This is a genomic window from Rhizobium sp. NZLR1b (assembly GCF_019685155.1).
Taxonomy (GTDB): Bacteria; Pseudomonadota; Alphaproteobacteria; order Rhizobiales; family Rhizobiaceae; genus Rhizobium.
Genome location: NZ_JABDWC010000022.1, coordinates 56,083 through 111,215, shown reverse-complemented (window position 1 = coordinate 111,215; position 55,133 = coordinate 56,083). Strand labels below are relative to the sequence as shown.

The window sequence follows — 55,133 nt, the reverse complement described above, 5'->3', positions numbered from 1 at the left end:
TGAGCGATACCGGGCGCTGGCCCGGCTTGCGGCGTTTTATGGCAGGCCCAGAGCGCGATAGCCGTAGATCCAGTCGAGATCCGCCGCCAGGCTTTGCGGCGGCTTGAGGCCGAGCACGAGATCGCGGCCGATCCGGATCGGCCCTTTCGCATGATAGGCAAACCGGTTGAAGGCGCCGCGCTGGCGAAGCTTGGCAATGCGTGGCGCTCGATGTCTTTCGAAGAGCAATAGGGCCTCCGCCACCGGACGGTTGGAAAGAAATGCGGCAAGTTCGTAGGCGTCTTCGATCGCCATGGCCGCTCCCTGTGCGGCAAACGGCATCATCGCATGCGCGGCGTCGCCGATCAGCACAGTCTTGCGGCCATCCTGCCACGCACCAGCGCTGGTCTCGAACAGCGGCCAGAAGGTCAGCGTCCGGTGTTGTTCGAGCAGCGAGACGATCGCGGCGTTCCAGCCGGAAAAGCGGCTCCTGAGCTGGGCACGCTGCTCGGCCGTCGGTTCGCTTTGCCAGGCCTGCGGTGCGCTATTGCCGGCGGTGATCGCCACCATGTTGAAGCTGCCGGTCTCCCTTAAGGGGTAACAGACGAGATGCGCCGAACCGCCGAGAAACGCCGAAACGCTTGTCCGGTCGAGGAAACCGGGCGCCGCATCCTCGGCAATGGTAAAGCGGTAGGCGATATTGCCGGAAAAGTGCGGTGAGGGGCTGCCCTGAACGGATTGCCGGAGCTTCGACCAGACGCCGTCGGCGCCGATGACGACATCGGCGTCGCGCTCGAAAGGCGGCAGCGTCGCGTCCATCCGGACGCCGAGGTGAAGCCGGCAGAGCGGATCGGCCTCGACCGCAGCGAGAAGCGCTTTCTGCAATGTGCTGCGATGCAGGACACCATAGGGAGCGCCCCAGCGTTGCCGCACGAATTTGCCTGCTGGCACAGCTGCGAGCTGGCGCAGCGAACTGCCGGATATTAGCCGGATTGCCTCAGGCTCGAGCCAGGCCTTTGACAGCCCTTCAAGGATACCGAGTTCGGCAAGGATGCGGGAGGCGTTCGGCGAAACCTGCAATCCGGCGCCGATGTCGGCAAGTTCGCCTGCCTGCTCGAAGATGTCAGAGCTGATGCCCCGGCGCGAAAGCGAAAGCGCAGCGGTCAGCCCTGATATCCCGGCGCCGATGATGGCAGCATGTTCGACCGGCATTATCCGTCCGATCCGTCCGGCGGTTAGGCCGCCTTCACGTGGAAAACGCAGCCGGCCGGATTGGTCTGGCTGGACTTGAGCGCGGAATTGAAGCGATAGAGAGTCGAGCAGTAGGAACAGACCTTCTCGTTATCGTCACCCATGTCGATGAAGATATGCGGATGGTCGAACGGGGCCGAAGCGCCGGTGCACATGAATTCCTTGACGCCGACTTCGATAACCCGGTGACCGCCGTCGTTCTGGAAGTGGGGAATGTTGTGACCGGCCATATCGCTCTCCGAATGCTTTGAAATGTGCGCGGACCTTATAAGCCTTCGCCGCAAATGTGTAGAGCCAAAGCGCCGCGCCAGGCACAGTTTTTGGCCACAGTTTTTGGCTTCACGATGAAAGATCGCTCGACTATGGTCGCGCCAAAAAGGAAGACCTGATGAACCTGAATACGCCTGTATTTTCAAGCTTCACCCATGACGGATTGCAGCTCGCCTTCTTTGATGAGGGCGATCCGGCCGGCGAGCCTGTTCTGTTGATCCACGGTTTTGCTTCGACGGCAAACGTCAACTGGGTGCATCCGGGCTGGCTGAAGACGCTTGGCGATGCCGGCTATCGGGTGATCGCCATCGACAATCGCGGCCACGGCGCAAGCGACAAACCGCACGATTCCGAAGCCTATCGCCCCTGGGTGATGGCCGGCGATGCGATCGCGCTGCTGGACCATCTCGGCATTCCGCAAGCCAATGTCATGGGCTATTCGATGGGCGCGCGCATTTCCGTCTTTGCCGCCCTTGCCAATCCGCATCGCGTCCGTTCACTGGTGCTCGGCGGCCTCGGCATCGGCATGACCGACGGCGTCGGCGACTGGGACCCCATCGCCGACGCGCTGCTGGCTCCCTCGCTGGAAGACGTGACGCATGACCGCGGCCGCATGTTCCGCGCCTTCGCCGACCAGACGAAAAGTGACCGCGTCGCTCTCGCCGACTGCATCCGCGGTTCGCGCGATCTCGTTGCCCGCTCGGATATGGCCGGGCTCGACGTGCCGACGCTGATCGGCGTCGGCACCAGGGATGATATCGCCGGCTCGCCGCAGGAATTGGCGGCGCTGATGCCGAATGCCGAAGCGCTCGATATTCCGGGCCGCGATCATATGCTCGCCGTCGGCGACAGGGTTTTCAAGCAGGCGGTGTTGGCCTTCTACGCGAGGGTTGCCAGAGGGTGATATTGCCGGTGACATCGGCGCTGACATCATCGTGATGCCGAAAAACCATGCTAAAAAACCATGGCGACGGCACCCATTTATGTTATTGGCGTTTTCCCCTATATATTGGCATTCCGAAAACGGCATTCCGGCTGGCAACGAGGAGAGCGGCGATGGTCGCAAAGACTGACATTCGAGCTTTTGAGACAGGCCAACCGTTGAAGGTGATGGACCCCATCTGGGATAACCTGCGCGAGGAAGCCCGGCTCGCCGCCGAACGAGACCCGGTTCTTGCCGCCTTCCTCTACGCGACGGTGATCAACCATCGTTCGCTCGAGGAATGCGCCATCCATCGCATCTGCGAACGTCTCGATCATCCCGACATACAGGCGACCCTGCTTCGCCAGACCTTCGAGGAAATGCTCCTCGACTGGCCGGAGTGGAGCACCATTCTGCGTGTCGATATCCAGGCCATCTACGACCGCGATCCCGCGTGCCTCCGCTTCATGGAAGCAGTGCTCTATTTCAAGGGCTTCCATGCGCTGCAGACACACCGTCTCGCGCATTGGCTGCTGAACCGCGGCCGTCGTGATTTCGCGCTCTATCTGCAGAGCCGCTCCTCCAGCGTCTTCCAGACCGACATCAATCCGGCCGCTCGTATCGGCAAGGGCATTTTCCTCGATCACGCCACCGGCCTCGTCGTCGGCGAGACGGCGGTTATCGGCGACAACGTCTCGATCTTGCATGGCGTCACGCTCGGCGGCACCGGCAAAGAGGGCGCCGACCGCCATCCGAAGATCGGCAGCGGCGTCATGATCGGTGCTGGCGCAAAGATCCTCGGCAATATCGAGATCGGCTTCTGCTCACGCGTTGCCGCCGGCTCCGTCGTATTGAAGGCAGTTCCGCCCAAAAAGACAGTCGCCGGCGTGCCGGCCAAGGTCGTCGGCGAAGCCGGTTGTTCCGAGCCGTCGCGCAACATGGACCAGGTGATAGGCGCCGATATCTGAGCGGCCGCCGGAGAAAAGGATCGGGTAAAATCGGCGGAAACCGTGCGGGGACAGAAATTGCCATGTGGCAACCTTGCCTTTACACCGCTGCTTTTCCTGTGCAAGAAGCGGCCAATCAAAACCGTTTACGGAGATGACAGAGTGAAGCCTGAAGAAATCAAGAAGCTCGACGCCTATTTCAAACGCACGCTCAACCCGCAGGTCGCCGTCAAGGCGCGTCCGCGCAAGGATGATTCTGCGGAGGTCTATCTCGGCGAAGAATTTCTAGGCCTCGTCTATATCGATGACGAGGACGGCGATCGCTCCTACAACTTTTCGATGGCGATCCTCGACGTCGATCTCTGATCGTGTTCGAATGCGTTCAAAGGACCGAACGGCGCGATCCGTTCGGTCCTTTTTGTTTTTTGGCTGCCGAGCCAAAATTAATTTTAAAGCTTCCGGTTGCAGTGATCTGATATATATTAGCAAAATCAGTTAAAGACGTACGTGCCCCGGCGCGCATCCTTTGTTTTATTATTGCCACACAACTCATGGGAGTGCTGCAGCGCACAAGACTACTTGACTATTTGTGCGTTGCAGCTACCCTGCCGCCATCCCACAGCCTAATGGAGGACGGTCATGTTCAACTTTGACGATGCAAACAGGAAGAGCAAGGAAGCCGTCGATACGGCGCTGAAAACCTATTCCGACACCACCAGGGGCTTCCAGGCGATTGCCGCCGAGGCCACGGACTATTCGAAGAAATCCTTTCAGGACGCGGTGACGCATTTCGAAACCCTGGCTGGCGTCAAGAGCTTCGAAGCCGCTTTCGAACTGCAGAGCAACTACGTCAAGGCATATTTCGAAGGCTTCGTCTCCGAGACAACGAAGCTCAGCGAGATGTATGCCGATCTGGCCAAATCCGCTTACAAGCCCTATGAAGCGCCTGTAGCCGCTGCCGTCGCCAAGACCACCAAGCCGGCGCCGATTTCGACGCCTGCTGCCGCCTGAACTGATTCTGCAGGCGCAACCTGCGCTACATATTGAAAAATGAGGACCGGCTACGCATCTGTAGCCGGTCTTTTTGTTTCCACTTTCGCCGCAACGCCTCCATGGGATCGGCCGGGGACTTTTTTGGTCTTTCCCGTGCATGCCGGCCATTTCTTGATTGCAGTGACTGACAGGGGGCTTAAAATCGGCCTATTATGAACTAAGTTAGTGTTTCAGATATTCGGCGGGAAAAGCACCCTCCCATGCTCCGCCGGATTGCTTGAGGCCGGATTGCTTGAGGAATGAATGACAATGATCGCAAAGCCGATCCGGATGCAGAATGACGGCGAAAGGAACGGGGAGAACGGAAATCGAACCTCGGTCATCACACGCACCAAGCCGAAGACCAAGAAGCCCAATCTCTACCGCGTGCTGCTTTTGAATGATGACTACACTCCCATGGAATTCGTCATCCACATTCTGGAGCGTTTTTTTCAAAAGGATCGTGAAAGTGCCACCCGCATTATGCTCCATGTCCACAACCACGGCGTCGGCGAATGCGGAATATTCACATACGAGGTAGCGGAAACGAAGGTCAGCCAGGTGATGGACTTCGCCCGGCAGCACCAGCATCCGCTGCAATGCGTCATGGAAAAGAAGTGAGGATCTGAACGTGCCAACATTTTCGCCTAGCTTAGAGAAGGCGCTCCATCAGGCACTGACCTTTGCCAATGAGCGGCACCACGAATATGCGACGCTTGAGCATCTGCTGCTCGCCCTGATCGACGATGCCGATGCGGCCGCGGTCATGGGAGCCTGCAATGTCGATCTCGACGCGCTGCGCAAAACGCTCGTCGAATATGTCGATAATGAACTTTCCAATCTGATCACCGGTTATGACGAGGATTCGAAGCCGACCTCCGGCTTCCAGCGTGTCATCCAGCGTGCCGTCATCCACGTGCAATCGTCCGGCCGCGAAGAAGTGACCGGCGCCAATGTGCTCGTTGCGATCTTCGCCGAGCGCGAAAGCCATGCCGCCTATTTCCTGCAGGAGCAGGAGATGACCCGCTACGATGCCGTCAACTATATCTCGCACGGTATCGGAAAGCGCCCGGGTGCTTCGGACGCTCGCCCCCCGCGCGGCGCCGAGGACGAAGCCGAAAGCAGCAAGCCGACGGCCCGCGGCGGCGAGGAAGAGGGCGGCCCCAAGAAGCAGCAGGATGCGCTCAAGGCCTATTGCGTCAATCTCAACGAGAAAGCCAAGGGCGGCAAGATCGACCCGCTGATCGGCCGTCACGCCGAGGTGAGCCGCACCATCCAGATCCTGTGCCGCCGTTCGAAGAATAATCCGCTCTACGTCGGTGATCCCGGCGTCGGCAAGACGGCGATCGCCGAAGGGCTTGCCAAGCGCATCGTCGAAGGCAAGGTTCCGGAAGCGCTGGCCGACGCGACGATTTTCTCGCTCGACATGGGCACGCTGCTCGCCGGCACGCGCTACCGCGGCGATTTCGAGGAGCGCCTGAAGCAGGTCGTCAAGGAACTGGAAGAATATCCGGGTGCCGTGCTCTTCATCGATGAGATTCACACGGTGATCGGCGCCGGCGCCACCTCGGGGGGCGCGATGGATGCATCGAACCTTCTGAAGCCGGCTCTGTCGTCGGGCGCGATCCGTTGCATCGGCTCGACCACCTACAAGGAATATCGCCAGTTCTTCGAGAAGGACCGGGCGCTGGTTCGCAGATTCCAGAAAATCGACGTCAGCGAGCCGTCGATCGAAGATGCGATCGAGATCATGAAGGGCCTCAAGCCCTATTTCGAAGAGTATCACCACCTGCGCTATTCGAACGATGCCATCAAGTCGGCCGTCGAACTTTCGGCCCGCTATATCTCCGACCGCAAGTTGCCGGATAAGGCAATCGACGTCATCGACGAAACCGGTGCGGCCCAGATGCTGCTGCCGCCGTCAAAGCGCCGCAAGCTGATCACCGAAAAGGAGATCGAGGCGACGGTCGCCACGATGGCGCGCATTCCGCCGAAGACCGTCTCCAAAGACGACGAAGCGGTGCTCGCCAATCTCGAGAAGGAACTGCGTTCGGTCGTCTATGGTCAGGATATCGCGATCGAAGCCCTTTCGACCTCGATCAAGCTCGCCCGTGCCGGCCTGCGTGAGCCGAACAAGCCGATAGGTGCTTATGTCTTCTCCGGTCCGACCGGCGTCGGCAAGACCGAGGTGGCAAAGCAGCTGGCATCGTCGCTCGGTGTCGAGCTTCTGCGCTTCGACATGTCGGAATATATGGAGCGGCACACGGTGTCGCGTCTGCTCGGAGCGCCTCCCGGCTATGTCGGCTTCGACCAGGGCGGCCTTCTGACCGACGGCGTCGACCAGCACCCGCATTGTGTGGTGTTGCTCGACGAAATCGAGAAGGCGCATCCCGACATCTACAATATCCTGCTGCAGGTCATGGACCACGGCACGCTGACCGACCATAACGGCAAGAAGATCGACTTCCGTAACGTCATCCTGATCATGACGACGAATGCGGGCGCCTCGGAAATGGCCAAGGCGGCGATCGGATTTGGCTCGTCCAAGCGCACCGGCGAGGACGAGGAGGCGCTGACCCGCCTGTTCACGCCGGAGTTCCGCAACCGTCTCGACGCGATCATTCCTTTCGCGGCGCTGCCGACGGCTGTGATCCACAAGGTCGTACAGAAGTTCATCATGCAGCTGGAGGCCCAGCTTTCCGAAAGGAACGTCACCTTCGACCTGCATGAGGATGCGATCGCCTGGCTTTCGGAAAAGGGTTACGACGAGAAGATGGGCGCCCGCCCGCTTGCCCGCGTCATCCAGGACACCATCAAGAAGCCGCTGGCCAACGAGATCCTCTTCGGCAAGCTGAAGAAGGGTGGCGTCGTCAACGTCACCGTCGGCCCGAAGGAAGACGGCAAGCCGGGCATCGTGCTGGAAGCCATACCGGAGACGGCGCCGATCAAGCCGAAGCCGGAGGCTGAAGTCACCCATCCCGAAGCCGACGACCACGGTGATGGCGAACTGAAGACGAAGGCCGCCCCCAAGACCCGCGCCAAGGCGGTCCCACAGGCCGAGCCTGAGGTCCGCGATGCGCCCAAGAAGGGCAGCGCGGTTCCGAAGGTTCCACGCAAGAAGTGAGCTTTCGTCATTGAATTGGAAAAGGCCGCGTCATCCGCGGCCTTTTTCGGTTTATGCTCTTTCCTCTGCCTCGCGTCGGCAAGGGTCGATGTCAGGCCAGTGCCGCCCTGATCTTTTCGGCATTGGCGGCAAGCACGGCGCCATCCTCCATCTTACCGGAATGCGGCTTGAGTGCTGCGCCCTCGTGGCGCGGGATGATGTGGAAATGCAGATGAAACACCGTTTGCCCGGCCGCCGGTTCATTGAACTGGGCGATGAACACGCCGTCGGCGTCGAAGACCTCCTTGACCGCTTTGGCGATCTTCTGAACGACGGTAATCGCATGGGAGAGGGTGGCTGGATCGGCATCGAGAATATTGCGCGACGCTGCCTTCGGCACGACGAGCACATGGCCCGGCGCCTGCGGCATCACATCCATAAAAGCGACCGTATGCTGGTCCTCATAGATACGGTGCGAGGGGATTTCGCCGCGCAGGATCTTGGCGAAGATATTTTTGTCGTCATAGACGCTGGTCATTGCGAAATCTCCTCATGTCCTCAAGCTTTTTGTTTTGCATGTCGTTATCCCGTAACCGCTGCACACTTCCGGGCGACATGCCGTGATCGGGTAACGCGGCCGGCGAGGCAGCGTCAATCCTCCTGCTGCCGCTCGCCCTTGCGGAATGGGCTGTGCTCACTCAGCAGCTCGCTCATCTGTTCGACATCGGCGCGCTCGCGGGCGAGATAGTCGCCGATCGCCCGGCGAAGCCCGGCATGAGCGACATAATGAGCGGAATGTGTCGTCACCGGCAGGTAACCGCGGGCGAGCTTGTGTTCGCCCTGGGCTCCGGCTTCGACCCGTTTCAGCCCTTTCGAAAGCGCGAAGTCGATCGCCTGATGATAGCAGACTTCGAAATGCAGGAAGGGATGCTCCTCGATGCAGCCCCAGTGACGGCCATAGAGCGTATCGCCGCCGATGAAGTTGATCGCGCCGGCGATATAGCGCCCGTTGCGTTTGGCCATGACCAGCAGGATGTCGTCGGCCATGCGCTCGCCGATCAGCGAATAGAATTTGCGGGTGAGGTAGGGCCGGCCCCATTTGCGGCCACCGGTATCCATATAGAATTTGAAGAACTGGTCCCAGATGCGTTCCGTCAGATCGCGGCCGGTCAGCCAGTCGATGCTGATGCCGTTTTCGAGGGCGGCGCGGCGCTCCTTGCGCAACGCCTTGCGTTTGCGCGAAGCCAGCGTTTCGAGAAACTCCTCGTGATTGGCGTAGCCCTCATTGATGAAATGGAACTGCTGGTCGGTGCGGTGCAGATAGCCGTCCATCTCGAAGACGCCGATCTCCTCATCCGGCACGAAGGTGATATGGGCCGAGGAGACGCCGAGCCGGCGCACGACCTCCTTCAGGCTTTCGGCGATCGCGCTCTGGACAGGCAGTCGCTGCAGTCCCTCGGCGACAAGCAGACGCGGGCCTGTCGCAGGGGTGAACGGAATGGAGCACTGAAGTTTGGGATAATACCGTCCGCCGGCCCGCTCGAAGGCATCGGCCCAGCCATGATCGAAGACATATTCCCCCTGGCTGTGGTTCTTCAGGTAGCCGGGCAGGGCGCCGATCAGTTCGCCGCCATCAGTCTCGAGCAGCAGGTGATGACCGAGCCAACCGGTCTCGGCGCTGGCCGAACCGGACTCTTCCAGTGAGGACAAAAAGGCGTGGGAGACGAAGGGGTTATAGGCAAGCGTCGGGCAAGTCTTCGACGCCCCGGAAAGCCTGGACCAGCTTTCCGGGGAAATCGCGGTGAAGGAGCGTTCTACGCGAATGGATAGTTCATCGGTCATGGGGCAGATACGAAGCCTGTGGGAAAATAGTCTCGGCTCTGTCTCAATCTGCGCATGATCGTGGCCAAAAAGCGAGCGTCAAACTGCCACACGCGGGTCGAAGCCTTCGAAGGTCATCTGATCAGCGTTTGCGAATGTACGCCGGCGCGCCTCTTCGTCACGCACCGTCCAGGTGATGACAGGCATACCCTTTTCGCGTTCACCGGTGATGAACGCATTCGGCAGATCGTCATAATAGTAGGAGATGAAATCGAGACCGATCTCCATCGCCTTCGCATGCGCCTCGAATTCCTCCGGCGTGTTGCCATTGGCCGTCAGCCCAAGCGGGTAGGCTGCGTCAAGCGTCTTCAGATCGCGCAGCAGCCAGTGGTCGAAGCTCATCAGCGCCACCTTGCCTTCATAGTCCTGAAGCACTTCGAGGACGGCTTCGGCGAAACCCTCATCGTCCGCCTCGCGGCCCTTGAGCTCCAGCACTAGCGGCACTTTGCTTTGGACGAGATCGAGGAGCTGGCGCAGCGTCGGCACCTTGTCGGCCGTGCCGCCGACGGCGATCAGCCCAAGTTCCCGGGAGGTGCGCTCGCGGATGTCGCCGGTGAGATTGCAGAGCCGCTGCAGGTCCTCGTCGTGAAAGACGACCGGCACGCCGTCGGAGGCGTAATGCAGGTCGCATTCGATCGCAAAGCCCGCTTCGACGGCGCGCGAGAAGGCCGAAAGCGTATTTTCCCAAACGAGTTTGTTGAGATCGTGATAGCCGCGATGAGCGACCGGCAGGTCCCTGATCCAGGCAGCATTGGTCATTCTGCGATTTCCATGATAGCATCAATCTCGACAGCAGCATTGAGCGGCAGGGCGGCCATGCCGACGGCGGCACGCGCATGTTTGCCGGCCTCGCCGAGCACGCCGGCAATCAGGTTAGAAGCACCGTTGATGACGAGATGCTGCTCGACGAAATCGGGCGCCGAAGCGACGAAGCCGTTCAGCTTGATGACCCGCAGGATACGGCCGAGATCACCGCCAAGTGCCGCCTTCGCCTGCGCAAGGATGTTGATGGCGCAGAGTTCGGCGCCGCGCTGCCCCGCGGCAACGTCAACGGTCTTGCCGAGATGGCCCGAAACGGCGATCTTGCCGCCTTCGAGAGGCAGCTGACCGGAGATGTAGAGAAGATTGCCGCTGATGACATAGGGAACGTAATTTGCAGCAGGTGCTGCGGCTTCGGGCAGGGTTATCCCCATCTCAGTCAGGCGCTTTGCAATTTCATCGGACATTTTCGACTCCGCTTTTGTTGTCAATTCTTCAAAAATTATGCATCAAGACTAGAATCTTTAATATGACAGGTTCGAGCCTCGATTTGGCCGAAAGCGTTCTTATAACATCGCGACCGAGTCCAACAGGAGTTAATGAATGTTCCGATCGAGTCTTGTCGCTCTGCTTCTCGCCAGTGTTTCCGCCAATGCATGGGCGGCTGCGCCCGCGGTAAGCGCTGCGATCGCGACCGGCCTCGTCGCACATCGCGCCGTCTACGATCTGGAATTGAAGGACGCCTCGGACCGCTCCGGCATCGCCGGCATGTACGGTCGCATGGTTTATGAGTTCGACGGCAGCTATTGCCAGGGCTTCACCACCAATTTCCGCTTCGTAACGCAGATCGACACCGGCGACAGCGTCCGCGTCAGCGACCAGCAGACCAAGACCTTTGAAAACCTCAAGGACGGCCAGTTTACCTTCGACACCAAATCCTTCACCGACGAACAGCTCGACAAGGAGGTCAACGGTGCGGCTCAGGATCAGCCGGATGGCGTCAAGGTCGATCTCAAGCAGCCGTCGAGCCGCGAGCTCCAGCTTGCTGAAAGCCGCTTTCCCACCGAACATATGCTCGACGTGATCCAGAACGCCAAGGACGGCAAGCGCTTCTTCGAGGCCCGCGTTTTCGACGGCTCGGATGACGGCGACAAGTCGCTGGTGACGACGACGATCGTCGGCAAGCAGGAGACCCCTGTTGCCGAGGAGGCCGACGCCGGCAATGCCGGCGCCTTCTCCAAGACCGCCTTCTGGCCGGTGACGATTGCCTATTTCAACGAGAATGCGAAATCCGATGCTTTGCCGGTCTACCGCATGTCCTTCAAGCTCTATGAGAACGGTATCACCCGCGACCTCACGATGGATTACGGCGATTTCGTCCTGACCGGCAAGCTCGCCAAGCTGGAGCTGCTCGACCGCAAGGCCGAGGCGTGCAAGTAAGCGTGCAGGTTTTTCGACTGTCATAAAACTGTATCATAAAGTTCATTATGGTGCGGCGACCAGCGATGATTGAGTCGCCATCTGTCGTCCTGCTCTTCCGGTCGGTGCGATCCTAGCGGCCAATTCCTCGTGATGAGGCCTGTTCATTGCGAAAATGGGCCTCCAGACGATTACCTGCCGCAAGCCTGGAAAGCCCGACCGATGGCCGATACCGATCTAGCGACTGTTCACAACGCCGCCCTGCCGGTTGCCGCCGCCGATCCGGCGGAAATTGCCCGCATTTCCGACAGCATCAATATGACCGATCGCGCCGGCATCTCCGTCTATGGCGACCGCGCCCAGCAGACGGTCAGCGATTATGCCGACCGAATCCTGCGCGAGGTCCGCAACAAGGATCTCGGTGAGATCGGTCGCCTGCTAAGTGACATCATCCTCAAGTCCAAGGGCCTCGACCCGGCATCGTTGAAGGATAAGGGGTTCCTCAGCCGCATATTCCTCTCCGCACAGGCCCGGCTCGAACGGTTCAAGGCGGAATTCGAGGACGTGGCCGGTCAGATCGACCGGATCGGCCTCGAACTCGACCGTCACAAGGATACGCTGCGGCGCGACATCGCGCTGCTCGACGACCTGCATGAAGAAACCAGGCAGTCGATCATGCGGCTCGAGGCCTATGTCCAGGCTGGCAAAGCTTTTGCAGAGCGCTTTCGCAGCGTCGAGCTGCTGAGGCTGAAGGCTGAAGCCGAGGCGGCCGCGACTGGCCCCGGCGGTGGCATGCTGGAAGCGCAGACCTATCAGGACAGCTTGCAGGCGCTCGACCGGCTGGAGAAGCGGGTTTTCTACCTCCAGCAGGCGCGTCAGCTCGGCATTCAGCAACTGCCGCAGATCCGCATCGTCCAGGCGGGCGACGAGACGCTGATCGAGAACCTGCAGGCGACCTCGGCGCTGACGGTGCCGGCCTGGAAACAGAAGATGGTGATCCTGCTCGGGCTGACGCGGCAGAAATCGGCGCTTGAGCTGCAGAAGGCGGTGACCGACGCCACCAACGACATGATCCGCCAGGCCTCCGAGATGATGAAGGACCAGGCGATCGCCATAGAGCAGCAATCGCAACGCGGTATCGTCGATATCGATACGCTCGCCAAGGCGAACAGGGATTTGATCGACACGATATCGGGCGTGCTGCAGGTTCAGGAGGAGGGGCGCCGGAAACGGGCGCAGGCCGAGCAGCAGATGGAGCAGATGACGATCGAACTCAAGACGGCGATGACCAAGGCGTGATCGACAGGACGACGATGCGAGCACTGCTTTCAGGCCTGGCGCTTCTTGCCGCTCTGACTCTTGCCGGCTGCAATCCCTTCGCTCAGGGACCGAATTTCTCGATCGTCTCGGGATCGGAGAATACCGTTCTGCAGCCGATCGTCGAGGAATTCTGCAAGCAGAAGAATGCGACCTGCACCTTCAAATATGAAGGCACGCTCGATATCGGCCTGGCGCTGCAGAGCGACCAGGGCGTCGAGCAGGATGCGGTGTGGCCGGCCTCCAGTGTCTGGGTCGACATGTTCGACACCAGGCGCCGCGTCAAGAGCCTCACCTCGATCGTCCAGACGCCGGTGGTATTGGGCGTGCGCAGGTCGAAGGCCGAGCAGCTCGGCTGGATCGGCAGGGATGTGTTCATGAAGGACATTCTCGCCGCCGTCGAAAACGGATCGCTGAAATTCCTGATGACATCGGCGACGCAATCCAACTCCGGCGCCAGCGCCTATCTTGCCATGCTGTCGAGCGCACTCGGCAACAAGCCGGTGATCGAACCCGGCGATCTCGACGACAGAGCAGTCCAGGAGAGCGTCCGCTCGCTGCTTTCAGGTGTCGTGCGCTCGTCCGGCTCGTCCGGCTGGCTTGCCGATCTCTACGTCGCATCCGCCGGCAAGGGCACGGTCTACGACGCTATGTGGAACTACGAAGCGGTGCTGAAGGAAACCAACGACAAGCTTGCCGCCTTGTCGCAGGAACCGCTTTACGCGATCTATCCGGCCGACGGCGTTGCCATGGCGGATTCGCCGATCGGTTTCGTCGATCATGGCCGCGGGCCGGAAGTCCAGACCTTCTTCAACGATCTGCTCGCCTATCTCGGCTCTGCTCCCGTACAGCAGCGCATCGCCGATACTGGCCGGCGCATTCCGCTGACCGGCGTTGCCGCAAAGCCGGAACCAGGCTGGAATTTCGATCCGACCCGGCTGGTGACCGCGATCCGCATGCCGGAGCCTGGTGTCATCCGCCAGGCGCTCACCCTTTATCAGGCAGCACTGCGCAAGCCGTCCCTGACCGCGCTCTGCCTCGATTTTTCCGGCTCGATGCAGGGCGACGGCGAGGACCAGTTGCAGAAGGCGATGCGTTTCCTGCTGACGCCCGACGAAGCGAGCAAGGTGCTGGTGCAATGGTCGCCCGCCGACCAGATCATCGTCATTCCCTTCGACGGCAGCGTGCGCAACACCTTCATGGCAAGCGGAAACCCGCTGGAGCAGCAAGGGCTGCTGAACGAGATTTCCCGGCAGAAGGCGGATGGCGGCACGAACATGTATGCCTGCGCCGAACGGGCCCTGCAGCAGATCGCCAGAACCGACAAGCTCTCGACGTATCTGCCGGCGATCGTCATCATGACCGACGGCAGGTCCGACGATCAAAGCCGGGCCTTCATGAGCGAATGGATCGCGATGGAGCCGCACGTGCCGATCTTCGGCATCACCTTCGGCGACGCCGATAAAACCCAGCTCGACAGCCTTGCCAGGCAGACGTCGGCGCGCGTGTTCGACGGTGGTTCGGACCTCGCCACCGCCTTCCGCACCGCACGCGGCTATAATTAGGACCGGCATGCGCAACTGGCTCGGCAATGATGGCAACTGGATCGTGGCGGGATTGGCGGCGGCAATCACCGTGCCACTGCTCAGTTTCATCGCCGGCATGCCATTCTGGATCGCCGCCATCATCGCCCTTCTGCTGTTTGCCGGCCTCGTCATTCTTCTGGCGCCGCGCCGGCTGTTCGAAGGCCTCGATATCAAGAGCATCGGCAGCGGCCGCGTCGCCTTTGCCCGCGACCTGCTGGAGGCCGCGATTCCCTTTGCCCAGAGGCTGGAGACCGCCGCCGACGCGATAGGCGATCGAAAGACGGCAACCGCCGTCCGGCATCTTGCCGAAATCGCCGCCGATGTCTTTCGCAAGGTCGAGGCCAAGCCCGAAAGCGCCAATGCCGTGCGGCGATTCCTCTCCTATTATCTGCCGCGCGCTGCCGAGGTGGCGGAAGGTTCTGCAGTCATCGAGGCTAAACGTGTTCCCGACCCCAAGCAGCTGGAGGAGGTCCGTGCCGTGTTGGTCAAGCTCGAAGAGGCCTTCGTCCATTATGCCGACAGCCTGATCGATGAGGCGCTGCATACACTCGACACCGATCTGCGCCTCATTCAGGCTTCGCTCAAAGAGGATATCGGACGCTGATGGCTCTTTCTCGCCGCGCTTTTGGAGTGGGATTGCTCGGAGCCGGCATCGTCGGCACCGGCGGTTATTTCGCCGTCAAGGACCGGCCCGAACTGCAGGGCCTGCTCGGCACCCGCACGACGCTGTTCGGCTTCGTCGGCGGCGAGAAGGAGGCATTCCTCTCCGACCCCGACGTCATCAGGGCGCTCGGCGGATACGGCTTGACGGTGGACAGCCGCGTCGCCGGCTCGGTCGAGATGGTTCGTGAACAGGCGTTGCTGTCGCAGCATCCGCAATTCCTCTGGCCGTCCTCTTCGATCATGGTCGATATCGCCAGGCAGAACGGCATCGGTATCCGCAACGACCGCGTTGTGCTGAACACACCGATCGTCGTCTATTCCTGGCAGCCCGTGGTCGATGGGTTGATCAAAGCGGGATTGGTCACGGTGACGAACGAAGGCCATCATCAGCTCGATCTCAAGGCGCTGCTCGACGCAATCCTCGCCGGCGTCGACTGGTCGAAACTCGGCGTCAATTCTCTTTACGGCCGCGCCCGCATCGTCTCGACCGATCCCAACCGCTCCAATTCCGGCTTCATGTTCGCAGGCCTCGTGCTCAGCCTTTTCAGCGGCAATGTCGCGACATCTGGCGATCTTGCCGCTTTCGGCGGCAAGGTGCAGGCGATCTTCCGCAACATGGGCTTCAAGTCACCGTCGTCAGGCAAACTTTTCGATCAGTATCTCGCAGGCGGCCTCGGCGGCGAGCCGATGATCGTCGGTTATGAGAACCAGCTGGTAGAATGGATTCTTGCCGATCCCGCGCGCTGGGAGCGCATCAAGGCAAGCGCGGGCGCAAAGCCGGTGGTGCTCTATCCGCGTCCGACCGTCTATTCGGCGCATCCGCTGATTGTCGTCGATGAGAACGCCAACCGGCTGATCGAAGCGCTGGTGAGCCCGAAGCTGCAGGAACTTGCCTGGACGGGACACGGCTTCCGCGGCCCCCTTGGGACCGCCACCGGTAACGCCGACAGCGCAATCGGCAGCCTGCTGCCGGCCGAGGTCGATGCCATCCTGCCGATGCCCGACGCCGGCGTCATGCTGTCGTTACTGCCGACGCTGGCAAGCTGACCGGCGGCTTTCGCAGGAGCAGAGGTTCCGGGACCCGGCGCATAAACCGGGATTTTTCGGCGTAAGCCTTGCTTTTGCGACAAATCGAATGTATGGGCACCGCATTCCACACGTAAGGCATGGGATTGTCCGGGAGAAATCCGGATCGTTCCGCCCGGTGGCATCTTCGAAGAGGATGCTGTTCGCCTTGCGGAGGTTCAACCGGAAAAGGATAACAAAGGCATGGCATTGCCCGATTTCTCTATGCGCCAGCTTCTCGAAGCAGGCGTCCACTTCGGCCACCAGACGCACCGCTGGAACCCGAAGATGAAGCCGTATATCTTCGGCGATCGTAATAACATCCACATCATTGACCTGGCTCAGACCGTTCCGATGCTGTCGCGCGCCCTGCAGGTCGTCAGCGACACCGTTGCCCGCGGCGGCCGCGTTCTCTTCGTCGGCACCAAGCGCCAGGCGTCTGAGATCATCGCCGACAGCGCCAAGCGTTCGGCCCAGTACTACGTCAACTCGCGTTGGCTCGGCGGCATGATGACGAACTGGAAGACGATCTCCAATTCGATTCAGCGCCTGCGCAAGCTCGATGAGATCCTGAACGGCGAAGCCCAGGGCTTCACCAAGAAGGAACGTCTGAACCTTGAGCGCGAGCGTGAAAAGCTCGACAAGGCTCTCGGCGGCATCCGCGATATGGGCGGCACGCCCGATCTGATGTTCATCATCGACACCAACAAGGAAAAGATCGCGATCGACGAAGCCAAGCGCCTCGGCATCCCGGTCGTTGCCATCATCGATTCGAACTGCGACCCGGACCTGATCGACTATCCGATTCCGGGTAACGACGACGCATCGCGCGCTATCGCTCTCTATTGCGAGCTGATCTCCCGCGCTGCCATCGACGGCATTGCCCGTCAGCAGGGCTCTTCCGGCCGTGATCTCGGCGCGTCCTCAGAAGTTCCGGTCGAGCCGGCTCTCGAGGAAGCAGCCGAAGGCTGATGAAAGCGGGCGGATCGGAAGGTCCGCCAAAGCTTGCATGACTGGAAAGGCCGCTCGCGACTCATTGAAGTTCGGCGGCCTTGCCTGTTTCAGGACGAGGGCATCAGGCTCTTTGCCAGATAAGTTTCGGTATGACGCGTCTTCATCACGCTGTCATACATACAGGTACATTTCGTGCCTCAATCCGGTGCCGCGCCGTGCTTTGCGGCCCACCGTATGAACCGACAAGAGGAAGCTAATGAGCGAGATTACGGCTGCAATGGTGAAGGAACTGCGCGAAAAGACCGGCGCAGGCATGATGGACTGCAAGAAGGCCCTTGCTGAGACCGGCGGCGACATGGAAGCGGCGATCGACTGGCTGCGCGCCAAGGGCATCGCCAAGGCTGACAAAAAGTCGGGCCGCACTGCCGCTGAGGGCCTCATCGCCGTTTCCAGCCAGGGCACCAAGGCAGTCGTCGTCGAAGTCAACTCCGAAACCGACTTCGTCGCCCGTAACGATGCCTTCCAGGATCTCGTCCGCGGCATTGCCAAGGTCGCCGTCTCCACCGACGGCACCGTCGACGCCGTTGCGGCTGCGACCTACCCGGCATCCGGCAAGTCCGTTTCGGACACTATCAAGGATGCGATCGCAACGATCGGCGAGAACATGAACCTGCGCCGCTCCGTCGCGCTCTCCGTCGAGGACGGCGTCGTCGCCACCTATATCCACAATGCTGTTTCCGACGGCCTCGGCAAGCTCGGCGTTCTCGTTGCCCTGAAGTCGACCGGCGACAAGGAGGCTCTGAACGCAATCGGCCGTCAGGTCGCCATGCACATTGCCGCGACTGCGCCGCTGGCGATCCGCCCTGAGGAAGTCGATGCCGCCGTCGCCGAGCGCGAGCGCAACGTCTTCATCGAGCAGTCGCGCGCTTCCGGCAAGCCTGACAACATCATCGAGAAGATGGTCGACGGCCGCATGCGCAAGTTCTTCGAGGAAGTCGCCCTTCTCTCGCAGGCTTTCGTCATCAATCCCGATCTCACGGTCGCAGCCGCCGTCAAGGAAGCCGAAAAAGCCGTCGGCGCGCCGATCGAAGTCGCCGGCATGGCCCGCCTTCTGCTCGGCGAAGGCGTGGAGAAGGAAGAGACCGATTTCGCAGCCGAAGTCGCGGCTGCCGTCAAGGGTTGATCTTCCAGCCATAATTGGGAAAACACCAGGGCATCGCGTGACAACGCGGTGCCCTTCGTGTATCGGGCATTCACGGCAATTTACGAGGAGCCAAGATGTCTATAGAGCCTGTCTATAAACGCGTTCTACTCAAGGCTTCCGGCGAAGCGCTCATGGGTAGCCAGGGCTTCGGGATCGATGTTGCGGTGGCAGACCGCGTTGCATCCGACATCGCCGAGGCAAGGCATATGGGCGTGGAAGTCGGCGTCGTCGTCGGTGGCGGCAATATCTTCCGCGGTGTCGCGGTAGCGTCCAAGGGCGGCGACCGGGTCACCGGCGACCACATGGGGATGCTCGGCACCATCATCAACGCGCTGGCGCTGGCGACCTCGCTGCGCAAGCTGAACATCGATACGGTGGTGCTCTCGGCCATCTCCATGCCCGAGATCTGTGAGAGCTTTTCGCAGCGCGCAACCCTTTATCATCTGTCGATGGGACGCGTGGTGATCTTTGCCGGCGGCACCGGAAACCCCTTCTTCACCACCGATTCGGCCGCAGCACTTCGGGCTGCTGAAATGGGCGCGGAAGCGATCTTCAAGGGCACGCAGGTGGATGGGATCTACACCGCCGACCCGAAGAAATATCCCGATGCGACTCGCCTCGACCGCCTGACGCACCAGGAAGTGCTGGACAGGGGGCTTGCGGTGATGGACGTTGCCGCGGTCGCGCTCGCCAGGGAGAATTCCATTCCGATCATCGTCTTCTCGATCCATGAGAAAGGCGGTTTTGCTGAAATCTTGACGGGGGGTGGCCTCAAGACCATCGTCTCCGACAACTGATAAATAGCTGCGCCGCTTGATCAGGCGCAGCCCCTCGCTGGAATATGGTGATTTAGGCCCGGTTGGTCTGAAATCTGAATCACATTGCGGCAAGCGAATCTGAAAGATAGCGACGCGCTTTATACGGGAGCATCGACATGAGTGAAGGTATCGACATCAAGGAACTGAAGCGCCGCATGGACGGCGCGGTTTCGGCATTCAAGAGCGATATCGCATCGCTGCGCACCGGCCGTGCTTCGGCCAACATCCTCGATCCGGTGACGATCGAGGCCTATGGTTCGCGTATGCCGCTGAACCAGGTCGCCAACATCACTGTGCCCGAGTCGCGCATGCTGTCGGTTTCCGTCTGGGACAAGTCGATGGTCAGCGCCGTCGAGCGCGGCATCCGCGAATCCAATCTCGGCCTCAACCCGATCGTCGACGGCCAGAGCCTGCGTATTCCGTTGCCTGAGCTGAACGAGGAGCGCCGCAAGTCGCTCGTCAAGGTGGCTCACGACTATGCCGAAAAGAGCAAGGTCGCGATTCGACATGTTCGCCGCGATGGCATGGACGGCCTTAAGAAGGCCGAAAAGGATAGCGTAATCGGCCAGGACGAGGGCAGGGCGCAGTCGGAACGTGTACAGAAGATGACGGACGAGACGATTTCCGAAATCGACCGCTTGCTTGGCGAGAAGGAAAAGGAAATCATGCAGGTCTAGTGGATCTGTGCCTTTGCCTGGAAAGACCGGACGGGAAATGTCGGAATCTGTATTTGTGACTGTGCCAGAGCATGTTGCCATCATCATGGACGGCAATGGACGTTGGGCCAAGCAGCGCGGCCTGCCGCGGACAATGGGCCACCGCAAGGGCGTCGAGGCGGTGCGCGAGACAGTACGCGCCGCCGGCGCGGCCGGCATAAAATATCTGACCCTCTTTGCCTTCTCCTCGGAGAACTGGCGCCGGCCGGAGGCCGAAGTCTCCGATCTGCTCGGTCTGTTGAAGGCCTTCATCCGGCGCGACCTCGCCGAACTCCATCGCCAGAACGTCCGCATCAAGGTGATCGGCGACCGCCACAGCCTGCGTAGCGACATTCTCGGCCTGCTGCTGGAGGCGGAGGAAACCACTAAGGACAATACGGCGCTGACACTGGTCATTGCCTTCAATTACGGTTCGCGCGACGAGATCTCCCGGGCTGTGGTGAGCCTGGCGAGGGATGTCGAGGCCGGCCGCCTGAGGGCGCAGGATATCACCCCCGCGCTGATCAACGCCCGTCTCGATACGGCGGGCATCCCCGATCCGGATCTCATCATCCGCACCAGCGGCGAGGAGCGGCTTTCCAACTTCCTGCTTTGGCAGGCCGCCTACTCAGAATTCATCTTCGTTCCGGAATACTGGCCGGATTTCAGCCCTGAGATCTTCCGCTCGGCGCTCGAGAAGTTCGCCTCTCGCGACCGGCGCTTCGGCGGTCTGTCGTCGCAGGCAGCCGCGGTTGGCACCTGATGCAGCAGGAATTGAAGCTCCGCATCGTTTCAGGACTGATTCTTGCGGCCATCGTTCTTGCAGCCACCTGGTATGGCGGGTTTGCCTTCCGCATTTTGGCGGCGGTGATCGGCCTACTGATCTATTATGAATGGTCGACAATCACCGGCATAGCGCGTGATTGGGTCGCCAATACAGTCGGCTGGATCGGCCAGGCGGCGATCGCCTTCCTCGTGCTTATCGGCAATTTCGAATTCGCCGCCGGCATGCTGGCCGGCGTCACTGCTGTCGGCATAGCGCTGATCATCCTGCATGGCACCAGCCGCTGGCTGCCGGTAGGCCTGTTTTATGCCGGTGCCACCGGCCTGGCGCTCGCTGCGATCAGAAGCGACGACCGGCCTGGCTTTTACGCGATGCTCTTCGTCTTTGCCGTCGTCTGGGCAACCGACATCCTTGCTTATTTCGTCGGCAGGGCGCTTGGCGGACCGAAGCTTGCCCCTTCGATCTCGCCGGGAAAAACATGGTCGGGCGCAATCGGCGGCGCCGTTTCGGCGGTCGCAGCCGGTGTGGTTCTCGTCCATTTTCTTCTTCCGGGCGCTGAAACCATCGCCGCGGTCGCAGCACTCGTTCTTTCGGTTTGCAGCCAGTCGGGAGATCTGTTCGAATCTTTCATCAAGCGAAAATTCGGCGTCAAGGATTCAAGCCGTCTCATTCCGGGTCATGGCGGCGTCATGGATCGGGTAGACGGACTGATTTTTGCCTGTTTTTCGGCGTTCTTGCTTGCTGGATTATTTTCCCTGATAAAGGGGACTGCGATGACGTCGCTCGGCGCGGCATTGTTCGGCCTTTGATAACGCCGCAGCCTGACGGAAGGAACTGATAGAAGTGATGGCCGATATATACGCATTCCTAATGGGGAATATCGTCACCTTCATCCTCGTGCTTTCGTTGCTTGTCTTCGTGCACGAGATGGGCCATTACCTCGTCGGGCGCTGGAGCGGTATCCGCATCCTTGCCTTCTCAGTCGGTTTCGGTCCGGAAATATTCGGCTTCACCGACCGTCATGGAACGCGCTGGAAGATCTCGGTGATCCCGCTTGGCGGTTACGTCCGTTTTTTCGGCGACGAGGACGCCTCGAGCAAGCCCGACACCGACAAGATCGCCGCCATGTCCGAGGAGGATAGGGCGCGCTCCTTTGCCGGAGCAAAGTTGTGGAAACGTGCAGCGACGGTTGCCGCCGGCCCGATCGCCAATTTCTTGCTGGCGATCGCCATCTTCACCGTTCTTTTCTCGGTCTACGGCCGCTCGGTCGCCGATCCCGTCGTTGCCGAGGTCAAACCGGATGGCGTGGCGGCTGCCGCCGGCATCCTTCCCGGCGATCTCTTGGTCGCCATCGACGGCGGCAAGGTCGAGACTTTCGACGACGTGCGCCGCTATGTCGCTATCCGCCCGAGCCAGACGATCGTCGTCACCATCGAGCGCGGCGGTCAGAAGCTCGACTTGCCGATGGTGCCGCAACGCGTCGACACGACCGACCAGTTCGGCAACAAGATCGAGCTCGGCCAGATCGGCATCGTCACCAACAAGGAGGTCGGCAATTTCCGCCTGCAGACCTATACGCCGCTCCAGGCGCTGCGTGAGAGTGTGATCGAGACCCGGGACATCGTCACCGGCACCTTCAAATATATCGGCAATATTTTTCGCGGAACGATGCGGGCCGATCAACTGGGCGGGCCGATCCGTGTGGCGCAAGCTTCGGGCCAGATGGCAAAGCTTGGTATAGGGGCAGTGTTGCAGCTCGCCGCCATGCTTTCGGTTTCGATAGGATTGCTTAACCTGATGCCGGTTCCGGTACTTGATGGCGGCCACCTGATGTTCTATGCGGTGGAAGCGGTGAGAGGAAAACCGCTGGGCGCCAAGGCTCAGGAAATCGCATTTCGCATTGGCTTGGCGATGATATTAACATTGATGGTTTTCACGACCTGGAACGACATTGGCCTGAGCTAAGGGTAAACGCGCAAGGCAGAGGAATTACTATTTATTTACGATGTTTCAAGGCTGTAGTGGCGAATGGGTCACGCTTCGAAATGAAGTAAACAGAAATTAACGACCTCCCTTGCTTGTATGTCAAAAGCGGGTAAAACGACACACGTGACCGGAATCGGGTTCTCTCGAGGCCGGGGACGAGGGAAAAAAAGGTAATAGGTGAAATGAAGGCTGGTTCAAAGTTTTTGAACGCAGTATCGGCGGTTGCGCTGTCTGCTAGTGTTGTTGCTTCGGGCGCAGGTGCTTTGACGTTCGTTTCTGCTACGGCCGCTGAGGCCGCGGTCATCCAGCGCATCGATGTGCGCGGCGCAAGCCGCGTTGGCGCGGAAGCCGTCCGGTCGAACCTCACCATCGCTCCCGGAAAGAGTTTTTCGAACACCGATATCGATGAATCGGTCAAGCAGCTCTACGGGACGGGCTACTTCTCCGACGTCAAGATTTCGGTCTCCGGAAGCACGCTGGTCGTCAACGTCCAGGAGGCCCAGCTCGTCAATCAGGTCGTCTTCAACGGCAATCGCAAGATCAAAGACGACAAGCTCGCCACCATTGTCCAGACCCATGCCGCCGGCCCCTACAGCGACACCCAGATCCAGTCCGACATCCAGTCGATCAAGGATGCCTACGCCGCCACCGGCCGCAGCGAGGTCGAGGTGACCACGCAGGTGGTGCCGCTCGGCGAAGGCCGCGTCAACCTTGCCTTCGTCATCAACGAGGGCGACCGCACCAAGATCGATTCGATCAACTTCGTCGGTAACAATGCCTACAGCGCCGGCCGTCTGGCTGCCGTCATTGCTACCAAGCGTTCGAACTTCCTGTCGTTCCTGACCCGCAAGGATGTCTATAACGAAGATAAGCTTCATGCCGACGAGGAAGCGCTGCGCCAGTTCTATTACAATCGCGGCTACGCCGACATGCGCATCGTCTCTTCCGATGCGACCTTTGACGACGCGACCAACAAATACACGCTCACCTTCAATATCGAGGAAGGCCAGCGTTACGACTTCGGACCGGTGACCGTCCAGTCGACCGTCGAAGGCGTCGGTTCCGAGCAATTGCAGCCGCTCGTGCGCACCCACGAAGGTCAAGTCTACAACGCCAAGGAAGTGCAGAAGTCGATCGAAGCGATCTCCGATCAGGTCGCGTCTGCCGGTTATCCCTTTGCGCGCGTCACGCCACGCGGCAACCGCGACCTCAACAACAACACGATCGGTGTCGAATATCTGGTCGACCAGGGCGAGCGCGCCTATGTCGAGCGCATCGAGATCCGTGGCAACAGCCGCACGCGCGATTACGTGATCCGCCGCGAATTCGACATGAGCGAAGGCGACGCCTTCAACCAGCAGATGATCACCAAGGCCAAGCGCCGCCTCGAAGCGCTTGGTTACTTCTCCTCCGTCAATATCTCCACCCAGCCGGGCAGCTCGCCGGATCGCGTTGTGGTGGTCGTCGACGTGCAGGATCAGTCCACCGGTTCCTTTGGTGTCGGCGCGGGTTATGCCGCAGGCGGCGATGGTCTGCTGCTGGAAGCATCCATCGAGGAAAAGAACTTCCTTGGCCGCGGTCAGTACATCCGCATCTCGGCCGGCGGCGGTCAGGAAGGGTCGCGCGCCTACGGCCTTAGCTTCACCGAACCCTATTTCCTCGGTTATCGTCTGGCGGCCGGTTTCGACGTCAACCACAGCGAAACGTCGAGCAACGACAACTACGACTACCAGGAAACCAGCGTCGTCCTGCGCGTCACCGCGCCGATCACCGAGGACCTGGCGACGACGTTCCGCTATAATTACAAGCAGATGAAGTATGACGCGAATAACAACGATCTTGCCGACCTGTCCGCTCCGTATCAGCATCTCGTTGAGGACAGCCCGTGGACACGTTCTTCCGTCTCCCAGACGCTGACCTACAACACGCTTGACGATACGGTCCTGCCACGCGAAGGCATCTATGCGACGGCGACGCAGGAACTTGCCGGCCTCGGCGGCGACTCGCAATTCTACAAGATCTACGGCAAGGCCCGTTATTACCGTCTGCTCGCTGACGATGCCGATATCATCGGCTCGGTTTCTGCTTCGGCGGGTTATGTCGTCGGCTTCGGGGAGCACCTGAACGTCTTCGATCAGTTCACCCTGACCAACGGCGATATTCGTGGCTTTGAAAACAAGGGTATCGGCCCGCGCGTTTCCGGCACCAACGACGATCCGCTGGGCGGTACGACTTATTTCACGGCATCGGCCGAAGCGACCTTCCCGATGCCGGGCTTCCCGCGTGACTTCAACCTGCGCGGCGCGGTTTTTGCCGACGCCGGTACGTTGTTCGGCAACGACGTTGACCTGAGGGGCGACGGCATCGACGGCGAAGACGCCTCTCTGCGCGCTTCCGTCGGTGTCGGTGTGGTCTGGCAGTCTCCCTTCGGTTCATTGCGCCTGGATTACGCGATCCCGGTTCTCAAGGAAGACTTCGACAAAACGCAGAACTTCAAGTTTGGCATCAACAACCAATTCTGATATCGGCAGTCCGGAACTGTAAGACTCAATTCCGTTCTGGAGCATTGCCGATGGAGCAAAACGTTTTTTTTCTGCCCCATGAAGGTCTGAAGCTCGCTGAGCTGGCAGAGTTTCTTGGGGCGGAACTTGCCAATTCCGACCACGCCGATGTTATTGTCAGGTCCGTTGCCCCGATCCACAGGGCGCGGGCGGGTGATGTCTGTTATATCCTGTCGCGCCGCAACCGCGACGAACTGGCGACATGCGAAGCCTCGGCGGTGATCTGCGACAAGGCGCTCGTCGATCTCGTACCTCCGCATATCCCGGTTATCTTGTCGTCCAATCCGCATGCCGCCTTCGCGATGGCGGGCGGCCTGTTTTATCCCGCTGCGTTGCGTCCGGTGGTCTTTTCCTCAGTTGAAAGCGAGATCGCGCCAAGCGCGGTGATCGGCCCGAGTGCCAAGCTTGAAAAGGGCGTGATCGTCGAGCCGATGGCCGTCATCGGTGCGCATGCCGAGATCGGCGAGGGGACGCGTATCGGCGCACACAGTATCATTGGTCCGAATGTCAAAATCGGCCGCGATTGTTCGATTGCGGCCGGCGCGAGCGTGCTCTGCGCATTGGTCGGCAATGGCGTCATCATCCATAACGGCGCCCGCATCGGCCAGGATGGTTTCGGTTACGCCCCTGGACCGCGCGGCATGATCAAGATCGTCCAGATCGGCCGAGTGATCATCCAGGACAATGTCGAGATCGGCGCCAACACCACGATCGACCGCGGCGCCATGGACGATACGGTCATCGGTGAAGGCACCAAGATCGACAACCAGGTGCAGATCGGCCACAACGTTCAAATCGGTCGCCACTGCGCCATCGTCGCGCAGGTCGGCATCGCCGGCAGCGCGAAGATCGGCAACGGCGTTCAGATCGGCGGCCAGGTCGGCATCAAGGGGCATGTCACGATCGGTGACGGCGTGCAGATCGCTGCCAAAAGCGGTATCATGACCGACCTTGCCGCCGGCGGGCAATATGGCGGTATACCGGCTCGTCCGCTAAAAGACTATCTGAGAGAGGCCGCACAACAAGTGTCGAAGTCCAAGTTGCGCGGCCGGAACCCTGGAGGCAAGGAAAATGACTGAAGAAGCCACGACAACGCTTTCTTCGGCGGACATCATCGAGATTATGAAGCTGCTGCCGCATCGTTACCCCTTCCTCATGGTCGACAAGATCATCGAGATCGACGGCGACAACAGCGCGATCGGCATCAAGAATGTCACGGTGAACGAACCGCATTTCACCGGCCATTTTCCGGAGGCTCCGATCATGCCGGGCGTTCTCCTGATCGAGGGCATGGCGCAGACTGCGGGCGCGATCTGTGCAAAGAAGGAAGGCCAGCCGGGTAACCTCGTCTACTTCATGACCATCGAGAATGCGCGCTTTCGCAAGCCTGTCGTTCCCGGCGATCGCGTCGAATTCCATGTCAGGAAGCACAAGCAACGCGGCAATATCTGGAAATTCCATTGCGACGCCAAGGTTGACGGCGCGCTTGTCGCCGAAGCCGATATCGGCGCGATGATCGTTCGTAAGGAACAGGCATGAGCACTATCGCCGAAAGCGCCCATATTCATCCGATGGCTGTCGTCGAAGACGGGGCTGTTATCGGTGAGGGCGTCAAGATCGGTCCGTTCTGCCATGTTGGGCCGCACGTCGTCCTGCATGAAAATGTCGAGCTCTTGTCGCATGCGGTCGTCACCGGCCGCACCGTGATCGGCAACGGCACGCGCATCTTTCCTATGGCCGTCATCGGCGGCGATCCGCAGAGCGTGCATCACGGCGGCGAGGAGACGACGCTTTCGGTCGGCGTCAACTGCACGATCCGCGAAGGCGTGACGATGAACACCGGCACGGCCGATTTTGGCGGCGAGACGATCGTCGGCGATAACAACCTCTTCCTTGCTAATTCCCATGTCGCGCATGACTGCAGGGTCGGCAATCACGTGATCATGTCGAACAATGTCATGCTCGCCGGCCATGTCGTCATCGAGGATCGCGTCATCCTGGGTGGGGGCTCGGCCGTTCACCAGTTCACGCGCGTCGGCCGCCACGCCTTCGTCGGCGGGCTTTCGGCGGTGAGCTACGACGTCATTCCCTACGGCATGCTGAACGGTAATCCCGGGCTGCTGAGCGGCCTCAATGTCGTCGGCATGACGCGCGCCGGCGTCGACCGTGCCGTCATCCACAGGGTGCGTCGCGCTTATAAGTCGATCTTCGAAGGAACGGGTTCGGTCCGCGAAAACGCCGCCGCCATTCGCGACGATTATGCCGATTGCGAGCAGGCGGTCCACATCCTCGATTTCATCGCCGCCGACAGTGACCGCGCTCTCTCCTCGCCGACCCGGGGGCAGAAGGGCTAGTCCGTGGCTTTATCAGGCGAAACCGCTGCGGGCCGGCTGGCGATCATCGCCGGCGGCGGTCTTCTGCCTTCCTATGTCGCCGCAGCTGCGCGTGCGGCAGGTGAAAATCCCGTCATCGTTGCGCTAAAAGACGAAAGCGACCGGCGCTGGGAAGGTTATGACCATGCCGTTATCGGCATCGGCGATTTCAAAGCTCTTGATGGCTTGCTCAACCGTTATGGCGTCGGCCGGGTCGTGATGTCGGGCAGCGTCGCCCGCCGGCCGGAATGGCGCGAGGTGCGCCCGACGCTGCGCATCCTGATGAAAGTGCCAGCCGCCATCCGGACCCTGCTGTCCGGCGGCGACGACACGGTTCTGCAGATGGTCATCCGGCTGATTGAAGGAAACGGCCGCCGCGTCGTCGGCGCCCATGAAATTGCCCCCGACCTCCTTGCCTCTGTCGGCCCGCTTGGTGCCGTCGTGCCCGGCGAGCAAGACAGGCGCGATATCAGCCGCGCAGCCGAAGCCGCAGACATGCTCGGCCGGCTCGATGTCGGGCAGGGCGCCATCAGCATCGGCGGGCGTGTCGTTGCGCTGGAAGGTCTAGAGGGCACCGATGAGATGCTGGACCGTGTCGCAAGTCTCAGAGCCGCCGGGCGGATTTCGCCGCGGCGGCGCGGCGCGCTCGTCAAGCTCTGCAAGCCACAGCAGGATATCCGCGCCGACCTGCCGGCGATCGGCGTTTCCACTGTGCTGAACGCGGCGAAAGCCGGTCTTGCCGGAATCGCGGTGGAGGCCGGCCGCTCGCTGGTGCTCGACCGTGCCGCCGTCATCAAGGCTGCCGATGAGGCCGGACTCTTTGTCTGCGGCATCGATCGTGGGCTGCCGGCATGGGGGCTCGAATGAACGGGGCGCCGCTGAAGATCGCCGTCATTGCCGGTGAGGTCTCGGGTGATCTGCTCGGTGCTGATCTCATCGCTGCCCTGAAGCGGATTCATGCCGGCCCGGTGGAGCTTGTCGGCGTCGGCGGCGAGGGGTTGCAGGCCGAGGGCCTGAGATCCCTGTTCGATTTCTCCGAGCTGTCGATCATGGGCATCACCCAGGTGCTGAGCCGGCTGCCAAAGCTCTATACCCTGATCCGCCAGACGACCGCCGCCATCATCGCTGCAAAGCCTGACATTCTCCTCATTATCGACAGCCCGGATTTCACCCATCGCGTCGCCAAGCGGGTCCGCACCGCGCTGCCGGACCTGCCTGTCGTCAATTATGTCTGTCCGAGCGTCTGGGCCTGGAAGGAATATCGCGCCACGCGCATGCTTGCCTATGTCGATCATGTGCTCGCCGTCCTGCCCTTCGAGCCGGCAACGATGCAGCGCCTCAACGGCCCGGCAACCACCTATGTCGGTCATCGCCTGACCGCCGACCCTGCGCTGTTGGAAACCCGGCGCCTGCGCGCCGGCAGGCAGCCCGGCAACGGCCCGATCCTTCTTCTGCCCGGCTCACGCTCCTCCGAAATTCAGAAGCTCCTGCCGCATTTCGAAGTCGCCGCAAGCGAACTTGCCGCCCGCAATGGGCCGATGCGCTTTATTCTGCCGACGGTGACGCACAGGCAAGCGCTGGTTCGCCAATTGACGGCAGCATGGGAAGTAAAGCCGGAGATCGTGGTCGGCGCGGAAGCAAAATGGCAGGCCTTCGCTGAAGCCGATGCAGCCATGGCGGCATCCGGAACTGTCATTCTTGAACTGGCGCTTGCCGATGTTCCCGTCGTCTCCGCCTACAAGGTCGACTGGATCATGCGTCTGCTGACATCGGGCATCAAGACCTGGACAGGCGCGCTGCCAAACCTGATTGCCGATTACGCGGTCGTGCCGGAATACCTGAACGATATCGTTCGCGGCGCAAGTTTCGCACGCTGGATAGAAAGACTGTCAGCCGATACCTACCAGCTCAAGGCGATGAAGGAAGGTTATGATCTTATCTGGCAGCGCATGCAGACCGAAAAACCGCCCGGCGAACATGCCGCCGAAATCCTTCTCGACGTGCTGAAAATGAAAAAACCCGGTCGCTTCTGAAGTGACCGGGTTTTTCGTTGGTTGGGGAAGCGATCAGCGCTTCGAAACCGGAATGTAGTCACGCTTCGGTTCGCCGACATAGAGCTGGCGCGGACGGCCGATGCGCTGCTCCGGATCCTCGATCATCTCGTTCCACTGCGCGATCCAGCCGACGGTGCGGGCAAGCGCGAAGAGCACGGTGAACATCGTCGTGGGGAAGCCCAGCGCCTTCAGCGTGATGCCGGAATAGAAGTCGATGTTCGGATAGAGCTTCTTTTCGATGAAATATTCGTCGGTGAGCGCGATGCGCTCAAGCTCCATCGCCACTTCGAGCAACGGATCGTCCTTGATGCCGAGTTCGCCGAGCACCTCATGCGTCGTCTTCTGCATGATCTTGGCGCGCGGATCATAGTTCTTGTAGACGCGGTGACCGAAGCCCATCAGGCGGAACGGATCGTTCTTGTCCTTGGCGCGGGCGATATATTCCGGAATGTGGTCGACTGAGCCGATCTCATGCAGCATGTTGAGCGCTGCTTCGTTGGCGCCGCCATGCGCAGGCCCCCACAGGCAGGCGATGCCGGCTGCGATGCAGGCGAACGGATTGGCGCCCGACGAACCGGCGAGACGCACGGTCGAAGTCGAGGCGTTCTGCTCGTGATCGGCATGCAGGATGAAGATCCGATCCATGGCGCGGGCAAGCACCGGATTGACCACATATTCTTCGCAAGGCACGGCAAAACACATGCGCAGGAAGTTCGAGGCGTAGTCGAGATCGTTCTTCGGATAAACGAAGGGCTGGCCGATATGGTATTTGTAAGCCATGGCCGCAAGCGTCGGCATCTTGGCGATCATGCGCAGGCTGGCGACCATGCGCTGGTGCGGATCGGTGATGTCGGTTGAGTCATGATAGAAAGCCGACAGTGCGCCGACGCAGCCGCACATGACGGCCATCGGATGGGCGTCGCGGCGGAAGCCGGTGAAGAACCGGCTCATCTGCTCGTGCACCATGGTGTGGTGCGTGACGCGATAATCGAAATCTTTCTTCTGTACGGTGGTCGGCAGTTCGCCGTAGAGAAGCAGATAGCAGACCTCGAGGAAGTCGCCATGCTCGGCCAGTTGCTCGATCGGATAGCCGCGATGCAGCAGCACACCTTCGTCGCCGTCGATGTAGGTGATTTTCGATTCACAGGATGCGGTCGAGGTGAAACCCGGATCGTACGTGAAGGAAGCCGTGTTCTTGTAAAGGGCACCGATATCGATGACGCTCGGGCCGATCGTGCCGCTTTTGACGGCTAGGTCGACAGATTTGTCACCGATTTTTATTGTAGCGCTTTGATCCGTCATGCTGATCCTCCGAAATGGCGGTGGCGCCATAAAAGCGCCATAGGGGTTAAGCGTCCTTACCGATAGCTATATGATCGTGAAGCTAATGCCAAGTTACCGTGCCGGCATTTTGTGCATTGCGGTATCACCTTTTAGGCACTGCAGCGATGAGCCCCGTGCATATCGGAAGCCGATGATTCGCTTAGTCTTTTGGCGCTGGCGATTTTCCCTCATATTTCAATCGATTATCCTTGCCGGATTTGATTAGAGAATGCATTCTGGCCGTCTTCGCGGGTGACCTTGGGCGGCACATGCAGGAAGTGACGACAGTCGAATTGCGGCCGGAAGCAGGCGCCGGCTCAGCCGGTCCCTCCGGTTTTTCGCCGCCTATCGTGGTGATACGGCCGACCAGGACGCAGTCGACGACATCTTTGCGCCACCGGCTGCTCGCCGCAGCCCGGCAATCGATTGGCGCCGGCATGCGCATGCTGGGCGAGGAGGCGGATCATGGCCGCTTGCTGCTTTTTTCGCCGGTGTTTCTCGGCGCCGGGGCGGCCTTCTGGTTTGTTGCGGCATCCGAATTTCCGCTTGTTGCATCGCTGCTCTCTCTGTTGGTGCTGACGATCGCGGTTCTCATCGTCGGCCGCAGCCGGGCGGCATTGCGGGCGACGCTGCTGGCGCCTGCACTCGTGGCCGGCGGCATGCTCTGCGCACAATTCGAGAGCTGGCGGGCTTCGACGGTGATCCTCGATTCCTCGGTGACGACGACAGTGACCGGCCGAGTTGAGCGGCGAGAAGGCGACGGCCGTGGGCGCTGGCGCTACATTCTTGCCGTCACCGGCACGGAGGCGCCGGAGTTGAAGCGGCCGCCGGGACGCATAACCGCGATCGTCCGCGGCGCCGACATGCCTTTCGACATCGGCGACCTCATCACCGGCAGGGCACGACTGACGCCGCCGGCAGGCCCCGCACTTCCCGAGCTCAACGACTTCTCCTTCGGTGCCTATTTCGATGGCATCGGCGCCAACGGCTTCTTCTACGGTGCGCCAGAGAAGGATCTGGAGGCGGGTCCGCAGGCTGCCAGATCGACATCGGCAGCTCTGCTGGAATGGCTTTACCACCTGCGCAGTAGCATTGGCGACCGCATACGATCGATCCTGCCCGGCGACACCGGCGCTTTTGCCGCTGCTTTGGTGACCGACGAGCGACGCGCCATCTCGAATGCGACGACGGAGGCGCTGCGCCAGTCCGGCCTTGCTCATATTGTCGCGATCTCCGGCCTCAACATGGCGCTGTCGGCCGGCATCTTCTTCGTCGGCTTCCGGATGCTGCTCAGCCTTTTTCCGGGCGTCGCTCAGGCCTATCCGACAAAGAAGATCGCCGCCGCCGGCGCGCTCAGCGCCGTCACCGCCTACTACCTGATTTCCGGCTTCGGGGTCTCGGCCGAACGTGCCTTCATCATGATGGCGATCATGCTGGTCGCCGTCTTCTTCGACCGGCCGTCGATCAGCCTGCGCAATGTCGTTCTCTCGGCGCTCGTCATCATCGCCATTTCGCCGTCCGAAGTCTTGGGCCCGAGCTTCCAGATGTCCTTTGCCGCGACATTGGCACTCGTATCGGGTTATCAACTGTGGAAGGACCGGCGCGTCCGCGAAAACGCCTTGCTGAAACTGCCGGTCTTCCGACCGGTCGTTGCCGTCGCCGGCTTCTTCGGCGGCGTCTTCCTGACCTCGCTGATCGGCGGTTTTTCCACGGCGCTGTTTTCGATCGAACATTTTCATCGCCTGACCGCTTACGGGCTGCCGGCAAATCTCGCGACGATGCCGATCATCTCCTTCATCGTCATGCCGGCCGGGCTGCTGGCGATGTTGCTCATGCCGTTCGGTCTGGACGTTCCGCTCTGGAAGGTGGTCGGCCTCGGCCTCGACCTGGTGATTGCGGTCGCCAAAACGGTGTCCGGTTGGGGCGGTGATATCGGCATCGGCCGCTTGCCGGCTTGGTATTTCGCTGTCGCCGTGGCCGGCTTTCTGCTGCTGACGCTGCTGCGCACCCGGCTGCGCCATATCGGCACATCGATTATCGCCGTCTCTACGCTCGGCGTGCTGCTTCTGCCGCTTCCCCGGGCGCCGGATCTGGTGATTTCGGAGGATGGCAGTCTCGTCGCAGTGGTCGCGGCTGCGGCAATCGCTTCCAACCGCGAAAACCCGCCGGATTTCATCTTCGATCAGTGGCAGAGAGCACTTGTCCTGCCGACGCATTTCCCGCCGAAAATGCTGGATGGTCCCGCTGTCCCGCCGGAGGGAGACGACCGCCGCGTCAGGCTTTCCCGCGATCAGCAGAATGAAGCGAGGGCGGCGATGCGGGCGGCTGTCGCCGGTGGTGAAGCAAACCGCTTTTCCTGCGTCAAAAAGGCCTGGTGCACATCAAGGCTCGGCAATGGTCATGTGGTTGCCGTCATCGACAACGCTGCCTATCTCGGTCCGGCTTGCGACGCGGCGGATATCGTCGTGACGTCGGTCCGCCTGCGGTTCAACAGCTGCCGATCAGGAGCGACGCTCTTTACCGGTGAGACGCTGCGCAGGACTGGCTCCGTCGAGCTGCGCTTCGCCGATGCCGGCCTGGAGGTCGTGACCGCATTCGAAACCCTGTCGCGCCCATGGAAGCGCCATCGCGCCTATGACTGGCGCAGCAACAGTTTTGCCGAATCCGGCCTCTCCAATGTCAGTGATAGCGGCGAATGAGGCCGACGAGCTTGCCCTGCACCTTGACGCGGTCCGGCCCGAAAATCCGGGTCTCATAAGCCGGATTGGCAGCCTCCAGCGCGATCGAGGCGCCCTTGCGGCGGAAACGTTTGAGCGTCGCTTCTTCGTCATCGACCAGGGCAACGACAATGTCGCCGGGACTTGCGGTGCTGCCGTTGCGGATGATTACCGTGTCGCCGTCGAAGATGCCGGCGTCGATCATCGAATCGCCCTTGACCTCCAGCGCATAATGTTCGCCGGAGCCGAGCATGTCTGCGGGAACGACGATGTCGTGGGTGTTATTCTGGATCGCCGAGATCGGAACGCCGGCAGCGATCCGGCCCATGACCGGCACGGAGACGGAGTTGCCGTTATCGGCGACCGGTTTTGCAGGAGCGGGGGCGGCGACCGGCTGCGGCTTGCCGAGGCTGCCCTCGATGACGCTTGGCGAAAAGCCGCGCCGGGGCTGGATGCTCGGGCTGTAGGCCTCCGGAAGCTTGATGACCTCGAGCGCCCGGGCGCGGTTCGGTAGGCGGCGAATGAAGCCACGCTCTTCAAGCGCTGTGATCAAACGATGAATGCCGGATTTCGAGGCCAGATCCAGGGCATCCTTCATTTCGTCGAAAGAGGGCGGAATGCCGGATTCCTTCATGCGCTCATGAATGAAAAGCAGGAGCTCCTGTTGTTTGCGCGTGAGCATCGACGTGTGACCCCTTGATTGAAACAAATCCAGAACAGAACACTATATGTTCCATATGTGTTCCGCAAGTAGCTAAATTTCCGTAAAACTTGCCGCCAACTCGTTGAGTTTTTTATTTTCATTCGCCGGATTGGCGCACATGTCTTGCATTGAAGGTGGCGCTGTCGCACCCTCTTGGCGTTTCAGGGAGGGATATCATGAACGAGCACTCGGCCAAACCGCACCCGCTGGATCATGTCGTGCTGCCCGTTGTCAATATCGACCTGGCGCGCGAAAGGCTCGGCAAGCTTGGCTTCACCGTTGCCGCCGATGCCCGCCATCCCTTCGGAACGGAGAATGCCTGCGTCTTCTTTGCCGACAAGACCTATCTGGAGCCGCTCGGTATCGCCAGCCGCGAGGAGAGCGAGGCATCGGCGCGGCAAGGCAATGTCTTCACCGCCCGCAATCGGGCCTTCCGCTTCCGCTGTGGCGAGGAGGGGCTTTCGGCGGTGGCGTTCGGCACCGAGGATGCCGGCCGCGCTCATCGGAGCTTCGTCGGCAGCGGATCGAGCGCCGGCGACATGCTGCAGTTCAGCCGGCCGATGAAAATGCCGGACGGTTCCGAGACCATGGCCGGCTTCAAGCTGGCCTTTGCCGCTGAGTTGCGCGCGCCGGATTTCTTCCTCTTCTGTGTTGAGCGCATCAATCCTCTGCCGGCCGATCGCGGTGCGCTAGAGACGCATGCCAATGGCGTCACCGGCATTGCCGAGATCGCGCTTTGCGCGCCGGACCCCTCTGCATTCGCCGCCTTCGTCAGCCTTGCAACGGCGCAATCGGCCGTCGAGAAAACCGGTTTCGGCGTTAATATCGCGGCGCCGAATGCGAAAATCAGCCTGATGACGCCGGAAGGGCTGGAGGCCTATTTCGAGATCGCCGTCGCATCCGCCGACCGCGGCCTGCGCGGCCGGGCTATCCTCTTTGCCGTCACCGATCTTGCCGTGACAGAAGCGCATTTGGCTGCTAACGGAGTGACCTACACGCGCAAGAACAATCGCATTCTGGTGAAGCCCGCGCCCGGGCAGGGCACGCTCTTCGCCTTCGAGGAAACACGATGAGCACTGATACGAATTCCGAAGTCAGGATCGGCGAGGGCGCAGGCCAGGTCACATTTTCCAATACCGGCCGCCTGTCGCTGATTGCCGGCCCTTGCCAGATGGAGAGCCGCGACCACGCCTTCATGGTTGCCGGCACACTGAAGGAGCTTTGCGCCAAACTCGGCATCGGTCTCGTCTACAAGAGCTCCTTCGATAAGGCAAACCGCACCTCGCTCTCTGCCGAACGCGGCATCGGGCTTGAAAAGGGCATGCAGATCTTCGCCGACCTGAAGAAGGAGTTCGGTTTTCCCGTCCTGACCGACGTCCACACCGCCGAGCAATGCGCCGCGGTGGCAAAAGTGGTCGATGTCCTGCAGATCCCGGCTTTCCTCTGCCGCCAGACCGACCTTCTGATCGCCGCCGCCGAGACCGGCCGCGCCGTCAATGTCAAGAAGGGCCAGTTCCTCGCTCCCTGGGATATGAAAAACGTCCTGAAGAAGCTCAATGCCAGCGGCAATCCGAACGTGCTGCTGTGCGAACGCGGCGCCTCCTTCGGTTATAACACTTTGGTCTCCGACATGCGCTCGCTGCCGATCATGGCGTCGATGGGCGCGCCGGTTGTTTTCGATGCAACGCATTCCGTGGCGCAGCCGGGCGGGCAGGGCGATTCCTCCGGTGGTCAGCGGGAATTTGTGGAAACGCTGGCGCGCGCAGCGGTGGCGACCGGTATCGCCGGCGTGTTCGTCGAAACCCATCAGGACCCCGACAACGCACCGTCCGACGGCCCGAACATGGTCTATCTCAAAGACATGCCGCGGCTTTTGGAAAAGCTGCTCGCCTTCGATGCTGTCGCCAAGGGCTGACAGTCAAAAGCCTGACATGTTCGTGCTATAGCGACGTTCAGACATGCAGGTCGAGGGTGTCGCAATGCGCCATTGTAATTTGCACGCCTTCGATTATGACAGGCTTCGAACGATTGATCACCCACCGAGCAGGAAGAACCCATGACTGCAATCACCGATATCATCGCCCGCGAGATTCTCGATAGCCGTGGCAACCCCACCGTCGAAGTTGATGTCTATCTCGAAGACGGCAGCATGGGCCGCGCGGCCGTTCCCTCGGGCGCTTCGACCGGCGCGCATGAGGCGGTCGAGCTGCGCGACGGCGGCAAGCGCTACCTCGGCAAGGGTGTGCAAAAGGCGGTCGATGCCGCCAACACCGAGATCTTCGACGCGATCGGCGGCATCGATGCCGAAAACCAGATCCAGATCGACAACATCATGATCGAGCTCGACGGCACGCCGAACAAGTCGCGCCTCGGCGCCAACGCCATTCTCGGCGTATCGCTGGCCGTCGCCAAGGCTGCCGCCCAGGCCTCCGGCCTGCCGCTCTACCGTTATGTCGGCGGCGCGTCCGCGTGCCTGCTTCCGGTTCCGATGATGAACATCATCAACGGCGGCGCCCATGCCGACAATCCTATCGATTTCCAGGAATTCATGATCCTGCCGGTCGGCGCCGATACGATCGCTGAAGCCGTACGCATGGGTTCGGAAGTCTTCCATACGCTCCGCAAGGAACTGGCCGCGCAGGGCCACAACACCAATGTCGGCGACGAAGGCGGTTTTGCACCCGGCCTGAAGAGCGCGCCCGAGGCTCTCGACTTCATCATGAAGTCGATCGAGAAAGCCGGCTATACACCGGGCGACGACATGTGCCTCGGCCTTGACTGCGCCTCGACGGAATTCTTCAAGGACGGCAAGTACGTTCTTGAAGGCGAGGGCCGCACGCTCGAATCGGGCGCCCTGGCCGAATATCTGGCCGAACTCGCTGCTAAGTACCCGATCATCTCGATCGAGGACGGCATGGCCGAAGACGACTGGGACGGCTGGAAGACGCTGACCGACTTGGCCGGCAAGAAGACCCAGCTCGTCGGCGACGATCTCTTCGTCACCAACTCCGCTCGTCTTCGCGACGGCATTCGCATGGGCGTCGCCAATTCGATCCTCGTCAAGGTCAACCAGATCGGCTCGCTGACGGAAACGCTCGACGCCGTCAACACGGCGCACAAGGCAGCCTATACCGCCGTCATGTCCCACCGCTCCGGCGAAACCGAAGATTCGACCATCGCCGACCTCGCGGTCGCCACCAACTGCGGCCAGATCAAGACCGGCTCACTGTCGCGTTCCGACCGCCTCGCCAAGTACAACCAGCTGATCCGCATCGAGGAGGGCCTGGGCCCGCAGGCTCAGTATGCCGGCCGCTCGATCATCCGCGCCTGATCGAATCTGATTTTCAAACGGCTTGAGCCCGCGCCTCTCCGGCGCGGGTTTTTTGTTGCCCGTCTTTACGGTCAATGAACGGTTAATCTCTGCGCGTTATGCTGAACGAATTGGTAATGCGTTCAAGAGCATGCGTGTATGTGGACAAAGCATCATAAGAAGAGAAAGTTCGGCCGCTTCGTCATTCCGGCCATGACGGTCGCCTTCCTTTCCTATTTCGGTTATCATTGCATTCATGGCGATTACGGCCTGCGCGCAACAGAGACGTTCGAGCATCAGCGTGTCGCGCGTGAAAAAGAGCTTGCGATCTTGAAGGCGAAGCGCGAACATCTGGAAAATCAGGTCGCGCTGCTGAGTGACGGCTCGCTCGACAAGGATATGCTGGACGAAAAAGCGCGCTATCAGCTCAACATGTCGCGCGCGGACGAGATCGTCATATTCAACCATTATTCCAATTAACTGAAATCAGGTTAATTGGTATTTCCGAAATGTAATCAACTGTTTAGTGCTGAATATGAGCCATGCAATTATGGCATTGCTGTGGTCATCTTTCTTCCCTATGGTACGCGCCACCAAGAACCGACAAACCCATAGGGAGGGTTGAATGGCGCCGCGAAAGACCGCGACCGTTTCCAGCCGCAAAACTGCAGCAAAACCGGCAGCCAAAGCATCGAATGGAGGCCCGGTAGCCGACTTCGATCGCGATGAAGAGCTCAAGGCCTATCGCGAGATGCTGATGATCCGCCGCTTCGAGGAGAAGGCCGGCCAACTTTACGGCATGGGCTTCATCGGCGGCTTTTGCCACCTCTACATCGGTCAGGAAGCTGTCGTCGTCGGCATGCAGATGGCGCAGAAGGAAGGCGACCAGGTCATCACCGCCTATCGCGACCACGGCCACATGCTGGCAACCGGCATGGAAGCGCGCGGCGTCATGGCGGAACTGACCGGGCGCCGCAGCGGCTATTCCCACGGGAAGGGCGGCTCGATGCACATGTTCTCGAAAGAAAAGCATTTCTACGGCGGTCACGGCATCGTCGGTGCCCAGGTTTCACTCGGAACCGGTCTTGCCTTTGCCAACCATTACCGCGGCAACGGCAATGTCTCGATCGCCTATTTCGGCGACGGCGCCGCCAACCAGGGCCAGGTCTACGAGAGCTTCAACATGGCGGCCCTCTGGAAGCTGCCGATCGTCTATATCGTCGAGAACAACCGCTACGCCATGGGCACGTCGACGGCGCGCGCCACCGCCCAGTCGAACTACTCGCTGCGCGGTTCCGGCTTCGGCATCCCCGGCATTCAGGTCGATGGCATGGACGTTCGCGCCGTCAAGGCGGCGGCCGACGAGGCGCTCGAACATTGCCGCTCCGGCAAGGGTCCGATCATTCTCGAAATGCTGACCTATCGTTATCGCGGTCACTCCATGTCCGACCCGGCGAAGTATCGCTCCAAGGACGAAGTGCAGAAGATGCGCTCCGAACATGACCCGATCGAACAGGTGAAAGCACGCCTCGTCGAAAAGGGCTGGGCTTCCGAAGACGATCTGAAGGCGATCGACAAGGATGTCCGCGACATCGTCGCCGACAGCGCCGACTTCGCCCAGGCCGATCCGGAGCCGGATGCATCCGAGCTCTACACCGACATTCTGCTCTAATCGGGGAGGGAACCCATGCCTATCGATATCCTCATGCCCGCCCTCTCTCCGACGATGGAAGAAGGCACGCTGTCCAAATGGCTGAAACAGGAAGGTGACAAGGTCACCTCCGGCGACGTGATTGCCGAAATCGAAACCGACAAGGCGACGATGGAAGTCGAAGCCATCGACGAAGGCGTCATCGGCAAGCTGCTCGTCGACGCCGGCACCGAAGGCGTCAAGGTCAACACCAAGATCGCCGTGCTGTTGCAGGACGGCGAATCCGCCGCGGATATCTCCGCCGCCAAACCGGCCGCCGCTGCCGCCCCAGCGGTTGCCCAGGAAGAAAAGCCGACCAACACCGGTTCTGCTGCAGCGCCGCTTCCGGCCGAGCCGAAGGGCGTCGTGCCGAATGACCCGGAAATTCCGGCCGGCACCGAAATGGTGTCGACCACCGTGCGCGAAGCGCTCCGCGACGCCATGGCCGAGGAAATGCGCGCCAGCGAAGATGTCTTCGTCATGGGCGAGGAAGTCGCCGAATATCAGGGCGCCTACAAGGTCACACAGGGCCTGCTGCAGGAATTCGGCCCTCGTCGTGTCATCGATACGCCTATCACCGAGCACGGTTTTGCCGGCGTCGGTGTCGGCGCCGCAATGGCCGGCCTTCGCCCGATCGTCGAATTTATGACCTTCAACTTCGCCATGCAGGCGATCGACCATATCATCAACTCCGCCGCCAAGACGCTCTATATGTCCGGCGGTCAGATGGGCGCGCCGATCGTCTTTCGCGGCCCGAATGGCGCCGCCGCCCGTGTCGGCGCCCAGCACAGCCAGGACTATGCTGCCTGGTACAGCGCAATCCCCGGCCTGAAGGTCGTCATGCCCTACACGGCATCCGACGCCAAGGGCCTGCTCAAGGCTGCGATCCGCGATCCGAATCCGGTGATCTTCCTCGAGAACGAAATTCTCTACGGCCAGCACTTCGATGTGCCGAAGCTCGACAATTTCGTCCTGCCGATCGGCAAGGCTCGCATCCATCGTCCGGGCAAGGACGTAACCGTGGTCTCCTTCGGCATCGGCATGACTTATGCGACGAAGGCCGTCGCCGAACTCGAAAAGATCGGCATAGACGTCGAACTGATCGACCTTCGCACCATCCGCCCGATGGATCTGCCGACTGTGATCGAATCGGTGAAGAAGACCGGTCGTCTGGTCACCGTCGAGGAAGGTTATCCGCAGTCTTCCGTCGGCACCGAAATCGCCACCCGCGTCATGCAGCAGGCCTTCGATTATCTCGATGCGCCGATCCTGACGGTTGCCGGCAAGGACGTGCCGATGCCCTACGCCGCCAATCTCGAAAAGCTGGCGCTTCCGAGCGTCGGTGAAGTCGTCGATGCGGTGAAGGCTGTTTGTTACAAATAAGGGGAGGGTATCTCGATGCCGATCAATATCACGATGCCCGCCCTCTCTCCGACCATGGAAGAAGGCAATCTTTCCAAATGGCTGGTCAAGGAAGGCGACACGGTCAAGTCTGGCGATGTGATCGCCGAGATCGAGACCGACAAGGCGACGATGGAAGTCGAAGCCGTCGATGAAGGCACGGTCGCCAAACTTGTCGTTGCCGCCGGCACCGAAGGCGTCAAGGTCAATGCGCTGATCGCCGTTCTCGCCGCCGATGGCGAGGATGTCGCCGCCGCCGCAAGCGGCGCGGGCTCGCCCGCTCCGGCGCAGAAGGCCGAAGCCGCACCGGCCGCAAAAGAGGCTGCACCGGCCCAGTCCGCTCCGGCTGCAGCACCGGCACCTGCCGCTGCACCTGCATCGGTTTCACCAGACGGCAGTCGCACCTTCTCTTCCCCGCTTGCCCGCAGGCTCGCCAAGGAGGCCGGTATCGACCTTTCGGCTGTCGCGGGCTCCGGCCCGCATGGCCGCGTCGTCAAGAACGACGTCGAAGCCGCCGTTGCCGGTGGTGGCGCCAAGGCCGCCACACCCGCAGCTACCGCTCCGCAAGCTGCTGCGGCTCCGGCTCCGGCCGCTGCAGCGCCGAAGGGCGCTTCCGAGGAGGCCGTGCTCAAGCTGTTCGAACCGGGTTCCTACGAGCTCGTGCCGCATGACGGCATGCGCAAGACGATCGCCAGACGCCTGGTCGAATCCAAGCAGACGATCCCGCATTTCTACGTCAGCGTCGATTGCGAGCTCGATGCTCTGATGGCGTTGCGCGCCCAGCTGAACGATGCAGCCCCGCGCAAGGATGGCGCTCCCGCCTACAAGCTCTCGGTCAACGACATGGTCATCAAGGCCATGGCGCTGTCGCTGCGCGACGTTCCGGATGCCAACGTCTCCTGGACCGACAACAACATGGTCAAGCACAAGTACGCCGATGTCGGCGTCGCCGTCTCGATCCCCGGCGGCCTGATCACCCCGATCATCCGCAAGGCCGAGCAGAAGACGCTGTCGGCGATCTCCAACGAGATGCGCGATCTCGGCAAGCGGGCCAAGGACCGCAAGCTGAAGCCCGAGGAATATCAGGGCGGCACCAGCTCGGTCTCGAACATGGGGATGATGGGCGTGAAGAACTTCGCCGCCGTCGTCAACCCGCCGCATGCGACCATCCTTGCGGTCGGCGCCGGCGAACAGCGGGTCGTCGTCAAGAAGGGCGAAATGGCTATCGCCACCGTGATGTCGGTCACGCTGTCGACCGACCATCGCTGCGTCGATGGCGCGCTCGGCGCCGAGCTGCTCCAGGCCTTCAAGGGCTATATCGAAAACCCGATGGGCATGCTGGTCTGACAACTGGGCGGAGGCGGAAATGACCAAGGCCGTTCTTTGTTATGGCGACTCGCTGACCTGGGGTTATGACGCCGAGACGATCGGCCGTCATGACTACAAGAATCGCTGGACGAGCGTGCTTCAGGCAGCGCTCGGCAGTGAGGCGCGTGTCATTGCCGAAGGCCTGAATGGTCGCACGACCGCTTTCGACGATCACCTGGCCGACTGCGACCGCAACGGTGCGCGCATTCTGCCGACGATCCTGCAGACGCACGCGCCGCTCGACCTCGTCATCCTTCTGCTCGGCACCAACGACATGAAGCCGGTCGTGGCCGGCTCGGCTTTTGCCGCCTGCCAGGGCATCAGCCGGCTCGTACGGCTGATCCGCAATCATGCCTGGCCCTTCGAATTCGACGGGCCGGAGATCCTGATCGTGGCGCCGCCGGCGATCTGCGCGACCGGCAATGTGCCTTTCGCCGCATCCTTTCCCGGCGGCATCGACGAATCGGCAAAGCTTGCAACCCTTTATCGTGATCTTGCCGACGAACTCGGCTGCGGCTTTTTCGACGGCAATTCCGTCGCCAGGACCACACCGATCGACGGCATTCACCTCGATGCGGAAAATACGCGTGCGCTCGGGCGTGGGCTGGAATCGATCGTACGGATGATGCTGGGGATCTGACCATGACCGCCTTCATCGCCCTGCGGCAGGCCTCACGGCGGGATGCCTCGGAGCTGGCGATCTTGGCGGATATTGCCTCGCACGGTTTTGCTTCCCGGCTCTGGTTCGCCGATGTGGCGAACGGCATCAGCGACACGCCCTTAGAGCGGGGCCGGCTGAAGATGAGCGAAGAGGAAGTTGTCGGCGGCTGGCAGGATGCCGTCATCGCCGAGGCCTATGGCGAGGTCGCGGGTGTGGCGATCGGCCATGCGCTGCAGGAAGGCATAGGCGATATCGAGGCGACGATTCCAGCGACCGAGCCGATGCTCGCCTTGCAGAAAACGGTAGTCGGAAGCTGGTTCGTCGGCAGTCTCGGCGTCTATCGCCATCTGCGCGGCATCGGCATCGGACGCAGGCTGCTGGAGGATCAGATCGACAGGGCCGATCGCCGCCCCGTCAGTCTCATTACCGCAAGTGATAACGAAGCGGCTCTGTCGCTTTATGGAAGAAACGGATTCCTGGAGGCTGCGCGCGCCGATGCCGTGCCGCTCTTCGAAAACAGCAAAAGACACGCGTGGGTGCTCATGACCCGCAGCGCAGCGTAACAAAGGCAGGAAACACATGGCTGAATCCTACGACGTCATCATCATCGGCTCCGGCCCCGGCGGCTATGTCGCCGCCATTCGCGCCAGCCAGCTCGGCCTCAAGACCGCGATTGTCGAGCGCGAGCATATGGGCGGCATCTGCCTGAACTGGGGCTGCATACCCACAAAGGCGCTGCTGCGCTCGGCCGAGGTGCTCGACCATGCTAATCACTTCAAGGATTACGGTCTCGTTCTCGAAGGCACGGTCAAGCCGGATGCCAAGGCCGTCGTCGGCCGCTCGCGCGCCGTCTCCGCCCGTCTCAATGCCGGCGTCGGCTTCCTGATGAAAAAGAACAAGATCGACATCATCTGGGGCGAGGGCAAGATAACCAAGCCTGGCGAGATCGTCGTCGGCAAGTCGTCAAAGCCCGCCGTCGAGCCGCAGCACCCGCTGCCGAAGAACGTCAAGGGCGAGGGCACCTATACCGCCAAGCATATCATCATCGCCACCGGCGCCCGCCCGCGCGCGCTGCCCGGCATCGAGCCTGATGGTAAACTGATCTGGACCTATTTCGAGGCGCTGAAGCCGGATGCACTGCCGAAGTCGCTGATCGTCATGGGTTCGGGCGCGATCGGTATCGAATTCGCAAGCTTCTATCGCTCGATGGGCGTCGACGTGACCGTTGTCGAAGTCATGCCGACCATCATGCCGGTCGAGGATGCCGAGATTACCGCCATCGCCCGCAAACAGCTTGAAAAGCGCGGCCTCAAGATCTTCACCAGCGCCAAGGTCACCAAGGTCGAGAAAGGTGCGGGCAGCATCACCGCGCATGTCGAGACCGCAGACGGCAAGGTCCAGCAGATCACTGCCGACCGGCTGATTTCGGCCGTCGGCGTTCAGGGCAACATCGAAAACCTCGGCCTCGAGGCGCTCGGCGTCAAGACCGACCGCGGCTGCGTCGTCATCGACGGTTACGGCAAGACCAGTGTCGCCGGCATCTATGCGATCGGCGATGTCGCCGGCCCGCCGATGCTGGCGCACAAGGCCGAGCATGAGGGCGTGGTCTGCGTCGAAAAGATCGCCGGCTTGGCGAACGTTCATCCCACTGATAAGGGCAAGGTCCCGGGCTGCACCTATTGCAATCCGCAGGTCGCCTCAGTCGGCATCACCGAAGCCAAGGCCAAGGAACAGGGCCGCGACATCCGCGTCGGCCGCTTCTCCTTCGCGGCGAACGGCAAGGCGATCGCGCTCGGCGAAGACCAGGGCATGGTGAAGGTGATCTTCGACAACAAGACCGGTGAGCTGCTCGGCGCCCACATGGTCGGCGCTGAAGTCACCGAGCTCATCCAGGGCTTCGTCGTCGCGATGAACCTCGAAACGACCGAGGAAGAACTGATGCACACCATCTTCCCGCATCCCACCGTTTCCGAAACGATGAAGGAAGCGGTTCTCGATGCTTACGGCCGTGTGCTGAACGCTTGATAATTTCCAAGGCCGCACTTTATCTCAGGGCGGCAAAGCCGTCCCGCCCGGGTGGCGTAAGCCATCCCCCGGGTTGGCCAAAACCATTCCCGTCGTGGCTTATTCCTCCGGGGTGGAAAAAACGAAAGGAAATCATCATGTCTATGGAGACACAGGCGTTGCTGGTGTTTTTGCTGATCGGCCTGGTCGCAGGCTTTCTCGCAAGTCTGGTCGTCGGTGGCGGCGGCTTGATAAGGTGCCTGCTGAGCGGCATCATCGGCGCCTTCGTCGGCGGTTATCTGTTCAGCGCGCTCGGTATTTCGCTGGGCATTGAAAATGCGCTGGTGGTACAGATCATCCACGCCACCGTCGGCGCCATCATCGTGGTGCTGATCGCCAGAGCGGTCGCTTGAGGCGCAACTGAAGGGCAGGGCAGAATGGAAAGTGTCGGCTGGATTTCGGCAATCATCATCGGCGGACTTGCGGGCTGGCTCGCCGGTAAGCTGATGGAAGCGCGATACGGGATTTTCCTGAACATCGTGCTCGGCATCGTCGGTTCGGTCGTCGCCAGCGCCGTGCTCGCGCAGTTTCATGTCGAAGTGGTCGGTGGGCGGCTCGGTTACTTCGTGACGGGTTTCCTCGGCGCCTGCCTGCTGATATTCCTGGCGCGGCTCGTGCGGCGCTAGATCCGGATGATTTGCCGCAAGGAGCGGTAGAAAGCTGATACTGCAATGGTGACCATTCTCGACACGATCAATCCTGACGCCAAGCGCGTGCGCCATCCCGAAAAGGCGCATCGGCCCGATACGGAAGTCATGCGCAAGCCGGACTGGATCCGCGTCAAGGCGCCGACCTCCAAGGGGTATGCCGAGACGCGCGCGATCGTGAAGGAGCACAAGCTCGTCACCGTCTGCGAAGAGGCCGGCTGCCCGAATATCGGCGAGTGCTGGGACAAGAAGCACGCCACTTTCATGATCATGGGCGAGATCTGTACTCGCGCCTGCGCCTTCTGCAACGTCGCCACCGGCAAGCCGAACGCGCTCGATATGGCCGAGCCGGAGAATGTCGCCAAGGCGGTCAAGGAGATGGGCCTATCCCACGTCGTCATCACCTCGGTCGACCGTGACGACCTGGAGGACGGCGGCGCCGAACACTTCGAAAAGGTGATCTGGGCGATCCGCGCAGCCTCGCCGATGACGACGATCGAGATCCTGACGCCGGATTTCCTGAAGAAGCCTGGTGCGCTGGAACGCGTTGTCGCCGCCAAGCCTGACGTTTTCAACCACAATATGGAAACGGTGCCCGGCAACTATCTGACGGTTCGCCCCGGCGCGCGCTATTTCCATTCGGTCCGCCTGCTGCAGCGGGTGAAGGAACTCGATCCCACCATGTTCACCAAATCGGGCATCATGGTCGGCCTCGGCGAGGAGCGCAACGAGGTGCTGCAGCTGATGGACGATCTGCGCACCGCCGACGTCGATTTCCTGACGATCGGCCAGTACCTGCAGCCGACCCGCAAACATCACAGGGTCGAAAGCTTCGTCACTCCAGACGAGTTCAAGTCTTATGAGACCGTCGCCTACAGCAAGGGCTTCCTGATGGTCGCCTCCAGCCCGCTGACCCGCTCCTCCCACCATGCCGGCGACGATTTCGCCCGGCTGAGAGCGGCGCGCGAAAAGAAGCTGCTGATCGCCGCCGAGTAAGAGCCGGCCTCAGGGTCGGCGTATCGCCCATTGCAGCGCGGGGTAGCTGCCGATCATCTGGAACGCGCCAACCTCGACTGCCTCGCGAACGGCGACAGCTACGCCACTGTGGGTATGCCCGAGAGTGTCGTGCCAATCGTCACCGGCGACAATACCGCCCGGTTTTACCTTACGCCTCAGCACTTTGAGCTCCTCGGCCGTGCCAGCATAGGAATGCGAAGAATCCAGATAGACCCAGTCAAGATGGTCGTCGGGAAGCTGCTCAAGGAAGGGTACTGAATAGGCCACATGCACCGATACGCTTGCGCCATGCGCATTCTTTTTGATACGTCGCGAAGCCACATCGTGGGCACGCCTAGTCGATAACCGGCCATTGGCGGTATAAATGCCCCAGTCCGGATAGCGATTTCCGAAAATCAACCACCAAGGGTCGACGAAATAGGCGGACTTCGGTCTGGCCCGGTCGAGCAGAATGGTCGAGAACAATCCGGTGAACACGCCAAGCTCAGCGCCGACACCACCCTTAGGAAGCAAATCACAGAGGAATTGTCTGCTCTTCAGTCGGTGGTCGAACAAAAATTCGGACTGTAGAAATTTATAGTCTAGAGGTGTGCTCCCGGCAAAAAGTATATCTTTTGCATTTGTGATGAAATGTTCTGTCAAAAAGCTCATGTGCGCCACCACCCATAATTGGGTGCCCCACATATAGGTTCAGTAGTCCGGTCTGGCAAGCAATGTTATTGGAATGTGCCATAACTATACTATATCGGCAAGATTAAGGATCGTCAGGGCAATCAGCCGGTGGAACAGACATCGAAATCCATGCCAATCCATGTCGTTGACCCGGTTCGTCCGGCGGAAATCGTCAGAAGCGCCGACCGTATCCTGGTGATCGGCTGCCCCGGCAGCGGCAAGAGCACGCTCGCAAAGCGGCTTTCGCGAGCCCTCGACCTTGGCTACATCTCCATGGACCGCGACTTCTATTGGCTGCCCGGCTGGAGAAAGAGGCCGCGCGACGAGATCGACCGCCTGATCGCCACTGCCGCGGCGGCGGAACGCTGGATCATGGATGGGACCGGCCTCAGCTCCTTCCATCTCCGCCTGCCACGCGCCGATGCGGTCATTTGGCTTCGCCCGCCAAGATATGCATGCCTCTACGGTATCGTCTCAAGAGCGTTTCGTTATTTTGGGCGCGACCGTCCCGAACTGCCCGCCGGATGCCCTGAAGGCCTCTCGCTGGATGCTCTCGCCTATATCTGGAATTTCGAGCGGGATGCGGTCCCCTTGATCGAGGCCGCCCTTCGGGACTATGGGCTTGCAAATTCCACTGTCGTCATAACATCACGCGCAGCAGCTAGCCGGCTCGCCGCTACTAGTGCTTAGGAACGTGACCGCATGAGCGTTTCCTTTCACCGGCTGATGGCCCACACTCCGAGCGAAGAGGCAGCAAAGGCGAGGGCGATGCGGAAGTTGTGAACGAACAGCCAGGTGTCGAGCTTCGCCGAAACCTGGTCGGCTGCCACCGCCTTTGCGCCGAAAGCGTCGTTGCTAGGCACAAAATAGGCCATCGTCAGCACGAGAATAGCGGCGATACAGCCCGCCTCGGCAAGCCAGAGGTTGCGCGTTGCCGCATTGCTCCAGTCGATCCAGAGCATGCCGGCCACCCCGATCAGCGTTGGGATCACGACGAGTGGAATGGCGCGTTGGATAAAGCCGCCATACCTGCCGAACGAGTCAAGGAAATCGGCGGGAGGCAGGCTCTTCCAGTGTCCGCCAAGGATGATTCCGATGGCGAGCATGACGCCCCCGAACCCCGCAGGACCGGCGATTGCCATGATTTTGAACAGCAGTGACATGTGGTTGCTTCCTTCTAATGATGCTCAAGCTGTGCAGATGCCGGCTACGGCGATCTTCTGAAACAGGTGCGGTCTTGCAACCGCGGATGCCGGATACGCGGCGACCTGGGCGCGGAAGTCGGGATGATTGAACGCAGCGCGGAATGCTTCATTCGATTGCCACACCGCATAGTTCAGATAAGCCATGCTTTGGCCGAGCGCTCGATGGAGCTGCGTCGAGATGAAGCCGGGCTGTCGCTTCATAAAATCAGCGTCACGGCTCCAGACTTCGAGGAAGCGCGACTCATCAGCGCGGTCGAGCGTGAAGAGATTGATCAGCACGACCGGGGTTGCATCGACATCGAGCTGGCGCTGGATCGGAAAATTCTCGTCAAGTGGTTGCATATGCGTCATTTAAGACTCCTTCATATTGGTATAATGATGTCAATCTGGTGTGATGCATACATATTAACTTGACATGATGATGTCAATAACGACATATGGTGACAGATGGATGAAGCGACACGAACCCCGATAGGCGAGGCCTTGACGGATCTGATCCTTTCGATGTTTCGGGTGAACAACTTGACCTTGATCTGGGGAGACCGACTAGTTGCGCCCTACGGGCTGACCTGCGCACGCTGGCAGATATTGGGGGCGATCGTGCATGCCGATCGGCCGCAGCCGGTGGCATGGCTCGCCCGGGACCTCGGTGCCAACCGCCAGAACGTGCAGCGCATCGTCAATGATCTGTACGGAGAAGGGCTGGTCGAATTCGAACCCAACCCGCATCACCGGCGAGCGCAACTCGTCGTGCTGACCGGGAAAGGACAGCAAGCTTACGATGCCGCGATCGCTGCCTACAATCCGCGCGTCAACGCCATGGCCGGAGGACTTTCACTTGCCGAAATCCAAACCGCGCATCGCGTTATGATGACGCTGCGGCACAGTCTCGAAGGAGAAATCGATGCGGAAAAGCACGACTGATCGTTACGGCACAATCGCCGTCACCATGCATTGGCTGACCGCGATAGTCTTGCTCGTTGCCCTTGTCTCCGGTTTCCGAGCCGGAAATGCCGTCGAGCCGCTCGCAAAGGCGGCGCTTCTCCGCGTGCATATCCCAGCAGCGATCATGGTTCTTTTGCTGACCGTGTGTCGCATCGCCTGGTGGTCGCTTTTCGATAAGAAACCGCTGCCAGCGAAGGGGGCACCCTCGTAGCAAGAGCGGTTGGCGCGCGTTGTTCATCTTGTCCTCTATGTCGTCATCCTCGGCATGATCGCGAGCGGTTTCGGCATGATCGCGCTGAGCGGCGCGGTGCAAGCCATATTCGGAGCTGGCACGGAATTGCCGGACTTCCACCTCTTTTCACCGCGCCTGCCACATGGGCTTGGGGCCAATCTACTGCTCGCGCTGCTCTTCACCCATGTTGGGGCGGCACTATTCCATCAGTTCATCCGCAGCGACGCGTTGCTCTGGCGCATGTGGTATGGGCGCTGAGAACGAAACTAGGCATCCCGGAACCGCGCTTGCGACGAGAAAGTCGCACCGCTGGCATGCCAATTCTTCAGCTAAAATCCCGTCGTCAGATGCGCGAGCTTCTTGATCTTCTCGGCCGGCCCGCTTAATTGCCGCCTATGCCGCAATTCGAAACCCATCGTCCCGTCCCGCACACACCCGAGCAGATGTTTGACCTCGTTGCCGATGTCGAGCGCTATCCGGAATTTCTGCCGCTCTGCGAGGCCCTGGCCATCAGGAGCCGCAAGGAGCGCGACGGCAAGATCCTGCTCGTCGCCGATATGACGGTCGGCTACAAGGCGATCCGCGAGACCTTCACGACCCAGGTGCTGCTGAACCGGGCCGAGCACGTTATCGAGGTCAAATATATCGATGGTCCGTTCAGATATCTCGACAATCGCTGGCATTTCGCCGAGACGCCGACCGGCGGCTGCACCGTCGATTTCTTCATCGACTATGAGTTCAAGAGCCGCATCCTCGGGGCGTTGATGGGCTCGATGTTCGACCGCGCCTTCCGCATGTTCACCGAAGCCTTCGAGACCAGGGCAAACCGGATCTACACGACGGCCTGACGCGGCGACTGCCGAAGGTGTCGTCAGCCGGCGAGGAGCGAGTGCACCATTTCCAGCGCCGTCCGGACGGTTGCCAGCCGAACCTCGCTGCGGCCGATATCGCCATAGAGCATCTTTCGATGGATGAGCGCGCCGGCGCGTGACTTGGCGGCGAGATGCACGAGGCCGACGGGTTTTTCGGGCGATCCGCCGCCGGGGCCGGCAATGCCGGTGACGGCAATGGCGATTGCGGCGCGCGAGCGGAAGAGGGCGCCATGCATCATCTGCCGCGCCGTTTCCTCCGACACCGCCCCGAAGCGCAGCAGCGTTTCCGCTTGCACGCCGAGCAATTCGATCTTCGCGGTATTGGTATAGGTCACGAAGCCGCGGTCGACGACGGCCGAGGAGCCCGATATCTCGGTCAGCGCGCCGGCGATCAATCCGCCGGTGCAGGATTCGGCGGTCGAGATCACCAGCCCGGCGGTGGTGAAGTCACGGATGATCGTCTCCGCCGCCGACAGAATATCCTGAGGAAAAAGGCTCATCATTTCCTCCCGCGATAGACGACGGTCGCCGTGGCGATCGCCGCGATGCCTTCGCGCCGGCCGACGAAGCCGATCGTCTCGTTGGTGGTCGCCTTGACCGAGCAGCGCTCGATATCGATACCGAGATAATCCGACAGTTTCGCCCGCATGGCTTGGCGATGCGGGCCGACCTTCGGCGCCTCGGCGATCAGCGAGACGTCGGCATTCATGATCGTGCCGCCGTGATCGCGCACGATCCGGGCGGCATGCTCGATGAAGATCCGCGACGCCGCGCCCTTCCATCGCGGGTCGGATGGCGGGAAATGATCGCCGATATCGCCGGCGCCGCAGGTGGCAAGCAGCGCGTCCGTCAGCGCATGCAGCGCGACGTCGGCATCGGAATGTCCTTTGAGCTTCTGGTCATGCGGAATGAACACACCGCAGAGCGTCACGCCATCGCCTGCTTCAAGCTGGTGCACGTCGTACCCATTGCCGGTGCGCACATCGGGAAGCGGTGACGTCGACAGCTTGTCGTCGGCCATGGCGATATCCTTCTTCACCGTCAGCTTGACGTTATCGGGCGTGCCCTCGACGATCGTCACCGGAATGCCCAGCCATTCGGCGATTGAGGCATCGTCGGTGAAATCGCTTCGCCCGCTCGCCGCCGCCTGTTCATGCGCGTCAAGGATCGTTTCGAAGGCGAAGGACTGCGGCGTCTGCGCCGCGTAGAGGTGCTCGCGCGAAACGGTCGTCAGCACGGTGCCGGCGCTGTCGGCGCGTTTCAGCGTGTCGGTGACCGGGATCGCCGGCAGCACCGCCTGCGCGCCGTCGCCGAGGCTCTCGGTAATGCGGTCGAGAAGCACGTGGTCGAAGAACGGCCGCACGGCATCGTGGATCAGCACATGGCTGATTTGCTTGTCCTTGAGATATCTGAGACCGGCCAGCACGGATTGCTGCCGGGTCGCGCCGCCATGCACCGTTTCGATCGGTGTTGCCGAGATGATGTGGCGAAAGGCTCTGGCAAACAGCGCCTCGTCATCGGGATGAATGACGACGACGATCTCGGTCGCCGCTTCCCATGTCATGAAGTTTTCAAGCGTATGCACGATAACCGGCTTGCCGCCGATCATGCGATATTGCTTGGGGCCTTCCTTTGAGGAGCCTGCACGCTCGCCGCGGCCGGCGGCAACGATGACAATTCCAGCCGATATCGGTTGCTTAGAAGGCATTTGCAGCATAAATCCCCTAAAATATGCGGAATTGACCCGAGTGCTCTAACGTCTTGCTTTGGCCTTTTCCAGCATCTGCCCGAAAAATATCGATTTCGATCCCAGCCCCCTTGGCAAGCCGGGGAACAATGGCTAAAAATCATGCAGTTCCACAGCATGCCCGAAAGATAATCATTTGATTTCCAAGGACCTCGCAGCGCCTTTCCGAGTAGGACCCGTCTCCGTGCGGAACCGCGTCGTGCTGGCGCCGATGTCCGGCGTCACGGACATGCCCTTCCGCGAGCTCGCCTGGCGCTTCGGTGCCGGCCTCGTCGTCACCGAAATGGTGGCAAGCCGCGAACTGGTCAACGACACCGCCGAATCCTGGTCGCGGCTGCGGGCCGCGGGCTTCAGGCCGCATATGGTGCAGCTCGCTGGCCGCGAAGCGCACTGGATGGCTGAGGCGGCGAAGATCGCTGCCGATCACGGCGCCGATATCATCGACATCAACATGGGCTGCCCGGCGAAGAAGGTGATCGGCGGTTATTCCGGCTCGGCGCTGATGCGCGATCCCGATCATGCGCTCGGCCTGATCGAGGCGACGGTCAAGGCCGTCGACATTCCAGTGACGCTGAAGATGCGCCTCGGCTGGGATGAAAATTCCATCAACGCGCCCGACATCGCGCGCCGCGCCGAGGCGGCCGGCATCCGGCTGGTGACCATTCATGGGCGCACCCGCATGCAATTTTATGAAGGCCGTGCTGATTGGGATGCGATCCGCGCCGTCCGCGAGGCGATCTCCATTCCGCTGATCGCCAATGGCGATGTCGAAACTGCAGAGGACGCGCAGGAAATATTGCGCCGCTCCGGTGCCGATGCCGTCATGATCGGCAGGGGCTGTCAAGGCAGGCCGTGGCATGCCGGCGTTATCGCCGGTGGCGCCGAGCCGCACCGGCAGGAGATCGCCGATGTCGCCGTCGAACATTACGCGATGATGCTCGATTTCTACGGCGAGGCGGTGGGGATCCGCCATGCCCGCAAGCATCTCGGCTGGTATCTCCAGCGTTTCGCCGCTGATCTCACCGGTGGCGAAAAGGCAGCGATCATGACCTCGCGCGATCCGCGCGAGGTGGCGGCGCGCCTTTACGATGCGCTGGCATCAACTGTTGTCGACAGCCGGGAGGCGGCATGACGAAGGATATGACTTCTCCGCCCGATCACGCCGGCGGGACCGTCGCCATGGCCGTGCTCAACGCCATCCAGAACCCCGTCGTCATGGTCGACGAATCCGGTTTCGTCGTTTTCGCCAATTGGGAGGCGGAGGCCTTCTTCGGTGCCAGCGCCCCGCATCTGGCGCGTTACCGCATCTCGACCTTCATTCCCTTCGGCAGCCCGCTGCTTGCCCTGATTGACCAGGTGCGCGAGCGCAAGGCCCCGGTCAACGAATATCGCGTCGACCTGAGTTCGCCGCGCCTCGGCCAGGACAAGCTCGTCGATCTCTATGTCGCCCCGGTGCTCAGCGAACCCGGCGCCGTCGTCATCGTCTTTCAGGAACGCTCAATGGCCGACAAGATCGACCGGCAGCTGACGCATCGCGCCGCTGCTCGATCGGTGACCGGTCTCGCCTCGATGCTGGCGCATGAAATCAAGAATCCGCTCTCCGGCATTCGTGGTGCTGCCCAGCTGCTCGAACAGTCTGCGGTCGACGAAGACCGGGCGCTGACCCGGCTGATCTGCGACGAGACCGACCGCATCGTCTCGCTGGTCGATCGCATGGAAGTCTTTTCCGACGAACGCCCCGTCGACCGCATGCCGGTCAACATCCATTCCGTGCTCGATCATGTGAAGGCCGTCGCCAAGGCCGGTTTTGCCCGCAACATCCGCGTCACCGAGAGCTACGACCCGTCGCTGCCGGCGGTCTATGCCAATCGCGACCAGCTCGTCCAAGTCTTCCTCAATCTCGTCAAGAACGCCGCGGAAGCGGTCGGTGATCGGCCGGAAGGCGAGATTATGTTGACGACGGCCTATCGGCCCGGCATCCGTCTCTCGGTTGCCGGCACGCGCGAAAAGATCTCGCTGCCGCTGGAATTCTGCGTTCACGACAATGGCCCCGGCGTTCCTGCCGATCTGTTGCCGCATCTCTTCGATCCCTTCATCACCACCAAGCCGAACGGCAGCGGCCTCGGCTTAGCGCTCGTCGCCAAGATCATCGGCAATCATGGCGGCATCATCGAATGCGACAGCCAGAACAGCCGCACGACATTCCGCGTTCTCATGCCGGCGTCCAAGGACGCTTCGCTCGAGGACGCCTCTATAGCAAGCTCGACAGGACCTTCTCGATGACAGCTACGATCCTCGTTGCAGATGATGATGCGGCCATCCGGACCGTGCTCAACCAGGCTTTGAGCCGCGCCGGCTATGACGTCCGCATCACCTCCAACGCCGCTACCCTCTGGCGCTGGATTTCGGCGGGTGAGGGCGATCTGGTCGTCACCGATGTGGTGATGCCGGACGAAAACGCCTTCGACCTGCTGCCGCGCATCAAGAAGGCGCGTCCCGACCTGCCCGTTCTTGTCATGAGCGCGCAGAACACCTTCATGACCGCCATCAAGGCCTCGGAAAAGGGCGCTTACGACTATCTGCCGAAGCCCTTCGATCTCACCGAGCTGATCGGCATCATCGGCCGTGCGCTCTCCGAGCCGAAGCGCAAGCCGGCCAAGCTCGAAGACGATATGCAGGACGGCATGCCGCTCGTCGGCCGTTCGGCGGCGATGCAGGAAATCTATCGCGTTCTCGCCCGCCTGATGCAGACGGACCTGACGCTGATGATCACCGGCGAATCCGGCACCGGCAAGGAGCTCGTCGCCCGCGCCCTGCATGACTACGGCAAGCGCCGCAACGGCCCGTTCGTGGCGATCAACATGGCGGCGATCCCGCGTGACCTGATCGAATCGGAACTGTTCGGCCATGAGAAGGGCGCCTTCACCGGTGCGCAGA

58 protein-coding genes and 2 pseudogenes (2 of these 60 only partly in view) are annotated in these 55,133 nt (G+C 60.9%); 47 read left to right on the top strand and 13 right to left on the bottom strand.

Translation table 11 applies throughout. The annotated features are described in order from the left end of the window. Window positions 1–3 carry the 3' portion of a cystathionine beta-lyase gene (locus HJB84_RS26005; RefSeq protein WP_221117282.1) on the top strand. Its footprint begins 1,188 nt before the window's first position, so 3 of the gene's 1,191 nt are visible here — the last part of the coding sequence; the start codon falls outside the window, past its left edge; the stop codon is at window positions 1–3. A 33-nt stretch (window positions 4–36) separates the two neighbouring features. Here HJB84_RS26005 and HJB84_RS26000 read toward each other — a convergent pair whose 3' ends face one another. Together HJB84_RS26000 and HJB84_RS25995 are read right to left on the bottom strand one after the other, a co-directional pair. Then, window positions 37–1,191, bottom strand: a complete 1,155-nt coding sequence (locus tag HJB84_RS26000; RefSeq protein WP_221117281.1) for an FAD-dependent monooxygenase — start codon at window positions 1,189–1,191, stop codon at window positions 37–39. A gap of 23 nt (window positions 1,192–1,214) precedes the next feature. After that, complete coding sequence (locus tag HJB84_RS25995; RefSeq protein ID WP_207584070.1) at window positions 1,215–1,460, bottom strand: zinc-finger domain-containing protein; 246 nt, start codon at window positions 1,458–1,460, stop codon at window positions 1,215–1,217. Window positions 1,461–1,618: 158 nt separating this feature from the next. Between HJB84_RS25995 and HJB84_RS25990 the strand changes: the two genes are divergently transcribed. The 6 genes from HJB84_RS25990 (at window position 1,619) to clpA (ending at window position 7,525) form a co-directional block, all read left to right on the top strand. Then, complete coding sequence (locus tag HJB84_RS25990) at window positions 1,619–2,404, top strand: alpha/beta fold hydrolase (protein WP_221117280.1); 786 nt, start codon at window positions 1,619–1,621, stop codon at window positions 2,402–2,404. A 152-nt stretch (window positions 2,405–2,556) separates the two neighbouring features. Beyond that, window positions 2,557–3,390, top strand: a complete 834-nt coding sequence (gene cysE / locus HJB84_RS25985; protein ID WP_207584072.1) for a serine O-acetyltransferase — start codon at window positions 2,557–2,559, stop codon at window positions 3,388–3,390. A 141-nt stretch (window positions 3,391–3,531) separates the two neighbouring features. Next, entirely contained in the window at window positions 3,532–3,735 is a 204-nt protein-coding gene (locus tag HJB84_RS25980; RefSeq protein WP_207584073.1) for a DUF3126 family protein, read from the top strand. Between the two features lie 273 nt (window positions 3,736–4,008). Further along, window positions 4,009–4,380 carry a phasin family protein gene (locus tag HJB84_RS25975; RefSeq protein WP_207584074.1) on the top strand — a complete coding sequence of 124 codons (372 nt, stop codon included), beginning with the start codon at window positions 4,009–4,011 and terminating at the stop codon, window positions 4,378–4,380. 291 nt (window positions 4,381–4,671) lie between these two features. Continuing rightward, window positions 4,672–5,022, top strand: coding sequence for an ATP-dependent Clp protease adapter ClpS (gene clpS, locus HJB84_RS25970; RefSeq protein WP_007628652.1), 351 nt, complete (start codon window positions 4,672–4,674; stop codon window positions 5,020–5,022). Window positions 5,023–5,032: 10 nt separating this feature from the next. After that, window positions 5,033–7,525 carry an ATP-dependent Clp protease ATP-binding subunit ClpA gene (gene clpA / locus HJB84_RS25965; RefSeq protein WP_207584075.1) on the top strand — a complete coding sequence of 831 codons (2,493 nt, stop codon included), beginning with the start codon at window positions 5,033–5,035 and terminating at the stop codon, window positions 7,523–7,525. Between the two features lie 91 nt (window positions 7,526–7,616). Here clpA and HJB84_RS25960 read toward each other — a convergent pair whose 3' ends face one another. From HJB84_RS25960 to HJB84_RS25945, 4 genes are all read right to left on the bottom strand, one after another. Next, complete coding sequence (locus HJB84_RS25960) at window positions 7,617–8,042, bottom strand: HIT family protein (RefSeq protein WP_207584076.1); 426 nt, start codon at window positions 8,040–8,042, stop codon at window positions 7,617–7,619. A 113-nt stretch (window positions 8,043–8,155) separates the two neighbouring features. Next, entirely contained in the window at window positions 8,156–9,346 is a 1,191-nt protein-coding gene (locus HJB84_RS25955; RefSeq protein ID WP_207584077.1) for a GNAT family N-acetyltransferase, read from the bottom strand. 78 nt (window positions 9,347–9,424) lie between these two features. After that, complete coding sequence (locus HJB84_RS25950) at window positions 9,425–10,144, bottom strand: glycerophosphodiester phosphodiesterase (protein WP_221117279.1); 720 nt, start codon at window positions 10,142–10,144, stop codon at window positions 9,425–9,427. Continuing rightward, window positions 10,141–10,611, bottom strand: a complete 471-nt coding sequence (locus HJB84_RS25945) for a RidA family protein (RefSeq protein WP_221117278.1) — start codon at window positions 10,609–10,611, stop codon at window positions 10,141–10,143. Before HJB84_RS25945 ends, HJB84_RS25950 begins: the two co-directional genes overlap by 4 nt. 136 nt (window positions 10,612–10,747) lie before the next feature. Here HJB84_RS25945 and HJB84_RS25940 point away from each other — a divergent pair, with 136 nt between their 5' ends. From HJB84_RS25940 to lpxB, 18 genes are all read left to right on the top strand, one after another. After that, window positions 10,748–11,584 carry a cell envelope integrity EipB family protein gene (locus HJB84_RS25940; protein WP_207584080.1) on the top strand — a complete coding sequence of 279 codons (837 nt, stop codon included), beginning with the start codon at window positions 10,748–10,750 and terminating at the stop codon, window positions 11,582–11,584. Between the two features lie 201 nt (window positions 11,585–11,785). Beyond that, the gene (locus HJB84_RS25935; RefSeq protein WP_221117277.1) at window positions 11,786–12,862 is read left to right on the top strand and encodes a toxic anion resistance protein; all 1,077 of its coding nucleotides are present in this window, start codon (window positions 11,786–11,788) and stop codon (window positions 12,860–12,862) included. A gap of 14 nt (window positions 12,863–12,876) precedes the next feature. Further along, window positions 12,877–14,445, top strand: coding sequence for a substrate-binding domain-containing protein (locus tag HJB84_RS25930; RefSeq protein WP_221117298.1), 1,569 nt, complete (start codon window positions 12,877–12,879; stop codon window positions 14,443–14,445). A 7-nt stretch (window positions 14,446–14,452) separates the two neighbouring features. Further along, a complete protein-coding gene (locus tag HJB84_RS25925; RefSeq protein WP_221117276.1) occupies window positions 14,453–15,070 on the top strand; it encodes a 5-bromo-4-chloroindolyl phosphate hydrolysis family protein in 618 nt (205 codons plus the stop codon). Beyond that, complete coding sequence (locus HJB84_RS25920) at window positions 15,070–16,176, top strand: substrate-binding domain-containing protein (RefSeq protein WP_221117275.1); 1,107 nt, start codon at window positions 15,070–15,072, stop codon at window positions 16,174–16,176. Before HJB84_RS25925 ends, HJB84_RS25920 begins: the two co-directional genes overlap by 1 nt. A gap of 222 nt (window positions 16,177–16,398) precedes the next feature. Then, window positions 16,399–17,166, top strand: coding sequence for a 30S ribosomal protein S2 (rpsB, locus tag HJB84_RS25915; RefSeq protein ID WP_003539287.1), 768 nt, complete (start codon window positions 16,399–16,401; stop codon window positions 17,164–17,166). 238 nt (window positions 17,167–17,404) lie between these two features. Beyond that, window positions 17,405–18,331 (top strand): translation elongation factor Ts, encoded by a 927-nt coding sequence (tsf, locus tag HJB84_RS25910; protein ID WP_207584084.1) that lies wholly within the window; start codon window positions 17,405–17,407, stop codon window positions 18,329–18,331. Between the two features lie 95 nt (window positions 18,332–18,426). After that, the gene (pyrH, locus tag HJB84_RS25905) at window positions 18,427–19,149 is read left to right on the top strand and encodes a UMP kinase (protein ID WP_007628663.1); all 723 of its coding nucleotides are present in this window, start codon (window positions 18,427–18,429) and stop codon (window positions 19,147–19,149) included. Between the two features lie 137 nt (window positions 19,150–19,286). After that, entirely contained in the window at window positions 19,287–19,847 is a 561-nt protein-coding gene (gene frr / locus HJB84_RS25900; protein ID WP_164009453.1) for a ribosome recycling factor, read from the top strand. A gap of 37 nt (window positions 19,848–19,884) precedes the next feature. Next, a complete protein-coding gene (locus HJB84_RS25895; protein ID WP_207584085.1) occupies window positions 19,885–20,628 on the top strand; it encodes an isoprenyl transferase in 744 nt (247 codons plus the stop codon). After that, window positions 20,628–21,458: a phosphatidate cytidylyltransferase gene (locus tag HJB84_RS25890; RefSeq protein ID WP_221117274.1), complete on the top strand. Its 831-nt coding sequence runs from the start codon at window positions 20,628–20,630 to the stop codon at window positions 21,456–21,458. The genes HJB84_RS25895 and HJB84_RS25890 overlap by 1 nt, the downstream gene beginning before the upstream one ends. Before the next feature lie 37 nt (window positions 21,459–21,495). Continuing rightward, entirely contained in the window at window positions 21,496–22,614 is a 1,119-nt protein-coding gene (gene rseP / locus HJB84_RS25885) for an RIP metalloprotease RseP (RefSeq protein WP_259669480.1), read from the top strand. Window positions 22,615–22,817: 203 nt separating this feature from the next. Continuing rightward, the gene (gene bamA, locus HJB84_RS25880) at window positions 22,818–25,157 is read left to right on the top strand and encodes an outer membrane protein assembly factor BamA (protein WP_207584087.1); all 2,340 of its coding nucleotides are present in this window, start codon (window positions 22,818–22,820) and stop codon (window positions 25,155–25,157) included. Window positions 25,158–25,207: 50 nt separating this feature from the next. Continuing rightward, window positions 25,208–26,275 (top strand): UDP-3-O-(3-hydroxymyristoyl)glucosamine N-acyltransferase, encoded by a 1,068-nt coding sequence (gene lpxD, locus HJB84_RS25875; RefSeq protein WP_207584088.1) that lies wholly within the window; start codon window positions 25,208–25,210, stop codon window positions 26,273–26,275. After that, window positions 26,268–26,735, top strand: coding sequence for a 3-hydroxyacyl-ACP dehydratase FabZ (gene fabZ, locus HJB84_RS25870; protein ID WP_207584089.1), 468 nt, complete (start codon window positions 26,268–26,270; stop codon window positions 26,733–26,735). The genes lpxD and fabZ overlap by 8 nt, the downstream gene beginning before the upstream one ends. Further along, a complete protein-coding gene (lpxA, locus tag HJB84_RS25865; protein ID WP_221117273.1) occupies window positions 26,732–27,550 on the top strand; it encodes an acyl-ACP--UDP-N-acetylglucosamine O-acyltransferase in 819 nt (272 codons plus the stop codon). Before fabZ ends, lpxA begins: the two co-directional genes overlap by 4 nt. A 3-nt stretch (window positions 27,551–27,553) precedes the next feature. Beyond that, entirely contained in the window at window positions 27,554–28,435 is an 882-nt protein-coding gene (locus tag HJB84_RS25860; RefSeq protein ID WP_221117272.1) for an LpxI family protein, read from the top strand. After that, window positions 28,432–29,601 carry a lipid-A-disaccharide synthase gene (gene lpxB, locus HJB84_RS25855; protein ID WP_221117271.1) on the top strand — a complete coding sequence of 390 codons (1,170 nt, stop codon included), beginning with the start codon at window positions 28,432–28,434 and terminating at the stop codon, window positions 29,599–29,601. Before HJB84_RS25860 ends, lpxB begins: the two co-directional genes overlap by 4 nt. Before the next feature lie 33 nt (window positions 29,602–29,634). Here lpxB and gltA read toward each other — a convergent pair whose 3' ends face one another. Next, window positions 29,635–30,924, bottom strand: a complete 1,290-nt coding sequence (gene gltA, locus HJB84_RS25850; protein WP_007628680.1) for a citrate synthase — start codon at window positions 30,922–30,924, stop codon at window positions 29,635–29,637. Window positions 30,925–31,214: 290 nt separating this feature from the next. Here gltA and HJB84_RS25845 point away from each other — a divergent pair, with 290 nt between their 5' ends. Further along, entirely contained in the window at window positions 31,215–33,644 is a 2,430-nt protein-coding gene (locus tag HJB84_RS25845) for a ComEC/Rec2 family competence protein (protein WP_221117270.1), read from the top strand. On the opposite strand, the gene lexA is transcribed toward HJB84_RS25845, so the two are convergent. Further along, complete coding sequence (lexA, locus tag HJB84_RS25840) at window positions 33,625–34,344, bottom strand: transcriptional repressor LexA (protein ID WP_007628683.1); 720 nt, start codon at window positions 34,342–34,344, stop codon at window positions 33,625–33,627. The genes HJB84_RS25845 and lexA overlap by 20 nt on opposite strands. A 197-nt stretch (window positions 34,345–34,541) precedes the next feature. On the opposite strand from lexA, the gene HJB84_RS25835 reads away from it, so the two are divergent. From HJB84_RS25835 to lipA, 13 genes are all read left to right on the top strand, one after another. Continuing rightward, window positions 34,542–35,438 carry a VOC family protein gene (locus HJB84_RS25835; protein WP_221117269.1) on the top strand — a complete coding sequence of 299 codons (897 nt, stop codon included), beginning with the start codon at window positions 34,542–34,544 and terminating at the stop codon, window positions 35,436–35,438. After that, window positions 35,435–36,280, top strand: a complete 846-nt coding sequence (gene kdsA, locus HJB84_RS25830) for a 3-deoxy-8-phosphooctulonate synthase (RefSeq protein ID WP_207584095.1) — start codon at window positions 35,435–35,437, stop codon at window positions 36,278–36,280. Before HJB84_RS25835 ends, kdsA begins: the two co-directional genes overlap by 4 nt. A 141-nt stretch (window positions 36,281–36,421) precedes the next feature. After that, window positions 36,422–37,696 carry a phosphopyruvate hydratase gene (gene eno, locus HJB84_RS25825; protein WP_221117268.1) on the top strand — a complete coding sequence of 425 codons (1,275 nt, stop codon included), beginning with the start codon at window positions 36,422–36,424 and terminating at the stop codon, window positions 37,694–37,696. A gap of 138 nt (window positions 37,697–37,834) precedes the next feature. Next, the gene (locus HJB84_RS25820; RefSeq protein WP_049735204.1) at window positions 37,835–38,155 is read left to right on the top strand and encodes a septum formation initiator family protein; all 321 of its coding nucleotides are present in this window, start codon (window positions 37,835–37,837) and stop codon (window positions 38,153–38,155) included. A gap of 145 nt (window positions 38,156–38,300) precedes the next feature. Next, the gene (gene pdhA, locus HJB84_RS25815) at window positions 38,301–39,347 is read left to right on the top strand and encodes a pyruvate dehydrogenase (acetyl-transferring) E1 component subunit alpha (protein WP_207584097.1); all 1,047 of its coding nucleotides are present in this window, start codon (window positions 38,301–38,303) and stop codon (window positions 39,345–39,347) included. Between the two features lie 15 nt (window positions 39,348–39,362). After that, entirely contained in the window at window positions 39,363–40,748 is a 1,386-nt protein-coding gene (locus HJB84_RS25810) for a pyruvate dehydrogenase complex E1 component subunit beta (protein ID WP_221117267.1), read from the top strand. A gap of 15 nt (window positions 40,749–40,763) precedes the next feature. Next, window positions 40,764–42,113: a pyruvate dehydrogenase complex dihydrolipoamide acetyltransferase gene (locus HJB84_RS25805; RefSeq protein ID WP_221117266.1), complete on the top strand. Its 1,350-nt coding sequence runs from the start codon at window positions 40,764–40,766 to the stop codon at window positions 42,111–42,113. A 19-nt stretch (window positions 42,114–42,132) separates the two neighbouring features. Then, window positions 42,133–42,774, top strand: coding sequence for an SGNH/GDSL hydrolase family protein (locus tag HJB84_RS25800; protein ID WP_207584100.1), 642 nt, complete (start codon window positions 42,133–42,135; stop codon window positions 42,772–42,774). Window positions 42,775–42,776: 2 nt separating this feature from the next. Further along, window positions 42,777–43,358: an N-acetyltransferase gene (locus HJB84_RS25795; protein WP_221117265.1), complete on the top strand. Its 582-nt coding sequence runs from the start codon at window positions 42,777–42,779 to the stop codon at window positions 43,356–43,358. Between the two features lie 16 nt (window positions 43,359–43,374). Then, the gene (gene lpdA, locus HJB84_RS25790) at window positions 43,375–44,820 is read left to right on the top strand and encodes a dihydrolipoyl dehydrogenase (protein ID WP_221117264.1); all 1,446 of its coding nucleotides are present in this window, start codon (window positions 43,375–43,377) and stop codon (window positions 44,818–44,820) included. A gap of 137 nt (window positions 44,821–44,957) precedes the next feature. Then, window positions 44,958–45,212 carry a GlsB/YeaQ/YmgE family stress response membrane protein gene (locus HJB84_RS25785; RefSeq protein ID WP_003539329.1) on the top strand — a complete coding sequence of 85 codons (255 nt, stop codon included), beginning with the start codon at window positions 44,958–44,960 and terminating at the stop codon, window positions 45,210–45,212. Window positions 45,213–45,236: 24 nt separating this feature from the next. After that, window positions 45,237–45,485, top strand: coding sequence for a GlsB/YeaQ/YmgE family stress response membrane protein (locus tag HJB84_RS25780; RefSeq protein WP_012757333.1), 249 nt, complete (start codon window positions 45,237–45,239; stop codon window positions 45,483–45,485). A 45-nt stretch (window positions 45,486–45,530) separates the two neighbouring features. Beyond that, complete coding sequence (gene lipA / locus HJB84_RS25775; RefSeq protein WP_221117263.1) at window positions 45,531–46,502, top strand: lipoyl synthase; 972 nt, start codon at window positions 45,531–45,533, stop codon at window positions 46,500–46,502. Between the two features lie 9 nt (window positions 46,503–46,511). On the opposite strand, the gene HJB84_RS25770 is transcribed toward lipA, so the two are convergent. Continuing rightward, on the bottom strand, window positions 46,512–47,174 hold the full coding sequence (locus HJB84_RS25770) for a class I SAM-dependent methyltransferase (RefSeq protein ID WP_259671169.1): 663 nt from the start codon (window positions 47,172–47,174) through the stop codon (window positions 46,512–46,514). A 150-nt stretch (window positions 47,175–47,324) separates the two neighbouring features. Here HJB84_RS25770 and HJB84_RS25765 point away from each other — a divergent pair, with 150 nt between their 5' ends. Then, complete coding sequence (locus HJB84_RS25765) at window positions 47,325–47,885, top strand: AAA family ATPase (protein ID WP_221117296.1); 561 nt, start codon at window positions 47,325–47,327, stop codon at window positions 47,883–47,885. Between the two features lie 26 nt (window positions 47,886–47,911). Here the strand turns inward: HJB84_RS25765 and HJB84_RS25760 are convergent, their stop codons facing one another. Together HJB84_RS25760 and HJB84_RS25755 are read right to left on the bottom strand one after the other, a co-directional pair. Beyond that, window positions 47,912–48,358, bottom strand: coding sequence for a DUF1772 domain-containing protein (locus HJB84_RS25760; protein ID WP_207584106.1), 447 nt, complete (start codon window positions 48,356–48,358; stop codon window positions 47,912–47,914). Between the two features lie 24 nt (window positions 48,359–48,382). Continuing rightward, complete coding sequence (locus HJB84_RS25755; protein WP_221117262.1) at window positions 48,383–48,751, bottom strand: antibiotic biosynthesis monooxygenase; 369 nt, start codon at window positions 48,749–48,751, stop codon at window positions 48,383–48,385. Between the two features lie 96 nt (window positions 48,752–48,847). Between HJB84_RS25755 and HJB84_RS25750 the strand changes: the two genes are divergently transcribed. The 4 genes and pseudogenes from HJB84_RS25750 to HJB84_RS25740 all read left to right on the top strand — a co-directional run bounded on the left by HJB84_RS25750 (window position 48,848) and on the right by HJB84_RS25740 (window position 50,425). Then, window positions 48,848–49,324, top strand: coding sequence for a MarR family winged helix-turn-helix transcriptional regulator (locus HJB84_RS25750; protein ID WP_221117261.1), 477 nt, complete (start codon window positions 48,848–48,850; stop codon window positions 49,322–49,324). Further along, a pseudogene (locus HJB84_RS25745) lies at window positions 49,305–49,835 on the top strand (cytochrome b). The gene HJB84_RS25750 and the pseudogene HJB84_RS25745 overlap by 20 nt, the downstream one beginning before the upstream one ends. Window positions 49,836–49,891: 56 nt before the next feature. Then, a pseudogene (locus tag HJB84_RS33715) lies at window positions 49,892–49,963 on the top strand (AAA family ATPase); the annotation flags it as partial. 9 nt (window positions 49,964–49,972) lie between these two features. Continuing rightward, a complete protein-coding gene (locus HJB84_RS25740; protein ID WP_209884844.1) occupies window positions 49,973–50,425 on the top strand; it encodes a type II toxin-antitoxin system RatA family toxin in 453 nt (150 codons plus the stop codon). Window positions 50,426–50,448: 23 nt separating this feature from the next. On the opposite strand, the gene HJB84_RS25735 is transcribed toward HJB84_RS25740, so the two are convergent. After that, window positions 50,449–50,952 (bottom strand): CinA family protein, encoded by a 504-nt coding sequence (locus HJB84_RS25735; protein WP_221117260.1) that lies wholly within the window; start codon window positions 50,950–50,952, stop codon window positions 50,449–50,451. Further along, window positions 50,949–52,166 (bottom strand): bifunctional 2-C-methyl-D-erythritol 4-phosphate cytidylyltransferase/2-C-methyl-D-erythritol 2,4-cyclodiphosphate synthase, encoded by a 1,218-nt coding sequence (locus tag HJB84_RS25730; protein ID WP_221117259.1) that lies wholly within the window; start codon window positions 52,164–52,166, stop codon window positions 50,949–50,951. The genes HJB84_RS25735 and HJB84_RS25730 overlap by 4 nt, the downstream gene beginning before the upstream one ends. Before the next feature lie 166 nt (window positions 52,167–52,332). On the opposite strand from HJB84_RS25730, the gene dusB reads away from it, so the two are divergent. The 3 genes in view from dusB to ntrC are tightly spaced (each overlapping or abutting the next) and all read left to right on the top strand, a layout consistent with a single transcriptional unit that may run on beyond the window. After that, window positions 52,333–53,328 (top strand): tRNA dihydrouridine synthase DusB, encoded by a 996-nt coding sequence (dusB, locus tag HJB84_RS25725; RefSeq protein ID WP_221117258.1) that lies wholly within the window; start codon window positions 52,333–52,335, stop codon window positions 53,326–53,328. Next, window positions 53,325–54,479, top strand: coding sequence for a nitrogen regulation protein NR(II) (locus tag HJB84_RS25720; protein WP_207584112.1), 1,155 nt, complete (start codon window positions 53,325–53,327; stop codon window positions 54,477–54,479). The genes dusB and HJB84_RS25720 overlap by 4 nt, the downstream gene beginning before the upstream one ends. Further along, window positions 54,476–55,133 carry the 5' end (the start) of a nitrogen regulation protein NR(I) gene (gene ntrC / locus HJB84_RS25715; protein ID WP_207584113.1) on the top strand. 794 nt of this gene lie beyond the right edge of the window, so only the first 658 of its 1,452 coding nucleotides appear in the window; the start codon lies at window positions 54,476–54,478; the stop codon falls past the right edge of the window. The genes HJB84_RS25720 and ntrC overlap by 4 nt, the downstream gene beginning before the upstream one ends.

What these genes read in the sequence shown, in the direction of transcription:
- HJB84_RS26000 (WP_221117281.1), bottom strand. Translation starts at nt 1,191, where the DNA reads ATGCCGGTCGAACATGCTGCCATCATCGGCGCCGGGATATCAGGGCTG.
- HJB84_RS25995 (WP_207584070.1), bottom strand. Translation starts at nt 1,460, where the DNA reads ATGGCCGGTCACAACATTCCCCACTTCCAGAACGACGGCGGTCACCGG.
- HJB84_RS25990 (WP_221117280.1), top strand. Translation starts at nt 1,619, where the DNA reads ATGAACCTGAATACGCCTGTATTTTCAAGCTTCACCCATGACGGATTG.
- cysE (WP_207584072.1), top strand. Translation starts at nt 2,557, where the DNA reads ATGGTCGCAAAGACTGACATTCGAGCTTTTGAGACAGGCCAACCGTTG.
- HJB84_RS25975 (WP_207584074.1), top strand. Translation starts at nt 4,009, where the DNA reads ATGTTCAACTTTGACGATGCAAACAGGAAGAGCAAGGAAGCCGTCGAT.
- clpS (WP_007628652.1), top strand. Translation starts at nt 4,672, where the DNA reads ATGATCGCAAAGCCGATCCGGATGCAGAATGACGGCGAAAGGAACGGG.
- HJB84_RS25960 (WP_207584076.1), bottom strand. Translation starts at nt 8,042, where the DNA reads ATGACCAGCGTCTATGACGACAAAAATATCTTCGCCAAGATCCTGCGC.
- HJB84_RS25955 (WP_207584077.1), bottom strand. Translation starts at nt 9,346, where the DNA reads ATGACCGATGAACTATCCATTCGCGTAGAACGCTCCTTCACCGCGATT.
- HJB84_RS25950 (WP_221117279.1), bottom strand. Translation starts at nt 10,144, where the DNA reads ATGACCAATGCTGCCTGGATCAGGGACCTGCCGGTCGCTCATCGCGGC.
- HJB84_RS25945 (WP_221117278.1), bottom strand. Translation starts at nt 10,611, where the DNA reads ATGTCCGATGAAATTGCAAAGCGCCTGACTGAGATGGGGATAACCCTG.
- HJB84_RS25940 (WP_207584080.1), top strand. Translation starts at nt 10,748, where the DNA reads ATGTTCCGATCGAGTCTTGTCGCTCTGCTTCTCGCCAGTGTTTCCGCC.
- HJB84_RS25935 (WP_221117277.1), top strand. Translation starts at nt 11,786, where the DNA reads ATGGCCGATACCGATCTAGCGACTGTTCACAACGCCGCCCTGCCGGTT.
- HJB84_RS25930 (WP_221117298.1), top strand. Translation starts at nt 12,877, where the DNA reads ATGCGAGCACTGCTTTCAGGCCTGGCGCTTCTTGCCGCTCTGACTCTT.
- HJB84_RS25925 (WP_221117276.1), top strand. Translation starts at nt 14,453, where the DNA reads ATGCGCAACTGGCTCGGCAATGATGGCAACTGGATCGTGGCGGGATTG.
- HJB84_RS25920 (WP_221117275.1), top strand. Translation starts at nt 15,070, where the DNA reads ATGGCTCTTTCTCGCCGCGCTTTTGGAGTGGGATTGCTCGGAGCCGGC.
- rpsB (WP_003539287.1), top strand. Translation starts at nt 16,399, where the DNA reads ATGGCATTGCCCGATTTCTCTATGCGCCAGCTTCTCGAAGCAGGCGTC.
- tsf (WP_207584084.1), top strand. Translation starts at nt 17,405, where the DNA reads ATGAGCGAGATTACGGCTGCAATGGTGAAGGAACTGCGCGAAAAGACC.
- pyrH (WP_007628663.1), top strand. Translation starts at nt 18,427, where the DNA reads ATGTCTATAGAGCCTGTCTATAAACGCGTTCTACTCAAGGCTTCCGGC.
- frr (WP_164009453.1), top strand. Translation starts at nt 19,287, where the DNA reads ATGAGTGAAGGTATCGACATCAAGGAACTGAAGCGCCGCATGGACGGC.
- HJB84_RS25895 (WP_207584085.1), top strand. Translation starts at nt 19,885, where the DNA reads ATGTCGGAATCTGTATTTGTGACTGTGCCAGAGCATGTTGCCATCATC.
- HJB84_RS25890 (WP_221117274.1), top strand. Translation starts at nt 20,628, where the DNA reads ATGCAGCAGGAATTGAAGCTCCGCATCGTTTCAGGACTGATTCTTGCG.
- rseP (WP_259669480.1), top strand. Translation starts at nt 21,496, where the DNA reads ATGGCCGATATATACGCATTCCTAATGGGGAATATCGTCACCTTCATC.
- bamA (WP_207584087.1), top strand. Translation starts at nt 22,818, where the DNA reads ATGAAGGCTGGTTCAAAGTTTTTGAACGCAGTATCGGCGGTTGCGCTG.
- lpxD (WP_207584088.1), top strand. Translation starts at nt 25,208, where the DNA reads ATGGAGCAAAACGTTTTTTTTCTGCCCCATGAAGGTCTGAAGCTCGCT.
- fabZ (WP_207584089.1), top strand. Translation starts at nt 26,268, where the DNA reads ATGACTGAAGAAGCCACGACAACGCTTTCTTCGGCGGACATCATCGAG.
- lpxA (WP_221117273.1), top strand. Translation starts at nt 26,732, where the DNA reads ATGAGCACTATCGCCGAAAGCGCCCATATTCATCCGATGGCTGTCGTC.
- lpxB (WP_221117271.1), top strand. Translation starts at nt 28,432, where the DNA reads ATGAACGGGGCGCCGCTGAAGATCGCCGTCATTGCCGGTGAGGTCTCG.
- gltA (WP_007628680.1), bottom strand. Translation starts at nt 30,924, where the DNA reads ATGACGGATCAAAGCGCTACAATAAAAATCGGTGACAAATCTGTCGAC.
- HJB84_RS25845 (WP_221117270.1), top strand. Translation starts at nt 31,215, where the DNA reads ATGCAGGAAGTGACGACAGTCGAATTGCGGCCGGAAGCAGGCGCCGGC.
- lexA (WP_007628683.1), bottom strand. Translation starts at nt 34,344, where the DNA reads ATGCTCACGCGCAAACAACAGGAGCTCCTGCTTTTCATTCATGAGCGC.
- HJB84_RS25835 (WP_221117269.1), top strand. Translation starts at nt 34,542, where the DNA reads ATGAACGAGCACTCGGCCAAACCGCACCCGCTGGATCATGTCGTGCTG.
- kdsA (WP_207584095.1), top strand. Translation starts at nt 35,435, where the DNA reads ATGAGCACTGATACGAATTCCGAAGTCAGGATCGGCGAGGGCGCAGGC.
- eno (WP_221117268.1), top strand. Translation starts at nt 36,422, where the DNA reads ATGACTGCAATCACCGATATCATCGCCCGCGAGATTCTCGATAGCCGT.
- HJB84_RS25820 (WP_049735204.1), top strand. Translation starts at nt 37,835, where the DNA reads ATGTGGACAAAGCATCATAAGAAGAGAAAGTTCGGCCGCTTCGTCATT.
- pdhA (WP_207584097.1), top strand. Translation starts at nt 38,301, where the DNA reads ATGGCGCCGCGAAAGACCGCGACCGTTTCCAGCCGCAAAACTGCAGCA.
- HJB84_RS25810 (WP_221117267.1), top strand. Translation starts at nt 39,363, where the DNA reads ATGCCTATCGATATCCTCATGCCCGCCCTCTCTCCGACGATGGAAGAA.
- HJB84_RS25805 (WP_221117266.1), top strand. Translation starts at nt 40,764, where the DNA reads ATGCCGATCAATATCACGATGCCCGCCCTCTCTCCGACCATGGAAGAA.
- HJB84_RS25800 (WP_207584100.1), top strand. Translation starts at nt 42,133, where the DNA reads ATGACCAAGGCCGTTCTTTGTTATGGCGACTCGCTGACCTGGGGTTAT.
- HJB84_RS25795 (WP_221117265.1), top strand. Translation starts at nt 42,777, where the DNA reads ATGACCGCCTTCATCGCCCTGCGGCAGGCCTCACGGCGGGATGCCTCG.
- lpdA (WP_221117264.1), top strand. Translation starts at nt 43,375, where the DNA reads ATGGCTGAATCCTACGACGTCATCATCATCGGCTCCGGCCCCGGCGGC.
- HJB84_RS25785 (WP_003539329.1), top strand. Translation starts at nt 44,958, where the DNA reads ATGTCTATGGAGACACAGGCGTTGCTGGTGTTTTTGCTGATCGGCCTG.
- HJB84_RS25780 (WP_012757333.1), top strand. Translation starts at nt 45,237, where the DNA reads ATGGAAAGTGTCGGCTGGATTTCGGCAATCATCATCGGCGGACTTGCG.
- lipA (WP_221117263.1), top strand. Translation starts at nt 45,531, where the DNA reads ATGGTGACCATTCTCGACACGATCAATCCTGACGCCAAGCGCGTGCGC.
- HJB84_RS25770 (WP_259671169.1), bottom strand. Translation starts at nt 47,174, where the DNA reads ATGAGCTTTTTGACAGAACATTTCATCACAAATGCAAAAGATATACTT.
- HJB84_RS25765 (WP_221117296.1), top strand. Translation starts at nt 47,325, where the DNA reads ATGCCAATCCATGTCGTTGACCCGGTTCGTCCGGCGGAAATCGTCAGA.
- HJB84_RS25760 (WP_207584106.1), bottom strand. Translation starts at nt 48,358, where the DNA reads ATGTCACTGCTGTTCAAAATCATGGCAATCGCCGGTCCTGCGGGGTTC.
- HJB84_RS25755 (WP_221117262.1), bottom strand. Translation starts at nt 48,751, where the DNA reads ATGACGCATATGCAACCACTTGACGAGAATTTTCCGATCCAGCGCCAG.
- HJB84_RS25750 (WP_221117261.1), top strand. Translation starts at nt 48,848, where the DNA reads ATGGATGAAGCGACACGAACCCCGATAGGCGAGGCCTTGACGGATCTG.
- HJB84_RS25740 (WP_209884844.1), top strand. Translation starts at nt 49,973, where the DNA reads ATGCCGCAATTCGAAACCCATCGTCCCGTCCCGCACACACCCGAGCAG.
- HJB84_RS25735 (WP_221117260.1), bottom strand. Translation starts at nt 50,952, where the DNA reads ATGATGAGCCTTTTTCCTCAGGATATTCTGTCGGCGGCGGAGACGATC.
- HJB84_RS25730 (WP_221117259.1), bottom strand. Translation starts at nt 52,166, where the DNA reads ATGCTGCAAATGCCTTCTAAGCAACCGATATCGGCTGGAATTGTCATC.
- HJB84_RS25720 (WP_207584112.1), top strand. Translation starts at nt 53,325, where the DNA reads ATGACGAAGGATATGACTTCTCCGCCCGATCACGCCGGCGGGACCGTC.